The organism is Pseudonocardia nematodicida (assembly GCF_040105385.1).
Classification (GTDB): Bacteria; Actinomycetota; Actinomycetes; order Mycobacteriales; family Pseudonocardiaceae; genus Pseudonocardia; species Pseudonocardia nematodicida.
Genome location: NZ_JBEDNQ010000003.1, coordinates 397,139 through 453,632, shown reverse-complemented (window position 1 = coordinate 453,632; position 56,494 = coordinate 397,139). Strand labels below are relative to the sequence as shown.

The window sequence follows — 56,494 nt, the reverse complement described above, 5'->3', positions numbered from 1 at the left end:
GGCACGATCGCGCGCGAGATCCTCTCCCAGCTGGCCGACCCGCCGGACGTCCTGGTGGTGCCGGTCGGTGGCGGCGGGCTGCTCGCCGGGGCGATCACCTACCTGCGCGAGCACTCGCCGTCGACCCGGATCGTCGGCGTCGAGCCCGCCGGTGCGGCGTCGATGGCGGCGGCGGTCGAGGCAGGCGCCCCGGTCGAGCTGGAGTCGGTGGACCCGTTCGTCGACGGCGCCGCGGTGCGGAAGGTCGGCGCGGCCAACTTCGACATCGTGCGCGGGTCGGGGATCGAACTGCTCGCCGTGCCCGAGGGGCGGATCTGCGTCGAGATGCTGGCGCTCTACCAGTCCGACGGGATCATCGCCGAGCCTGCCGGGGCGCTGTCCCCCGCTGCGCTCGACCGGCTCGACATCCCGCGCGACGCCAGCACGGTGTGCCTGCTGTCCGGCGGGAACAACGACGTCAGCCGGTACGCCGACATCGTCGAGCGGGCGCTGGTGTTCGAGGGCCGCAAGCACTACTTCCTCGTCGAGTTCCCGCAGGAGCCCGGCGCGCTGCGGCGGTTCCTCGACGACGTCCTCGGCCCGGACGACGACATCACGCTGTTCGAGTACACGAAGCGGTCCAACCGGGAGACCGGCCCGGCGCTCGTCGGGATCGAGCTCGGGTCCCCGGACGACCTGCCGGCGCTGCTCAAGCGGATGGACGAGGCGCCGCCGCACATCGAGCAGATCCCGCCGGACAGCCCGCTGTTCGGGTTCATCCTCTGACCTGTCCGGCCGGTCCGGACGTCCTCGCCCGCCAGGATCGGCCGGTGGGCCGCCCGCGGGCACGCTCGGGTGTCCCGGGTCCCGGGAGCTCCTGTTGCGTGTCCCGTTCCGCGCCGCCGGTCGCGTCGCGGGTCTCGGCCCGGGCGGCGCACACGGAATCTCGATCGGCCTCTGTTCCATCAGAACGGGGGCTCCGCGGTCTTCTCGGCGAGCACCCGGGCGGCGAGCTCGGGGTCGCGCATCAGTTGCAGGGCCGATGGCCCGCGCTGGGCGACCTTGTTGGTCGCCCGCACCGGACCCACCGGGGACGGGTCGGTGCGGTAGGTGTGCCCGGACGGGGTGGTCCACTCCACCGTCCCGTCGGCGTGCAGGGCGGTGCTCCAGCCCCGGCAGTGCTTGAGCAGGTGATCACCGCGGCAGTGCGGGCACAGGTTCTCGGCCACGGTCAGCCCACCGCTGCCATCAGCCCGGTGCGGGACGACGTGGTCGAGGTCGCAGCGGTGTGAGGGCACCCGGCAGCCCGGGGTGGCGCAGGTGGGGAACCGGGCGCGGACGAACGCATCGGTCTTCGTATCCGGCCGGTACGTGGTCGGGTCGCGGTACTGGACCTGCCCGGTGACCGGGTCGGTGAACAGGCGGGTCCAGATGCCGGCCGGGTCGAACGCCAGCGCGCGGGCATCCGAGGCCGGGATGGGGCCGAACCCGGCCAGTTCGGCGGGTTCGTCGTCGGCGCCGATCAGGGTGTCGGCCGAGATCGTGACGTTGATGCGGATCTGGACGGAGTTGCGGGCCGCGGGGGTGCCGCCGGGTGGGGCCGGGGCGATCCCGGGGATCGGCACGGGAGTGACCGGCTCCTCGTCCGGGCCGGACGGGGTCGCGGCCGGAGCGCCGCTTCTCGAGCCGGCTCCGGAGACGCTGGGCTCGAAGGCGCGGCCGCCGGACTCGCCGCCGGAGTCGGCGCGGCCGGATTCGGCCCGCCCGGAGCAGCGTCGCCCACCGTCGCCGCAACCGGAGGTGGCGCTGCCGGCCCCTGAGCCGGCGGACCGGCTACCCGCAGAAGGGGCACAGTCCGCGTTGCAGCCGGTGCGGCCGGTGTCGCCGGTGCGCGGCCGGGGGATCCCGAACGGGTTCACCGCCACCGGGCCCGTCCCCGCGGCCGGGCCGACGGGCTCCGCAGGCGCGGCAGGCACCGCAGCCTCGCCGGTCGCGACCCGCCCCTCGGCAGCGGCTGCGGCGACCGCGGCCACGACCGCGGCGCTGCCTTCACTGGCATAGCCGGTGCCGTGCAGCACCAGATCCACCAACGCATCGGTGCGCCGCTCGTCCATCGACCGCGGATCAGCAGACCCACAACCCCGGGCGTGCTGATCGAGCACCCCGTAGACCCCGGTCGCGGCCGCGGCGGGCAGGAACACCCGCATCACCGCCATCCCATCCGGCTCCGCCGACACCACCACCGCCCGGCTACGAGCCTTACGCTCCCGACGCGTACGCGGCACCTCATCACCCAGACGCACCAGGAACCGGGCGATCGCCGCCCCCAACTGCCCCGTCGTCTGCGTCGGCGCCTTCGGCAACACCGCAGCCTGCAACCGGGTGGTCTGCTGCTCGGTCAGGTTGTCCGCACCGTCGAGCACCTTCATGATCTTCGGCCAGGTCAACCGCCCCGCCCGGGCCAGCTTCGCGGTCGGGGCCAGCAGCGGGTCGAACAGCCGGCGGGCGTAGTAGACCCGGACACCGGCGCCGGTGCGGGTCAGGTGCAACGCGAACCGGATCTCCGCGGTCGCCGAGTCCAGCGCACCCTCCAGGTTGTCCATCGGCCCCAACCGGCCATCACGAGCCGGGTCATGGTGGGCCAGGAACTCGGCCACCTCCCGCTCGGCCCCACCGACGAACCCGTCGATCTCCTCGGACTGCATCACCTGCAACCGCGCGATCACCACCTCGAAGGCCGTGATGCGCTCCACCCGCTCGAACGACGACGTCCCCGCATCCGGCGGACACTCCAACACCGCGAACAGCGCGGCATCCGGCGGATGCTCCGACCACCGCGGAGGGCCGGGATCCGGTGGTGTCACCGGTTCACCGCCGGGACCGTCCACCGGAGACGAGGACACGGCGGGGGGAGAGACCTCGGCGTGGTCGGGCGAGGACGCGTCGTCGAACATGCTGTCGATGGTGCCGGTCACCCCCGACAGTTTCGGGCCACCCGGACGCCAACCCCGGAACGGACCACCCGGACGGCGCAACGGCCCCGGACTCCCACCCGTTCCTCCACGGCAACACCCGGGCAACCGGAGCGACCTACCGTCCCGCACGTGCCCGAGATGATGTTCGACGTCCGCTGGCCGGACGGCACCCAGGTCAGCTACTACTCGCCGTCGCTCGTGGTCGAGGAGCACCTGAGCACCGGCACGTCGTACCCCGTCGAGGACTTCGTCGCACGCAGCCGGACCTGCATGGAGATCGCCGACGCCCGCGTCCGCGCGAAGTACGGTTTCGGGTGCTCCCAGTCGGCCCGCACCGTCGCGCTGATCAACGCCGCCGCGGGCCGGTTCGCGCCCACCGACGAGGTCCGGGTGGAGAGCTTCCGCCGCTGACCCCGGGCCCGGCGGCGGTACGCTGGGTCGACCACACCGGCGGCGGGGCCGCCGCGCACCGCAGCTCAGGGCTGCAACGGTTCTCGCCCGGGAGGGTGGGGACCATGTGCGTCGTCGTCGGCTACCGGACGGGACCGCCGGGAGATCGTGCGCTCGGTGTCGGCGCGGAGCTCGCGCACCGGATGCGGGCGCGGCTGCACGTGGTGCACGTCGTCGAGGCGGCCGACTACCCGGTCGACCCGGACTCCGCGGACTGGGACCTGGACGTCGTGCGGCACCTGGCCGACCAGCAGGAGGCCGTGACGGGTGCGCTGACCGGCACCGGGCTGCTGTGGGACTTCGAGATCCGGCACGGCGACGCCGCGGTCGAACTGGTGCACGCGGCCATGCAGCACGACGCCCGGTTCGTCGTCCTCGGCACCCGTGGGACCGGCGCCCGCGCGGCGGTGTCCCGGCTGGCTCGTGCTTCGGTCTCACACCGTGCCGTCGCGCTGCGGAGCCTCCCGGTGCTCGTCGTCCCGGCCCCGCCACCGGACGGGCACACGACGGCACGCGACCACATGACGTCCGCACCCCGGCCGGGGTGACGCCGTCAGGACCCCGGCGGCGACCGCGCTACCTGCCGGCGCGCAGCGCCGCGCGGACGGCGAGCCCGGCGACGAGCGCCCAGAACGCGGCGCTCACCCCGGCGATCGCGATCCCCGACGCGGCCGTCACGAACGCGACGACCGCCGGGACCCGCCCGTCCGGCTCCACCAGCGCCGCCTGCATCGACGCCGCGAACGTCCCGAGCAGCGCCAGCCCCGCCACGGCCGCGACGACCCCGGCCGGAGCCAGCAGCACCAGCGCGCCGAACGCCGACGAGGCGATCCCGAACAGCACCAGGACGACGCCCGCGGTGACGCTCGCGATCCACCGCCGCGATCGGTCCTCCCCGGCCTCCGGTCCAGCCGCGAGCGCCGCGCTGATCGCGGCGAGGTTGATCGCGTGCCCGCCCGCCGGCGCGCCGAGCGCGGTGCCCGCGCCGGTGACGAGCATCGACCGCGTCCAGGGCAGCTCGTAGCCGAGCCCCTTCATGACGGCGACGCCGGGAACGTTCTGCGAGGCCATCGTGACCAGGTAGAGCGGCAGCGCGATCCCGATCACCCCGCCGAGGGTGAACACCGGCGCCGTGAGCTCCACCGTGGGCACGAGCACCGCGGGGTCGACCGCGACCCCGGAGGTCGCGACGTGCACCGCGACGACGACCGCGGCGGTCAGGAAGCCCAGCGGCGCCGCCCAGCGGGGCAGGAACCGCAGCGCGAGCACCCAGACGGCGACCACCGGCGCGACGGCGAGCGGGTTCTCGGCGAGCCCGGTGACGGGTCCGAGGCAGAGCTGGAACAGGACTCCGGCGAGCATCGCCCGGGCGACCGATGCCGGGATCCGGGCGATCAGCGCGCCGAGCTGCGGGACGAGCCCGGTGAGCACGATCAGCGCACCGGTGATCAGGAACGCGCCGACCGCGGCGGGCCAGCCGCCCTCGACGACACCGGTGGTGGCCAGCAGCGCGGCGCCCGGAGTCGACCAGGCGACGGTGATCGGCATCCGGGTCCAGGTCGCGAGCAGGATGCAGGACAGACCCATCGTCACGCTCACCGCGAGCAGGCCGCTCGACGCCTGGACGGGAGTGGCGCCGACACCGGCGAGTCCACTCAGGACGACGACGAACGCGCTGGTGAAGCCGACGAGCGCCGAGACCAGGCCGGCGGTCACGGGGCGGAGGACCCCGGACGACGGCGGGGCGCTCGTCATGCGGCGGCCCCGCGGCCCGGCGCGACGGGAACGGCGAGGGTGGGGGCGTCACGCACGCCGGAACGGTAACCGGCGGCGGACGCCGCACGGACGTGACGTCGTCGGTGACCGGCGATGCTCGGAGCGTGTGCGCGGCCGAGCCGCGCCGCACTCACTTCAGCAGGCTGCGCGCCATCACCATCCGCTGGATCTGGTTGGTCCCCTCGTAGATCTGCGTGATCTTCGCGTCCCGCATCATCCGCTCCACCGGGAAGTCCCGGGTGTACCCCGCCCCACCGAGCAACTGCACGGCGTCGGTGGTCACCGCCATCGCGGTGTCCGACGCGAAGCACTTCGCCGCCGACGAGATGAAGCCCAGGTCCGCCTCACCCCGCTCGGCCCGGGACGCGGCCACGTAGACGAGCTGGCGGGCGGCCTCCACCTTCATCGCCATGTCGGCGAGCATGAACTGCAGGCCCTGGAACTCGGCCAGGTGCTTGCCGAACTGCTTGCGCTCCTTCAGGTACCCGGTGGCGATGTCCAGCGCGCCCTGCGCGATCCCGACGGCCTGCGCACCGATCGTCGGGCGGGTGTGGTCGAGCGTGCGCAGCGCGGTCTTGAAACCGGTGCCCTCGGCGCCGATGATCCGATCGGCCGGGATGCGGGCGTCGGAGAAGTGGATCTCACGGGTCGGTGAACCGTTGATCCCGAGCTTGCGCTCCTTCGACCCGACGACGAAACCCGGGTCGTCGCGGTGCACGACGAACGCGGAGATCCCGTTGGCCTTCTTCTCCGGGTCGGTCACCGCCATGACGGTGTACCAGGTGGACTCGCCGGCGTTGGTGATCCAGCACTTGGTGCCGTTGAGCACCCACTCGTCGCCGTCGCGACGGGCGCGGGTCTTCATCGCCGCGGCGTCGGAGCCGGCCTCGCGCTCGGACAGTGCGTAGCTGAACATCGCCTCGCCGGAGGCGACCGAGGGCAGCACCTGCTTCTTCAGCTCGTCGGAGGCGGACAGCAGCACCGGGGTCAGCCCCAGCCCGTTCACACCGGGGATCAGCGACGACGAGGCGCAGGCCCGCGCGACCTCCTCGATCACGATGCAGCCGGCCAGCTCGTCGGCGCCCTCGCCGCCGTACTCCTCGGGGATGACGACGGCGTGAAAGCCGGCCTTCACCAGGGCGTCGCGGGCCTCGGACGGGTAACGGCCCTGCTCGTCGACCTCGGCCGCGTGCGGTGCGATCTCCTTCGCCGCCAGATCCCGCACGGCCTCGCGCAGGGCCTGGTGCTCGTCGCTGAGCCGGTAGCTGTCGAAGTCGCTGTCCATGTGCGCATCGTAACGGCACTCCGTGCCACACGCCAGCACTGCTTGATACTCTCCGTGCCATGACGAGCGGGGCGTCGGGAACGCGCAGGGGTCGGTCCCCCGAGGGCCGCGCGGAGGTGCGACGGGAGCTGGTCGCCGCGGCGGCGCGGCTGTTCACCGAGCGCGGCTACGACGAGACGACGGTCGACGACATCGCCGGCGCAGCCGGGGTGGGCCGCCGGACGTTCTTCCGCTACTTCCGCGGCAAGGAGGACGCACTCTCCCCCGACCACGAGCGCGGGCTCGCCCGGATCGCCGAGGTGTTCGCCGGCGCGCACCCGGACGAGCCGCTGCCGTCGGTGGCGCTGCGAGCCGCGGAGACCGTGTTCGACCTCTACACCGACGACGTCGAGGTCGCCCGTCAGCGGTTCTCGCTCGTCGGGACGGTGCCCGCGCTCCGCGACCGGGAGTCGGCGTCGGTCCACCACTACCGGCGCCTGCTCACCCGCGAGCTGACCGTGCGGCTGACCGGGTACCCGGACGGCGAACTGCGGGCGGCGGTGACCGCGGCGGCGCTGGTGGCCGCGCACAACCAGGCGTTGCGGCGCTGGCTGGCCGACGGCGGCCGGACCGACGAGGTCCCCGCCGCGATCGAGCATTTCCGGCGGGTGGCCCCGATGCTGCCGCTGACCCCACCCGACGACGACCCGGCCCCCGACCTGGATGCGGTGACCCGCCGCCTGGAGCGGGCGGCGCGGGCGCTGGAACGCGGGCGGGAGAACCGGTCGGACTGACCCGGGGCACCGACCCGGGTCCGGACATGCGTGATCCCCGGGCCGCACCGGGGTGCGCACGCCGAACGGACTGGTTCGGGCCCGGGGATCACGGGTGACCGTCTGGAATTCGCCGGCACCACACCGGCTTCCACGACCGTCGCTCCCGGCGGGCTCTCCCCGCCGGTGCAGAACGTGGTGCTAGCTGACGGCCACCTCACGTGTCCGATAGCTCATCTGCGGACCACCTCCTCTCCCGTGTACCGACACCGTACGCACGTGATCGCGGACGGCGCCAGGGGAATTCAGCTGTCCCGTGCGGTGGCCCGCAGGCCCGCGTCCTTGTCCAGGACGGTCCGCTCCAGGTCGGCCTGGAACTCGACCATCGCGTGCCGCAGCGCCTCGTCGCCCGCGCCGAGGATCCGCACCGCGAGCAGGCCGGCGTTGCGGGCGTTCGCGACGGCGACGGTCGCCACCGGCACCCCGGCCGGCATCTGCACGATCGAGAGCAGCGAGTCCATGCCGTCCAGGTACTTGAGCGGGACCGGGACACCGATCACCGGCAGCGGGGTGGCCGCGGCGACCATCCCGGGCAGGTGCGCGGCCCCGCCGGCCCCGGCGATGATCGTCTGCAGCCCGCGGTCGGCCGCCGATGCGGCGTAGTCGAGCATCCGCTGCGGGGTGCGGTGCGCCGAGTAGACACCCACCTCCCAGGACACGCCGAACTCGTCCAGCGCGGCGCAGGCGGCACCCATCACCGGCCAGTCCGAGTCGCTGCCCATGATCACGCCCACCCTCGGGGCGGTCGCCGTGGTCATCAGGAGCCCTCCTGCGGGTCGACGGAACGGGGATCACCGGAGTGGGCCGACCAGCCGTCGGCCCAGGTCGCCGTCGCGAGCCAGCCCGCGGCCAGCTCGGCGCGGTCACGCACGTCGTCGATCACGGTACCGAGCACCGTCACGTGCCCGATCTTCCGCGCCGGCCGGCCGGCCTTGGCGTAGAGGTGCACCTTCGCGTCCGGGAACCGGGCGAAGCAGTGGTGCAGCCGCTCGTCCATCGACATCGCCGGCTCCTCGGCGGCGCCGAGCACGTTGGCCATCACCGCAACCGGCGCGACCGGCGCGGTGGAGCCGAGCGGGTAGTCCAGGACCGCGCGCAGGTGCTGCTCGAACTGCGAGGTGACCGAGCCCTCGATCGTCCAGTGCCCGGAGTTGTGCGGTCGCATCGCGAGCTCGTTGACGACGACCTCACCCGACTCCAGCGCGAACAGCTCGACGGTCATCAGCCCGACCACACCGAGCTCGCTCGCGATCCGCAGCGCCATCTCCTGGATGCGCGCCGCGCGGTCGGACGGCAGGTCCGGCGCCGGGGACATGACCCGGGCGCACTGGCCGTCGACCTGCAGCGTCTCCACCACCGGCCACGCCGCGGCCTGCCCGTACGGCGAACGGGCGACGCTCGCGGCCAGCTCCCGGACCATCGGGACCGCGGACTCGACCATCAGCGGGGTCCCGCGGGCGAGCAGGTCGACGACCAGCTCGTCGTCGGCGGCGTGCAGGAACCAGACGCCGCGGCCGTCGTACCCGCCGCGGGTGGCCTTCAGCACGGCCGGCCAGCCGTGCTCCTCGCCGAACGCCGTCACGTCGGCGGGGGCATTCACCTCGGCGAACGGCGGCCCGGGCAGGCCCATCCCCGCCAGCCGGCGTCGCATCACCAGCTTGTCCTGGGCGTGCACCAGGGCCGAGGGCGGCGGACGCAGCGGGACGCCCGCCGCCTCCAGTGGCGCGAGCACCTCCTGCGGGACGCCCTCGTGGTCGAACGTGACCGCGGAGCAGCCGGTGGCCAGCTCGCGCAGTGCCGCGCCGTCGTCCGGATCCCCGATCACGACGTCCGGGGTGACCCGGGCGGCCGGGTCCTGTTCGGACGCGGCGAGCACCCGCAACGTCTGCCCGAGCGCGACGGCGGCCTGCGCGGTCATCCGGGCCAGCTGCCCGCCGCCGACCATCCCGACGACCGGCATCGAGCCCGATGGTGTGTCAACCCTCTCCACAGGCCGGGAAGCCTAGTCTGGCACGATCGCCGGAGTGACGGTGGTGGAGGCGACGCTCGCGCGGATCCCCCAGCCCTACCGCGACAAGGCCATCAAGCACCGCGAACTGATCAAGTTCCTGATGGTCGGCGGGACCACCTGGGTGATCGACACCGCGGTCTTCCTGCTGCTGAAGGCGACCGTGCTGGACGGCCGGGCGGTCACCGCCAAGGTCTTCGCGGTGCTGGTGGCGACGATCGTGTCGTACGTGCTGAACCGGGAATGGTCGTTCCGCACCCGCGGCGGCCGGGAACGGCACCACGAGGCCGCGTTGTTCTTCCTGATCAGCGGGTTCGGGGTGGCGGTCTACGCCGCGCCGCTGGCGATCTCCCGGCACGTGCTCGACCTGCAGGTCCCCGGGGTCTCGCTGCTCGCGCAGGAGGTCGCCGACTTCGTGGCCGGGCAGATCCTCGGGACGCTGACCGGGATGGCCTTCCGCTGGTGGGCGTTCCGCCGGTTCGTGTGGCCGGACCAGTTCGTGCGCCGCCAGCCGGTGCCCCCGCCGCCCCCGGCCGACTGAGGTCCGGCCCCGCTACCGCGGACCGGTCCGCTCGGCCGCCGGTGCGCTGGCGGCGACGTCGTCGGTGCGGGCCTCGGGCAGGTACAGCCGGAACACCGGGGGCCGGGCCCGGGACAGCTCGAGGCGGCCGCCGTCGGCCTCGATCAGGGTGCGGGCCAGTGCCAGCCCCAGCCCGGTCGACGACTGCGCCGAGATCCCCCGGTCGAACACGTGCGGCACCAGGTCCTCCGGCACCCCCGGCCCGGTGTCGGAGACCTCGACCAGCAGAGCGTTGTCGCCGTTCCGGGCGCTGATCGTCACCGTGCCGTCGCCGTGCACCAGGGCGTTGTCGACCAGCGCGCCGATCGCCTCCCGCAGCCGGGCCCCGGTGACCCGGGCGAGCATGCCGTCGGGCACCCGCAGCCGCAGCGAGCGCCCGTCCGCGGCCAGCGGCCCGCGCCACTCCGTCGCGGCGACCTCGAGGGCCTCGGCGAGGTCGACCGGCTCGGCCCCGGCGGCGCGCGCGGTGCGGGCCGACTCGAGCAGGTCGTCGAGCACCCCGGTGAGCCGCTCGGTCTGCTCCAGCGCGGCGAGCGCCTCCCGCCGGGCGTCCGGGTCGGGGTGGGTGGAGAGCTCGTCGAGACGCAGCTGCAGGGCGGTGATCCGGCTGCGGAGCTGGTGGGACACGTCCCCCACCAGCGAGCGCTCCCGCTGCAGCAGCTGGGACAGCGCGGTCGCCGACGAGTCCAGCACCTCCGACACCCGGTCCAGCTCGGCGATGTCGTAGCGGGCCGGGGACCGGCGGAAGTCACCGGCGCCCAGCCGGGCTGCCCGGGCGGCGAGGTCGCGCAACGGGTCGGACAGCCGTCGCGCGGTGTAGATCGCGGTCCCGGTCCCGACCGTCACCGAGAACCCGACCAGCAGCACGACGACCAGCACCACCTGGGTCTGCTGCGCCCGCATGATCGCGGTCGGCTGCGAGATCGTGATCGTCCCGCCGGGCCCGAACGGCAGCGACTCCTCGACCGGGTCGACGACCTCGGGAGCGCCGTAGGTCAGCGTAGGACCGTCCGGGTTCTCGATGGTGAGCCGGCTGTTCGCCGGGATCGCCAGCTCGATCGCCGCCGCCGACGGCTGCTCGGTGCCCGCGTTCTCCAGGTTCTCGGTGATCTGCTCGAGGCGCTGGGTCAGCTCGACCCGGGTGAAGTCCTCGACCAGCTGCCAGGTCGCCAGCGCCAGCGGCCCGCCCAGGAACAGCGCCGTCACCGCGACGGTGAGCAGCGTGGAGACCAGGATCCGGCGACGCACGGTTGCAGAACCTAATCGTGGTTGTAGCGGAAGCCGACACCGCGCACCGTGGCGATGCGCTTCTCGCCGCCGATCTTGCGACGCAGCCAGGACATGTGCATGTCCAGCGTCTTCGACGACTTCATGTCGGCGTCACCCCACACCAGGTGCAGGATCTCCTCCCGGGTCACGACCTGCCCCGCGTGCAGCATCAGCACCCGCAGCAGCTCGAACTCCTTGTTGGCCAGGGTCACCTCGTCGCCGTCGAGCAGCACGCGGCGCCCGGACAGCTCCATCCGCAGCCCACCCACCTCGACGACGTCCTGGGTGCGGCGGCGCATCAGCGCCCGGACCCGGGCGAGCAGCTCGGCGAGCCGGAACGGCTTGGACACGTAGTCGTCGGCGCCGGCGTCCAGGCCGACGACGAAGTCGACCTCGTCGGTGCGCGCGGTCAGCATCAGCACCGGCACGTCGGACTGGGCCGCGCGGACCCGGCGGCACACCTCGAGACCGTCCATCCCGGGCAGCCCGAGATCGAGCACGAGCAGGTCCAGCGGATCCCGCGTCACGCGCTCCAGGGCGGCGACGCCGTCCGCGACGACCTCGACGTCGTAGCCCTCCCGCTGCAGTGCGCGGGAGAGCGGTTCGGCGATGGCCGCGTCGTCCTCGGCCAGAACCACGGTGGTCACGCAACCGAGGATAGGCCTCGGGGGTGACATCGAGGTGCATAAACGCCGCTGGCATGCTCGCGGGACGTGAGCCCCGAGCCGACCACACCGCCCGTCGCGCCCGCAGACCCGGCAGATCTGGATCTCGCCCTGCGGCTGGCCGACCTCGCCGACGCGATCACCCTGCCCCGGTTCCGGGCCGCCGACCTGCAGGTCACCCGCAAACCCGATCGCACCCCGGTGACCGACGCCGACACCGCCGCCGAGGACGCGATCCGGGCGGCGCTCGGTCACGAGCGGCCGGCCGACGCGATCCTCGGCGAGGAGCGCGGGGAGACCGGCGACACCGCGTCCGGGCGCGGCTGGGTGATCGACCCGATCGACGGCACGAAGAACTTCTCCCGCGGGATGCCGGCCTGGGCGACGCTGATCGCGCTGGTCGACGGCGGCGTCCCGGTGATCGGGGTGGTGAGCGCGCCCGCGCTGCACCGCCGGTGGTGGGCCTCGGCCGGCGCCGGGGCCTGGGCGCGGGAGCTGCTCGCCGGGCCGCCCGCCCGGATCCGGGTCTCCGGCGTCGCCGAGATCGGCGACGCCTACGTGTCCACCACGAACTCCGACACCTTCCGGCGCGAGCCGGGTCCGGTGCACCGGGACGGCTGGACCGCGCTCACCGAGGCGTGCTGGGAGTCCCGCGCGTTCGGCGACTTCTGGCAGCACTGCCTGGTCGCCGAGGGCGTGCTCGACGCCGCCGTCGAGCCCGCGGCGAACCCGTGGGACCTGGCCGCGCCCGCCGCGGTCGTCGCCGAGGCCGGCGGGCGGCTGACCGACCTGACCGGGAACCCGACGTTCGCCGGCGGCCACGGGCTGGCCAGCAACGGTGTGGTGCACGACGCCGTGCTGGCCGTACTGGCCCGGGGATAGCGTGTCCGGCGTGCCGGAGATCCATTTCGAGGACCTGACCCCGGGGAGCACGTTCGACCTGGGCAGCACGGTGGTGGACCGCGACGAGATGGTCGCCTTCGCCGAGCGGTTCGACCCGCAGCCGTTCCACGTCGACCCCGAGGCCGGGAAGCGGTCGGTGTTCGGCGAGCTCGCCGCGTCCGGCTGGTTCACCGCGGGCCTGTGGATGCGCGCCTACGTCGACAACCTGCTGCGCGGCTCGAGCGCGCTCGGCTCCCCCGGTGGCGACGACATCGCCTGGCCGGCGCCGGTGTTCGCCGGGGACGAGCTGCGGGCCACCATAGAGGTGCTCGACGCGCGGGTGTCCCGCAGCCGCCCGGAGATGGGGTTGATCACGCTGCGCGGCACGATGCACCGGGTGTCCGACGGTGTGCTGGTCTACCGGTCCCGGTTCACCGGGATGTTCGGTCTCAGGGAGCCGGCGACGGATCAGCCGGCTGCGCGAGAGCCGTGACCACCCGCGACGGCGACGGCCGGCCCAGCTGCCCGGCCATCCACGCGCTCGTCGCGACCAGCCGGGTCAGGTCCACACCGTGGTCGATGCCGAGACCGTCGAGCATCCAGACCAGGTCCTCGGTGGCGAGGTTGCCGGTCGCCGAACCGGCGTAGGGGCAGCCGCCCAGGCCGCCCGCGCTGGCATCGACCGTGGTCACCCCGCGGCGCAGCGCGGCGAGGGTGTTGGCCAGCGCCTGGCCGTAGGTGTCGTGGAAGTGCACCGCGACCTGCCCGACGCCGACCCCGCGCGCGGCGCAGGCGTCGAGCACCGCGCCGACGTGCGCCGGGGTCGCGACGCCGATCGTGTCGCCCAGCGAGAGCTGGGAGCAGCCCATCTCCATCAGCCGGGCGCCCACCGCCGCCGCCTGCGCCGGGTCGACGGAGCCCTCCCACGGATCGCCGAACACCATCGAGACGTAGGCCCGGACCCGCATCCCCGCGTCCACCGCGCGGCGGACCACCGGCTCGAACATGGCGAACTGCCCGTCGAGGCCGCGGTTGAGGTTGCGCTCCGCGAAGGTCTCGGTCGCCGAGGCGAACACCGCGACGTGGTCGCAGCCGGCCTCGATCGCCCGGTCCAGGCCCCGCTCGTTCGGGACCAGCACGGGGTGGTCGAGCCCGTCGCGCCGGTCCAGCACGGCGAGCAGGTCGGCGGCGTCGGCGAGCTGGGGCACCCAGCGCGGGTGCACGAAGCTGGTCGCCTCGATCGTGCGCAGCCCGGCGTCGGCGAGCCGGTCGAGGAACTCCGCCTTCACCGCGACCGGGACGACCACCGACTCGTTCTGCAGGCCGTCGCGGGGGCCGACCTCGTAGATCTCGACCCGCTCGGGCAGTTCCGGGTCACGCACCGTCGTCGGGAGACCGTCCACGACGGCCATCCTGCTACGACTGGTCCGCGGCGCGCAGGTGGACGATGTCCCCGGCCGCGATCGCGACCCGCTCGCCGGCGTCCGGGTGCACGAGCAGCCGGCCCTGCCGGTCGACGTCCTCGGCCATCCCGACGATCTGGTCCCCGCCGGGCCGCTCCACCCGCACCCGGGCGCCGAGGCTGGCGCAGCGGGAGCGGTAGTCCGAGCGCAGGCCGGAGGAGTCGGCGTCGCCGCCCGCGTCGCGCCACTGCGCCTCGCGGCGGTAGAGGTGGTCGAGCAGGACCGTCACCAGCTCGGCGCGGCTCGCGGTGAACCCGTGCGCGGCCAGCGACGTCGCGCCCCAGGGCAGCTCGTGCGCGGGGGTGGAGATGTTGAGCCCGATGCCGAGCACGACGCCCGGCCCGCCGCCGGAGACCGCGGTCATCTCGGCGAGGATCCCCGCCGCCTTGCCCAGCGACGGCCCGGCGAGCAGGTCGTTCGGCCACTTCAGCGCCACCGGCAGGTCCGGGGCGAGCGCGGCGATCGCGTCGGCGACGGCGACCCCGGCCAGCATCGGCAGCCAGCCCAGCCGGTCGGCCGCCACGCCCTCCGGCCGCCACAGCACCGACATCGTCAGCGCCGCCCCCGGCCGGGACACCCAGGTGCGGTCCAGCCGGCCGCGGCCGCGGACCTGCTCCTCGGCGATGAGCACGGACCGGTCGGCGGCGCCGCGCCCGGCCTCGGCGAGGAGGTCGGCGTTGGTCGAACCGGTGGACGCGACGACGTCGAGCGCGGTCCAGCCGCCCGCGGGACGGAGCACGGCCGTGCGCAGCGCATAGGCGTCGAGCGGCCCGTTCGCGCCCTGGTCGGAGTTCGTCCCGGTGGTCATCACCGGGCACCGTATCCGCCGGGCAGGTGACCACGGCCCACGGTTCGGACCCGGATCGGTAACGGCTCGACCTGACGCGCGGAACGGTCGCGCGACGTGGGACGACAGGGTGTCGCTGCGGCGCACGTCACGCCCGGTGGTGGCCGCCGTGCGGGTTAGGCTCCGCGACATGAGCGCCGCAACGGAGCCGATGGCGACCCCGGACGACGGAAGCGTGGAACCCGACCTCCACACGACGGCGGGCAAGCTCGCCGACCTCTACCAGCGGTTCGACGAGGCGGTGCACGCCGGCTCGGAGGCGGCCGTCGAGCGCCAGCACGCCAAGGGCCGCCAGACCGCCCGCGAGCGCCTCGACCAGCTGCTCGACCCGGGCTCGTTCGTCGAGCTCGACGCGCTCACCCGGCACCGGTCGACGAACTTCGGGATGGCCGACAAGCGCCCGGCCGGCGACGGCGTGGTGACCGGCACCGGCACGATCGACGGCCGCCCGGTCGCGGTGTTCTCCCAGGACGCGACGGTGTTCGGCGGGGCGCTCGGCGAGGTCTACGGCGAGAAGATCGTCAAGGTGATGGACCTGGCCGCGAAGATCGGTGTCCCGATGATCGGGATCAACGACGGCGGCGGCGCGCGCATCCAGGAGGGCGTGGTCGCGCTCGGGCTCTACGGCGAGATCTTCCGGCGGAACGTGGCCAGCTCGGGCGTCGTCCCGCAGATCTCGCTGATCATGGGCCCGTGCGCCGGTGGCGCGGTCTACTCCCCCGCGATCACCGACTTCACCGTGATGGTCGACGAGACCAGCCACATGTTCATCACCGGCCCGGACGTGATCAAGACCGTCACCGGCGAGAACGTGGACATGGAGGAGCTCGGCGGCGGCCGGGCGCACAACTCCAAGTCCGGCGTCGCGCACTACCTCGCCGGCGACGAGTCCGACGCGTTCGACTACGTGAAGCAGCTGCTCAGCTTCCTGCCGTCGAACAACCTGTCCGAGCCGCCGTCCTACCCGGCACCGGAGCCGGTCGAGGGCACGGTCACCGACGGGCTCACCGACGCCGACCGGGAGCTCGACACGATCGTGCCGGACTCCGCGAACACCCCGTACGACATCCGCGAGGTGATCAACCGGGTGGTCGACGAGGAGGACTTCCTCGAGGTCCAGGAGCTCTGGGCGCCGAACATCGTGATCGGCTACGCCCGGGTGGAGGGGCGCAGCGTCGGGATCGTGGCCAACCAGCCGACCCAGTTCGCCGGCTGCCTGGACATCGACGCCTCGGAGAAGGCGGCCCGGTTCGTGCGGACCTGCGACGCGTTCGGCATCCCGGTGCTGACCTTCGTCGACGTCCCCGGCTTCCTGCCCGGCACCGACCAGGAGTGGAACGGCATCATCCGGCGTGGGGCCAAGCTGATCTACGCCTACGCCGAGGCCACCGTCCCGCTGGTCACCGTGATCACGCGCAAGGCCTACGGCGGGGCCTACGACGTGATGGGGTCCAAGCACCTCGGCGCGGACGTCAACATCGCCTGGCCGACCGCGCAGATCGCGGTCACCGGGGCGCAGGGCGCGGTGTCGATCCTGTACCGCAAGGAGCTCAAGGGCCTCTCCGGGGACGAGCTGGCGGCCAAGCGGGCGGAGCTGCAGCAGGACTACGAGGACACGCTCTGCAACCCCTACGTGGCCGCGGACCGCGGTTACGTCGACGCGGTGGTGCCGCCGTCGCACACCCGCGGCTACGTCGGCCGGGCGCTGCGGATGCTGGTCACCAAGCGGGAGCAGGGGCCGACCCGCAAGCACGGGAACATCCCGCTCTGATGGGGACCGAGGAGCAGACGCCCGAGGAGCGCCGCGCGCTGTTCCGGGTCGTGCGGGGGAATCCGGACGACGCCGAGCTGGCCGCGCTGACCGCCGTCGTCGCCGCCGCGGCGTCGGCGGGCGGGGCCGACGCGCCGCCCCCGGCCCCGCCGAGCCCGTGGTCGCACCCCGCGGCGCAACTGCGCGCACCGCTGGTCCCCGGCCCCGGCGCCTGGCGCGCCTCGGGCCTGCCGCGCTGATTCGCAGTTCCCCTGCGGCGCCCCGCCGATGGGACGCCGCGCGCACCGACGGGGCGCCACAGGCTCACTTCACACCCCCTTGCCCCTCTGCACACCCGCGGCAGCAGGTGTGAGGAGCAGCGGAGGGGTGTGAAGTGGTGCTCAGACCAGGTCGACGGCGCAGGTGATGCCAGGGGCGTTCGTCAGGCGGGCGTCGGCGGTGAGCAGTGGGATCCCGAGCCGGGTAGCGAGTGCGACATAGAGGGCGTCGTAGAAGGACAGGTTGTGTCGCAGCGCCCAAGCCGCATCGCCCACCGGCCCGGTGTGCATGTATCGGTTCCCGACCAGCTGTCGTGCGGCGCCGAGCGCGGTGACCGCACGCTCCGGGTTCAGCTGTCCTGCCAGCTCCCGCCGGCGGAGCACGGAACCGACCTCCGCATCGAGCAGGTGCGGTGCGTGCGTCGAGCTGGGGTCGAGGCGATCCCGCACGGCACGCCCGGCATCACCACCGATGAGGGCGAGGACCAGAGCCGAGGCATCGACGACGATCTCGGTACGTGTGACCGTCATCGGCCTCGCAGCTCGTCCAGGTCGGCGAGGATGCGCTCGCGGGTGACTGCCGTTGCGGACGTGCGGCTGCTCACCTCGTCCACCGCAGCGAAGATCTCGTCAGCCGTCGGCCGCGCGGCCGCCTCGATCACGACGTCGCGCATGTAGGACTGGATCGACCGGCCGGCCGCGCGGGCCCGGGCGCGGATCACCTCGTAGACGTCCTCGGGGATCTCGCGGATCTGGATGGTGGCCACAGGACGAGACTAGCGCTGAAACAGCGCTACAGCGCCGCCTCGGCGCACGCGCCCCGCAGGGGTGGGCGATCCGGCGGAGCGGCGGACGGGTGGCGGTACGGTGCGCTGCGTGCGACTGGTGCTGGCCTCCGCCTCCCCCGCCCGGCTCGGCGTCCTCCGCGCGGCCGGGATCGACCCGGTCGTCGAGGTCTCCGACGTCGACGAGGACGCCTTGCTCGCCGCCCATCCGGATGCCGATCCCGCGGCGAAGGTGACGCTGCTGGCCGCGGCCAAGGCCGCCGCCGTCGCCGACCGGATCGCCGGTGACCACCCGGACGCCGTGGTCGTCGGCTGCGACTCGATGCTGCTCGTCGACGGCGAGCTGGTCGGCAAGCCCTACGACGCGGACACCGCGCGCCGGCGCTGGAAGGCGATGGCCGGGCGCACCGGCGAGCTGCTCACCGGGCACGCCGTGCTGCGGCTGACCGGCGGCGAGATGGTGCAGCGGGCCGAGGAGCACGCCGGCACCGGGGTGCGGTTCGCCGAGCCGACCGGCGCCGAGCTGGACGCCTACCTCGCCACCGGCGAGCCGTTGCACGTCGCGGGCGCATTCACCCTGGACGGGTTCGGCGGCTGGTTCGTCGAGGGCATCGACGGGGACCCGTCCAACGTGATCGGGATCAGCCTGCCGCTGGTCCGCCGGTTGCTCGCCTCGATCGGGGTGGGTGTGGTCGAGTTCTGGACCGAGGAGACGTCGTGACCGACGAGGCCCGTCCCCCGTTCCCGCCGTTCGACGAGGCGGGCGCCCGGCGCAAGGTGCTCGCCGCCGAGGCCGCGTGGAACACCCGCGACCCGGAGAAGGTGTCGCTGGCCTACACCCCCGACACCGTGTGGCGGAACCGGGACACCTGGGTGCACGGGCGGGCCGAGGTCGTCGCGTTCCTGACCGCGAAATGGGAGCGCGAGCTCGACTACGCGCTGCGCAAGTCGCTGTGGGCCTACCAGGGCAACCGGATCGCGGTCCGGTTCCAGTACGAGTGCCGCGACGCGGACGGGCAGTGGTGGCGCAGCTACGGCAACGAGAACTGGGAGTTCGACGAGAACGGTCTGATGCGCCGGCGCGAGGCGAGCATCGACGACCTGCGGATCACCGAGCCGGACCGGCGCATCCACGGTCCGCGCGCCGACGGTGACGACACGGACATTCCGATCTGAGCGGCACCCGGCGCCCGCGACTACCCTCGCGCGCATGGCTGTCGCGAACGACTCCGACCCGAAGCTCGCCGAGTACGCGCACCCGGAGCGCCTGGTCACCACGTCGTGGCTGGCCGACCACCTCAAGGACCCCGGCCTCGTGGTCGTCGAGTCCGACGAGGACGTGCTGCTCTACGACACCGGGCACATCCCCGGCGCGGTGAAGGTCGACTGGCACACCGAGCTGAACGACCCGGTGACCCGGGACTACGTCGACGGCGCGCGCTTCGCCGAGATCATGTCCGAGCGCGGGATCTCCCGGGACACCACGATCGTCGTCTACGGCGACAGGAACAACTGGTGGGCCGCCTACGCGCTCTGGGTGTTCTCGCTGTTCGGCCACGCCGACGTCCGGCTGCTCGACGGCGGCCGTGCCAAGTGGATCGCCGAGGGCCGCGAGGTCGTCACCGACACCCCGTCGCCGGAGCGCGCCGGCTACCCGGTCGTCGAGCGGGACGACGCGAAGATCCGCGCGTTCAAGGACGACGTGCTCGCGCACCTGGGCAAGCCTCTGGTCGACGTCCGCTCGCCGCAGGAGTACACCGGCGAGAAGCTGCACATGCCGGACTACCCGCAGGAGGGCGCCGTCCGCGGTGGGCACATCCCCGGCGCGGCGAGCGTGCCGTGGGCCCGGGCGGCCGCCGAGGACGGCTCGTTCAGGACCCGCGCCGAGCTGTCCGCGATCTACGAGGACGAGCAGGGACTGAAGCCCTCCGACGACGTCGTCGCCTACTGCCGGATCGGCGAGCGGTCCAGCCACACCTGGTTCGTCCTCACCTACCTGCTGGGCTTCGGCACGGTCCGCAACTACGACGGCAGCTGGACCGAGTGGGGCAACGCCGTGCGCGTGCCGATCGTGCAGGGCGAGGAGCGCGGGTCCGCGTGAGCAGCACCGACCCCGGGACGCTGCCGTCCGATCTCGCCGAGCTGGTCGACGACTTCGCCGCCGTCGGCCCGAAGGACCGGCTGCAGATGCTGCTGGAGCTGAGCCGGGAGCTGCCGGACCTGCCCGACCGGTACGCCGACGCCGCGGACTCGATGGAGCAGGTGCACGAGTGCCAGTCGCCGCTGTTCCTCGCCGTCGAGGTCGGCGGCGGCCCCGAGGACGGGCCCGATGCCCGTCCGGTGCACCTGTTCTTCTCCGCGCCGCCGGAGGCGCCGACCACCCGCGGCTTCGCGTCGATCATGTACACCGGGCTCGACGGGCAGCCGGCGTCGGTGGTGCTGGACGTCCCGGACGACTTCTACACCGATCTCGGTCTGGCCGAGGCGGTCAGCCCGCTGCGGCTGCGCGGCATCGCGGCGATGCTCGCCCGGATCAAGAACCAGGTCCGGGCGGCCACCGCCTGACACCCCTCCGCCACATGCCGTGACGGTTCACCGACTCCCCGTCGCCAACCTCAAGTCTCGGTCAAGAACGGGCCCCCTCCCGGGTGAACGGGCGCACACTGCTTCGAACGACGAAGTGCCCTCGACGAGCCGCAGGGGGTGGGCATGGGCACGGTCACGACCGCACAGACCTGGGGAATCACGGGGTCGGTGTTCCTCCTCGGGTACCTGCTCCTCGCGGTGCTCGCGATCGGGGTCGCGCACCGGCGCCGCAGCCGGATCGCCCGCGGCCTCCCCGCCGACGAGCGCGCCCTCGACAGCCGGCCCGAGGACGTCGCCCACCTCCACGGCGGGCCGGACCTCGCGGTCTACGCCGCGCTCTCCGCGATGCACGTCGACGGGTCGGTCGTCACCTCGAACCGCACCACCGGCCAGGTCCGGTCCGGCGCCCACCCCACCCGGTCGGCGACCGCGCTGCAGCGCGCGATCCACCGCTCGGCGCGCCGGCTGACCCCGGGCCGGATGCTGCGCACACACGTCGCCGTCCGCCACGAGCTGCTATTGATCTCCCGGCGGCTCGAGCGGGCGGGTCTGGTCCTCGGGTCGGCCGACGTCAGCCGGTACCGGTCGACCGCCGCGCTACCGGGCCTGGTCGCGGTTCTCGGCGTGGCCCGGATCGCCGCGGAGACGGCCCAGGCCCGGCCGGTCGGGCTCGGGCTCGGGCTGGTCACCCTGGCCACCGTGGGCGTGACCGTCGTGTTCGCCCTGCCCGCACCGCGGCGCACACGGACCGGGGACGAGGCGCTGCGCGCCGTGCGGGCGCGGCACGCCGACCTCGCTCCCACGATGCGCCGGGACTGGGCCGGATGCCGGCCCGCTGCGGCGGCGATGAGCGTCGGGGCGTTCGGCGTCGGCGCGATGTTCGCGGCCGAGCCGGCCTTCGCCGCGGACCTCGCCGCCGGCAGGACCCTCACTCCGGCCGGTGGTCCCGGCCGGTCCTCCGCCGACGGGGGCGGCGACGGCGGCGGGGGTTCCTGGAGCTTCAGCGGCGGCGGCGATGGCGGAGGCGGCGGCGACGGCGGCTGCTGACCGTCGCGGGCCGCGACACAGACTGCCCCGGGGGGCAGGGCGGTCGTTCCCGCAGCTCCACCGCATGGGGGGTGTGGAGCTGCGGGGACGGCCCGAACGTTGCGATCGCCACATTCCTCACCGGTAACCAGTGCGGCGCCTACTCCTAGACTCCCGGGTAACCCACCTGCGCCGGAGCATCGGGCCGGCGCCCCCGAACCGGAGGAGTTTCGACCGTGCCCGCACTGCGGAAAGTGCTCGTCGCCAACCGGGGGGAGATCGCCGTCCGGGTGATCCGCGCCGCCAAGGACGCGGGTCTGGCCAGCGTCGCCGTCTACGCCGAGCCGGACCGGGACGCGATGTTCGTCCGGCTCGCCGACGAGGCCTTCGCACTCGGCGGGTCCACCGCCGCGGAGTCCTACCTGGACATCGAGAAGGTCATCGGCGCGGCACAGCGAGCCGGTGCCGACGCGATCCACCCCGGGTACGGGTTCCTGTCCGAGAACGCCGACTTCGCCCAGGCCGTGATCGACGCCGGCATCACCTGGATCGGGCCGTCCCCGCAGGCGATCCGCGACCTCGGGGACAAGGTCACCGCCCGGCACATCGCCCTGAAGGCCGGTGCCCCGCTGGTGCCCGGCACCAAGGACCCGGTCTCGAATGCCGACGAGGTCCTCGCCTTCGCCGACGAGCACGGCCTGCCCGTCGCGATCAAGGCCGCGTTCGGCGGTGGCGGCCGCGGGATGAAGGTCGCCCGCGAGCGCTCCGAGGTCGCCGAGCTCTACGAGTCCGCGGTCCGTGAGGCGACCGCGGCGTTCGGTCGCGGCGAGTGCTTCGTCGAGCGCTACCTGGACCGGCCCCGGCACGTGGAGACGCAGGTGCTGGCCGACCAGCACGGCAACGTCGTCGTCGTCGGGACGCGGGACTGCTCGCTGCAGCGCCGCTTCCAGAAGCTCGTCGAGGAGGCCCCCGCGCCGTTCCTGACCGACGAGCAGCGCACGACCCTGTACGACGCCTCGAAGGCGATCTGCACGGAGGCCGGCTACTACGGCGCCGGCACCGTCGAGTTCCTGATCGGCGAGGACGGGATGATCACCTTCCTGGAGGTGAACACCCGGCTGCAGGTCGAGCACCCGGTGTCCGAGGAGACCACCGGCATCGACCTGGTGCGGGAGATGTTCCGGATCGCCGAGGGCCAGGAGCTGGGCTACGACGACGACCCGGAGCCGCGCGGGCACGCGATCGAGTTCCGGATCAACGGCGAGGACGCCGGCCGCAACTTCCTCCCGGCCCCGGGCACCGTCGAGCGGATCTGGTACCCGGCCGGGCCGGGCGTGCGGACCGACGCCGGCGTCGAGGACGGCTCGGTGATCGGCGGGCAGTTCGACTCGCTGCTGGCGAAGCTGATCGTCACCGGCAAGGACCGGCAGCAGGCCCTCGAGCGCTCCCGGCGTGCACTGGCGGAGTTCCGGGTCGAGGGCATGGCGACGGTGCTGGAGTTCCACCGGCTCGTCGTCGCCGACCCGGCGTTCACCGCCGCGACCGGCGACGACTTCGCCGTGCACACCCGGTGGATCGAGACCGAGTGGGACAACACCGTGCCGCCGTTCTCCGGTGGCGCGGGGGCCGACGACGAGGCCGGCGAGCGGCAGACCGTCGTCGTCGAGGTCGGCGGGCGACGCCTGGAGGTCTCGCTGCCCGGCGACCTCGCCCTGGGCGGGGGCGGCGGCGCGGCGGCCGGGCGCAAGGCCGCTCCGCGCAAGCGGACCGGGTCCGGTGGCGGGGCCAAGGTCTCCGGCGACGCCGTCACCGCGCCGATGCAGGGCACGATCATCAAGGTCGCGGTGTCCGACGGCGACACGGTCTCGGCCGGTGACCTGATCGTCGTGCTGGAGGCGATGAAGATGGAGAACCCGGTCACCGCGTCCAAGGACGGCACCGTGACCGGGCTGAACGCCGAGCAGGGCGCGTCGGTGTCCCAGGGCACGGTGCTGTGCGAGATCAAGGACTGAGCGCGCAGCCTGCGGAGCCGCGCATCTGCACCGAGCGCGCAGCCTGCGGAGCCGCGCATCTGCACCGAGCGCGCAGCCTGCGGAGCCGCGCATCTGCACCGAGCGCGCAGCCTGCGGAGCCGCGCATCTGCACCGAGGACCGACCTGATCCCCAACTCTGGGTACCTTCGTTGACCGGTGATCACCGCCGGTCCTAGCGTCGGTGCTGCCGCGCACGCCGGACAGGCGCCCGCGGCAGCACCGGAACAACTGCACAGCCCGACCCGTGTGACCGATCCACGGGGCCCGGACCCCGCCACGCGGAGTACCGCGCCGCGGATCCACTCGTCATCGCTCCACCGACGCACAGGGATCCGTCATGCCCCAGCTCACCAGCACGTCGTCACGACACGTGACGACGCACCTGCACACCGACGGCCCGATCCCGGGACCGCACTCCCTGCTCACCCTGACCTCGGCGGCGTACGGCGCCGGCGGGGTCCTGATCAGCACCTTCACGGCCAACCTGCGGGAGCTCCCCGGAGCGACCGTGCACCCGACCGCGCTGGACGCCTGGCGCGGCCGGGCCGAGGACTGGCTCCGCACCCGCCGGGCGACACGCCCGCCCGGGCGGGTGGCGCACGACTACCTCGCCTGGGTGGACGGGCTCGGCGGGCGGCCGCTGCTCGTGGCCGACCCCGCGGAGCCCGACCACTACCTGTTCGTCTACTGGTACCTGCAGCGCTTCGCGGGCCGGTGGCCGTTCGCGGGGCTGGTCCCGGCGAACCCGGGCTGGGCCCCGCCGCCGTGCCCGCTCGGCGGGTGCCGGACGGACGACACCGTCGCCCTCCCGGTCGCGAGCTAGGCCGTACGACGTCGACGCCCCCGGCACCGCCGGGGGCGTCGTCGTACGCGGGGTGGCTCAGTCGAGGTCGGAGTGCTGCATCAGCTGGCGCCCGGCTTCGGTGATCGAGCCGGACAGCGACGGGTAGACGGAGAACGTGTGGGCCAGGTCGTCCACGGTGAGCCCGTTCTGCACGGCCAGCGCGATCGGCAGGATCAGCTCGCTCGCGACCGGCGCCACGACGACGCCGCCGATCACCGCACCGGAGGCCGGCCGGCAGAACAGCTTGACGAAGCCGCGGCGCAGCCCGCGCATCTTCGCCCGCGGGTTCGTCGACAGCGGCAGCATGACGGTGCGGGCCGGCACCTCGCCGGAGTCGATCGCGTTCTGGCTGATGCCGACGGTCGCGATCTCCGGGCGGGTGAACACGTTGGCCGCCACGGTGCGCAGCCGGATCGGGGACACACCCTCACCGAGCGCGTGCCACATCGCGATCCGGCCCTGCATCGCGGCCACCGAGGCGAGCATCAGCACGCCGGTGCAGTCGCCGGCCGCGTAGACGCCCGGCTCGGAGGTGCGGGAGACCTTGTCGACCGGGATGAACCCGCCGCGGTCGGTCTCGATGCCGACCTTGTCGAGGCCGAGGTCGGCGGTGTTCGGCACCGACCCGACGGTCATCAGCGCGTGCGAGCCCTCGACGGTGCGGCCGTCGGCGAGGGTGACCCGCACGCCGTCGCCGGTGTTCTCGACCCTGTCGGCGCGGGCGTTGGCGAGGATCTCGACGCCGCGGTCGGCGAAGACCTCCTCCAGCACGGCGGCGGCGTCGGCGTCCTCGTGCGGCAGCACCCGGTCCCGGCTGGAGACCAGGGTGACCCGGCAACCCAGCTCGACGTAGGCCGAGCAGAACTCGGCACCGGTCACCCCGGAGCCGACGACGACCAGGTGCTCGGGCAGCTCGTCGAGGTCGTAGAGCCGGCGCCAGTCCAGGACCCGGTCGCCGTCCGGACGTGCCGTGTCGAGCACCCGCGGCGTCGCGCCGGTCGCGATCAGCACGATGTCGGCGACGAGCTCCTCGACCGTCCCGTCGGTGTGGGTGACGGCGACCTCGTGCGCCGCGCGGGCCGCACCGGGCCCGCTGAACTGGGCGGTCCCGGCGATGATCCGGACGCCCTCGTCCTCCAGCCGTGCCCGGACGTCCGCGGACTGTGCCAGGGCCAGCGACTTCACCCGCTCGTTCACCGCGGGCAGGTCGACCGCGGAGTTGCCGCGGTCCACGAGTACGCCGAGGTCCTCGGCCCGGTGCAGGTCGACCCGGACGGCGGCGGAGGAGATGAAGGTCTTCGAGGGAACGCAGTCGTAGACGACGCAGGCGCCGCCCATCCCGTCCCGCTCGACGACGGTCACCTCGCTGCCGTGCTGGGCCGCGACGAGCGCGGCCTCGTACCCGGCCGGTCCGCCGCCCATGATGACGATGCGGGTCACGGGTGGTCCCCCTGAGAAGTCGGTGGTGGTGGCCGGGTGGGCGGCCTCGCCCACCGGCTCGACGGCGTTCACAGTACGCGTGTCCGATTCTTCTGGGCGGGCGGGTCGAGCGCCGGACGGGGCGGCCATTACCCTGCTCGCGTGCCGCTGTACGCCGCCTACGGGTCGAACATGGACCCCGAGCAGATGAAGGAGCGCGCCCCGCACTCGCCGATGGCCGGGACCGGGTGGCTCCAGGGCTGGCGGCTGACGTTCGGCGGCGAGGACTACACCTGGGAGGGCGCGCTCTCCACCGTGGTGGAGGAGCCGGGCTCGCAGGTCTTCATGGTGCTCTACGACGTCCCTGAGCACGACGAGAAGCAGCTGGACCGCTGGGAGGGCGGTGAGCTCGGGATGCACAAGAAGCTGCGTCTGCGGGTCGCCACCCTGGACGGCAGCGTGCTCGCCTTCGTCTACGTGCTCAACGCCTACGAGGGCGGCGAGCCCTCGGCCCGCTACCTCGGCGTGATCGCCGACGCCGCGGAGACCGCCGGCGCCCCCGACGACTACGTCAACGAGCTGCGCAGCCGCCCGAGCAAGAAGTCCTCCCCCGGCGGTTGACCGCCGCCCTCCCCCTCCGGTCTGCGGGGGACCGAGGCCGGCGAGCGACGTCCGGGGGTCAGGATTCCTGGGTCAGCGCGCCGAGGGCGGCCTGGACCAGGATCCGGGAGCCGAAGGGCAGTGCCCGCTCGTCCAGGTCGAAGGTCGGCTGGTGGATGTCCCGCTTCGGCCCGCTGCCCGGCCAGACGCCGAGCCGGGCCATCGCGCCCCGCGCGTGCTCCAGGTACCAGGCGAAGTCCTCGCCGCCCGAGGACTGCTCGGTGTCCGCGTCGGCGGTCTCGCCGCCGACGGTCGTCGCGGCCTCGCGGAGCAGGCCGGTGGAGACGGCGTCGTTGACCACCGGCGGGACGCCGCGGACGTGGTCGAGCACGTACCCGACGCCGGTCGGGGCCAGCACCGAGGCGACCAGCGCACGCAGGGTGTCCTCGAGCTCGGTCCAGGTGGTGTGGTCGGCGGTGCGCAGCGTGCCGCGCAGCAGGCCGGACTGCGGGATCGCATTGGCGGCGTCGCCGGCGTGCACCGCGCCCCAGGTCAGGACGGTGCCCGACCGCGGGTCCACGTGCCGGGTCAGCAGCAGCGGGACCTGGGTGACCAGCAGGCCGAGCGCCTCGACGAGGTCGGCAGTGAGGTGCGGGCGCGACGTGTGCCCGCCCGGCGAGGTCAGCCGCACCTCGATCAGGTCGCAGGCCGAGGTGATCGGCCCGACCCGGGTGCCGAGCCTGCCGACCTCCAGGCGCGGGTCGCAGTGCAGCGCGAAGATCCGCGACACGTCCTCCATGACGCCCTGCTCGACGACGTCGAGCGCGCCCCCGGGCTGCACCTCCTCGGCCGGCTGGAACACCAGCCGGACGCGACCCGGCAGCGACGGCGCGGAGTGCAGCGCCAGCGCGGCGCCGAGCAGCATCGCGGTGTGCGCGTCGTGCCCGCAGGCGTGCATGACGCCGGGGACGGCGGAGGCGAACCCCAGACCGGTCTGCTCCTGGAGCGGCAGCGCGTCCATGTCGGCGCGCAGCGCGACCAGCGGTTCGCCGTGCCCGACGTCGCAGACGACGCCGGTGCCACCGGCGAGCGTGCGCGGCTCGAGACCGGCCCGCAGCAGCGTCTCGGACACCCGCGCCGTCGTCAGGTGCTCACGACGGGCCAGTTCCGGCTGTGCGTGGATCGCGCGACGCCAGCCGACGATCTCGCCCTTGTGCGCCCGCATCCACGAGTCCAGCCAGGCCGGACCCGTGCCGGCTCCGAGGTCGTCGACCGGCAGATCGGCGATCTCGGGAAGCTCGGTACGGACCTGCAACGCAGTCACCTGGTCCTCCTCGTCCTCCGGACGTCCGGGTCACGCGGCGTCGGCGATGCGGTGTCGCATGCGACCTGTCGTGCCCGACCGGTACTTCATGGTGCTCACCCGTCCGGCGGTGTTCCAGTCGAAATCTTCAGTTCACGCCTCCGCGCGACGAGGGGTCGGCGGCGTGCTGCCAGCGGGTTCACCGCATCTGGTGAACGGGCGGGCGGACCCGCGACGAGCGGCGCGGACGGCCGTTCACCGGCGCGTGCCCCCCGCGTCGTGTCCCCGTCGTCGCCGCGCTGTGACCATCGTGCGCCCGTCCCGCCCGGCGTGCCGTCCGGCGCGGCGAGTGTGACGCATCGTGAGCAGCGGGAACGCCCCGTGACAGTCGGTGGCTGAGGCAAGGCTGTCGGGGGGCGATGGGACAATCACCGGCGTGTCCGTTCCCGAGGGCGAGGTCCAGCGCCGTCAGATCGCCGGGCGTTACCGCGTCGACGGTCCGCTCGGCAGCGGCGCGATGGGCACCGTGTGGTCCGGTTTCGACGACGTCCTGCAGCGCCGGGTCGCGCTCAAGGAGCTGAAGTTCCCGCACGGCATCCCGCCGGGCGAGGAGCAGGAGCTCCGTGAACGGATCATGCGTGAGGCGCGCGCGCTGGCCGGGCTCTCGCACCCGAACGTGGTGACCGTCTTCGACGTCCTCGACCACGGTGGCGACGAGCCGCTGGTCGTCATGGAGCTGGTGCCGTCGAAGAACCTGGCCGTGGCGATCTCCGAGCTGGGCCGGCTGGACGCCGCGCAGGCCGGCGTCGTCGGCTTCGGGACGGCGGCCGCGCTGCGCGCGGCGCACCGGGCCGGCATCACCCACCGGGACGTCAAGCCGGGCAACGTCCTCATCTCCGACGACGGCCGGATCAAGCTCACCGACTTCGGCATCGCCCGCAACGAGTCCGACGCGCCGATGACCTCGGCGGGGCTGGTGCTGGGCTCGCCCGCCTACATCGCCCCCGAGGTCGCGGCCGGCCAGCCGGTGACGCCGGCCGCGGACCTGTGGGGACTGGGCGCCACGCTGTACGCCGCCGTCGAGGGCCGGCCGCCCTACGACGTCGACGGCGACCCGGTGAAGACGATCACCGAGGTGGTCGACGGCCCGGTCCCGGTCCCGACGGTCACCGGCCCGGTCGGCGAGGTGATCGCCGGCCTGATGGTCAAGGAACCGGCCGGCCGGATGCCGCTGGACGAGGTCCGGACCCGGCTGCGGCCACTGCTCGCCGACCCGGACGACCCGATCTTCCCCGGCTCCCCGGACGTCCCGACCGTGATGGCGCGGATGCCCGCCGCCCGCTCCGGCGCGCCGGCCCCCGCCGCGCAGCCCGCACCGCCGGCCCCGCCGGTCTCACCCGGGACAGGTACCTACACCCGCGCCGGAACGGCGCCCACGAGCGCCGGGACCGGCACGGCCCTCCCCGGCCCCGGAACGCACCGTTCCGGGCCGCAGCGGCCCGCTCCGAGGCCGTCGCCGGCCCGTCCCGGCCGCTCCGGCGCCGCCCCGTCCCGCGACGAGCGGGCGCGGGCGGGTGGTTCCGCCCGGGTGCTCGGCGGGATCCCGCTCGTCCTCGGCGGCGCGCTGCTGGTGCTGCTGGGCGCACTGGCGGGGTTCGTCGGCGTCCGGACCCTGTCCGGGCAGGAGGCGCTCAGCACGATCACCGTGGCCACCGAGCGGACCCCGCGCGTGGCGCACTCCGATCCGCTCGGCTTCTCGGTCGCGGTCCCGCAGGACTGGGCGTCCCAGCGTTCCTCGGCCGGTGCCCCGGACGACGCGGAGACGACCGTCGTGCGGTTCGTCAGCCCGGACGGCCGGCAGGAGATCTCGGTACGCCCCGCGCCGTCGGTCGCCGCCGTCACCGACGCACTCACCCCGGAGGCGCTCGGTGTCGACGCCGTCGACGCCGACCCGGTCGAGACGATGCCGGACGGGTCGAGCCGGCTCGCCCTCACCACCAGGAGCGGCACCCAGGAACGCAGCACGCTGATGCAGATCGTCCCCGGCCGGGGACCCGACGGGGTGTGGGTCCTGCAGCTGACCTCGCCGACCGGGCAGGCCGAGGGCGCCACGACCCGGCTGTTCGACGCCGTCGTCGCCGGGTTCCGGGGCACCGCGGGCTGACGGGCCGCCGACCGCCGCGCACTAGGCTGATCGGCATGTCCGCCCCCGCGAAGCTCGCCCAGGAGGCCGCCGCCGAGCTGGCCCGCCGCACCGGCGCCGACACCCACGACGTCGCCGTGGTGCTCGGCTCCGGCTGGCGCCCCGCCGCCGACGTCCTCGGCACCCCGGACACCGAGCTCCCCATGGCCGAGCTGCCCGGCTTCGTCGCGCCGTCGGCGGTCGGGCACGGCGGCACGGCCCGCTCGCTGAGCGTCGGCGACCGCCGGGTGCTGGTGCTGCTCGGCCGCACGCACCTCTACGAGGGACACGGCGTCGACCCCGTCGTGCACGGGGTGCGCACGGCCGCCGCGGCCGGGGTCGGTGCGATCGTGCTCACCAACGCGGCGGGCGGGATCACCGAGGGCCTGTCCGTCGGGCAGCCGGTGCTGATCGCCGACCACCTGAACCTGCTGGCCCGCTCCCCGCTGGTCGGCGCGGACTTCGTCGACCTGACCGAGGCCTACTCCCCGCGGCTGCGCGCCGCGGCCCGCGAGCTCGACCCGTCGCTGACCGAGGGCGTCTACGCCGGCCTGCCGGGCCCGCACTTCGAGACGCCCGCCGAGATCCGGATGCTGCGCACCCTCGGCGCGGACCTGGTCGGCATGTCGACGGTGATGGAGACGATCGCCGCCCGCGCCGCCGGGCTGGAGGTCTGCGGGCTCTCGCTGGTGACCAACCTGGCCGCCGGCCTGTCCGGCCAGCCGCTGAACCACCAGGAGGTGCTCGACGCCGGACAGGCCGCGGCGACCCGGATGGGCGAGCTGCTGCGCGACCTCGTCGCCCGGGTCTGATGGCGCTGCGCCCCGAGCTGCGCGACGCCGCGCTGCGCTGGATCGCCGACGATCCCGACCCGGACACCCGCGCCGAGCTGCAGCGCCTGGTCGCGACGGGGATGGCCGGCGGCCCCGCGACGGACGGCGCGGTCACCGAGCTGGCCGACCGGATGTCCGGACCGCTGCGGTTCGGCACCGCCGGGCTGCGCGGACCGGTGCGGGCCGGGCCGTCGGGCATGAACGTCGCGGTGGTGACCCGGGCGACGGCCGGGCTGGCCGCCTGGCTGACCGCGCGGCTCGGCGAGCCCGCACGCCCCGGCGAGCCGGCCGGCGCCGTCGTCGTCGGGCGGGACGCGCGGCACGGCTCGGCCGCGTTCGCCGACGCCGCGGCCCGGGTGCTGGCCGGGGCCGGGCTGACCCCCGTCGTGCTCGACGGGCCGGTGCCGACCCCGCTGGTCGCGTTCGCCGTGCGGCACCTCGGCGCGGTCGCCGGGATCGCCGTCACCGCCTCGCACAACCCGCCGGCGGACAACGGCTACAAGGTCTACCTCGGCGGCGACGCGGCCGACGGTCCGGAGGGCGACGGCGCCCAGATCGTCCCCCCGGCCGACGCCGGGATCGAGGCCGCGATCACCGCCGCGCCGCCCGCGGTGTCGGTCCCGCTGGGCGCCGTCCCCGCCTCCGACGTCACGGACGCGGTCACCGCCGCCTACCTGGACCGGGTGGCGACCCTGCCGCGCACCCCGGCCGGCCCGGCACCGCGGGTGGCGCTGACCCCGATGCACGGCGTCGGCGGCGCGCTGGTGACCGCGGCGCTGGCCCGCACCGGGGTCCCGGGAGTCCGGGTCGTCGCGTCCCAGGCCCGGCCCGACCCGGACTTCCCGACGGTCGCGTTCCCCAACCCGGAGGAGCCCGGCGCCACCGACGCGCTGCTCGAGCTCGCGCACGGCTCCGGCGCGGACCTCGCGATCGCGCTCGACCCGGACGCCGACCGGTGCGCGATCGGCGTGCCGGCCGCGGGCGGGGCCGCGTACGGCGGCTGGCGGATGCTCTCCGGCGACGAGGCCGGGGTCCTGCTCGCCGACCACCTGCTGCGCACCGGCGCCTACGACGACCCGCTGGTGGCGACGACCGTCGTGTCGTCGTCGATGCTGGGCCGGGTCGCGGCGGCCCGCGGCGCCCGGTCCGCCGAGACGCTGACCGGGTTCAAGTGGATCGTGCGCGGCGGCCCCGGGCTGGTCTTCGGCTACGAGGAGGCGATCGGCCTCTGCGTCGACCCGGACGGGGTACGGGACAAGGACGGCGTCTCCGCGGCCGTGCTCGCCGCCGACCTCGTGCGCGGGCTGGCGGCCGCCGGGTCGTCGGTCCCGGAGCGGCTCGACGAGCTGGCCGCCGAGGTCGGTGTGCATCTCACCGAGGGCGTCTCGCTGCGGATGGAACCCGGCCCCCGCGACGCCGCGGTGGCGCGGCTGCGCGCACGGCCGCCGTCGGGCTGGGAGGCCGACCGCCCGGCGCCGGACGTGTTGCGGCTGCGGCGCGACGGCGTCCGGGTCGTCGTGCGGCCGTCCGGGACCGAGCCGAAGCTGAAGGCCTACCTGGAGGTCGTCGAGGCCCCCACCGGCGACCCGGCGCTCGTCCCGGCGTCCCGGGAGCGGGCGGCGGACCGGCTCGCGGCCCTGCGGTCCGAGGTCGACGCGCTGCTGCGGGGGGACGCGTGACCACGCTGCTGGTGGTGCACCACACGCCGTCCCCGGCGACGGCCGAGCTGCTGGCCGAGGTCACCGCGGGCGCGGCGGACCCCGAGATCACCGGGGTGGAGACCGTCACCCGCGCCGCGCTCGCCGCGACCGCATCGGACCTGCTGGCCGCGGACGCGGTGCTGCTGGGGACACCGGCCAACATCGGCTACATGTCCGGGGCGCTCAAGCACTTCCTGGACCAGGTCTACTACGTCTGCGGCGAGGACACCCGCGGCCTGCCCTACGGCCTCTGGGTGCACGGCGGATCGGACACCTCCGGGGCGACCCGGTCGGTACGGACGATCGCCGAGGGCATGGGCTGGTCCGCGGCCGCCGCGCCGGTCGAGGTCGTCGGCGCCCCGGACGCGGCCGCCCGCGCCGCCTGCCGGGAGCTCGGCGCCGTGCTGGCCGCCACGATCATGCCCGGGGACTGAGGTGGCCGCACCGGGACCGGCGGCTACTCGCGGGCGCTCGACCCGCCCACGGACGGCGTGCGGGCGAGCCAGGCCTCGATCCGGCCCGCCCACATCGCGGCGACGGAGCGGTACGCGGCGGGCGTCCCGTGCACGCCGTCCACGGTGAGGCCGACCGGGATCAGACCGGAGACGTCCGCGTACTCCACCGAGTGCCCCGCGGCACGGTGCTTCTCGGCCACACCCGGCAGCAGCTCGCCCAGCCGCGCCCGCTCGGCGCGCTTCTTCGGCAGCGGCGCCCACACTCCCGCCATGATCACGTGGGCCTCCGGGGCCGCGACGAAGACCTGGCCCAGCACCCGGTCCAGCAGGTCCGCGGTCGTCTCGGGCGAGGTGCCTTTGATCAGGTCGTTGGTCCCGGCGTGCAGCAGCACGACGTCGGGCTCGGCCGCGAGCACCCAGCCGCTCACGTAGGGCAGCATCCGCCCCGCGGTCCAGCCGGACCGTCCCTCGTGGTCGGTGTCGGGCAGGGCGTCCGGCCCGGAGGACCGCGAGCCGACGTAGTCGAGCCGCACGCCGTCGGCGGCCAGCCGCTCCCACAGCGGGAGCCGGTACCCGGCGGTGCCGGTGCTGCCGACACCGACCGTGGAGGAGGCACCCAGCGGCATCACCCGCAGCACGCCGGGCGGGGACGGGGGCACCTCGGTGGGCTCCGGACGGTCCGCGGCAGGCAGTACGAGCGCGGCGCCCGTGAGCACCGCGGCGACCCCGCCGGCCAGGATCCGCCGCCACCGGTACGGACGGCGGCGCGGCGCGGCGGCCCCCCGCGCACCGGCATCCGGCGGCCCGGTACCGGTGGTCCCGGTACCGGGCGGCGCGGCGGGGCGGGTCACGGGCGGCGGCTCAGGCCGAGCCGAACTGGCGGTCCCCGGCGTCGCCGAGGCCCGGCACGATGAAGGCGGAGTCGTTGAGGCGCTCGTCGATGCTCGCGGTGACCAGCCGGACCGGCAGCCCGGACGACCGGAGCCGCTCGACGCCCTCCGGGGAGCACAGCGCGGAGACCAGGGTCACGTCGTCGGCGCCGCGCTTGGTGAGCAGCTCGACGGTGTGCACCATCGAGCCGCCGGTGGCCAGCATCGGGTCCAGGACGAACACCGGGCGGCCGACGAGGGACTCCGGCAGCGACTCCATGTAGGGCACCGGCTGGTGCGTGGTCTCGTCCCGCGCCATCCCGACGAAGCCCATCCGGGCCTCCGGGATCAGGTTCAGCGCCGCCTCGGCCATCCCGAGCCCCGCGCGCAGGACGGGGACGAGCACCGGCGGGGTGGCGAGCCGGTAGCCGACGGTCCGCGAGACCGGGGTGTGGATCGGCTGCTCGGCCAGCTCGGCCGAACGGGTCGCCTCGTAGATCAGCATGAGGGTCAGCTCACGCAGTGCCGCCCGGAAGGTGGCGTTGTCGTTGCGGGCGTCCCGCATGGTGCTCAGCCGCGCCCGCGCCAGCGGGTGGTCGACGACGATCGTGTCCACGAGCGGTGAGCGTACGGCCGCCGGAGCCCGTCGACAGTGATCTCGCCAGAACTGGGGACGGTGACACCGGCCTCCCGGACCCGCGCCGGGACCCCGTACACCCGCCGTGCGCTCGGACGACGCCCGGCGGCCACCGGGACGACGTGCCCGGAAGTCGACACGGACGCGTGTCATGGTTCACGAAGCGTGAGGGATCGCGGCGCACCGACGAGTGATGATCGAACTGCCGGGCGAGCCCGTCCGGCCCGGCAGGGTGAGGTCCGGGACACCCCCGCAGACCTTGCGTGACTTCGGATCCCGGCCTGCGACCGCGGGTGACGACGGATGCCCGATTCGACACCCCGTGTCCCCTCATCGAATGATCGATCGCTGCCGGTGCCACGATCAGCACACGCCGTCGCCGATTTCAGGATTCACCTGACCCGAACGGGTGGTATGGCCGAAACGGTGTCACACCGAGGCCCCCGCCGACGCTGTACTAGACGACGAGGAGGTGATCCGGTGCCGGAGAACACGACTTCCGAAGAGCAGACGTTGATCGCTGCGGCGGAAAAGCTCACGCAGTGCGACGGATACGTCGTACTGGCGGTGGACCCGCAGACCGGGGAGGTGGACGCCCACGGCCCGTTCGACGGGATGACCGCAACCATCAAGGCGGATCAGTTGCGCCGCGACTTCGACCGGGGCGGGCTCGACGACGTCTCGATCGGCGTGGTGCGACTGCACAGCCAGGCCTGACGGCCCGGCTGGAGGACGAGTCGGCGCACGTCCGGCCGCACCGGCGCCCCGGCGCGCCCGGGAGACGGACGCGCGCCGGAGCGTGCGTGCGATCGATGGCCGGCCCGGCCGTGCCATCGGTGGTCGACCCGACGCTGCGATCGGCGGCGTCATCGATGGTCGACCCGACGGCGTCATCGATGGTCGACCCGACGGCGTCATCGATGGTCGACCCGACCGTGCGATCCACTCGACGCTAGGCTCGGGCGCGTGGCACGCGACATCGTCCCGATCCGCCTCGCCCTCACCCGGGGCGACGTGGTCACCCTGTGGGCTCCCCCGTGGCGCGAGGACGGCGAGGAGTGGGAGGCCTTCCTCGGCGACGACGAGCACGTGTTCGTCTTCGACGAGGTGGCCGAGCTCGCCGCGTTCGTGCGGACCGCGTCCGGACACGACCTGGAGGACCACCCCGCGTGGTCCGCGGTCCCCGGTCTGGCGGTCGGTGAGCTGACGCCGGACGACGAGCACCGCTACGACCTCGTGGGGCTGCCCGAGCTGGCCGCCGGGGACCCCGATTCCCCGACCGTGCAGGAGCTGCACGAGGCCGTCTCGATGGTGCGCTCACTGGCCGACGTCTGTGATCTCGGCGACATCATCGACGTGCTGGACGGCGAGCCCGCCTTCGCCCTCCTCCGCGAGGGCCCCGCGGCATTCGCGGGGCGCGATGGCGCGAAGCGCTGGCGGGCCCTCTCCGACGCCGTGGCCCGGCACTGGGACGCCGTCGTCGACACCGTCGACGAGCTGATGGACACCCCGGACGTCGACGCCGGCGCGCTGGAGACGGCGCGCGCCGAGGCCCGGGAGTGGGAGGCGGCCCGGGAAACGGAGCGGGCCCGCGCGACCGACGATCCCGACGACGACCTCGAGGCCGCCGCCCTCGCGGCGGGCGCGCGGGACGACGACGAGGACGAGACCCCGACCGGGTTCTGGGCCGAGGTCGGCATCGACCCGATCCGGATCGAGACCGGGCAGCGGTCCGTCGTGACCCTGCGGTGCTACCTCGACGACAAGCCGGTCTTCCTCGGTTCGGAGGGCCTGATCGACGTCTTCGGGTCCTCGTCCGAGCTCGCCGCGGCGCTCGCCGACCCGGAGCACCCCGCCGTGCGGGGCACCGACCTGGCCACCGCCGAGACCTTCGCCGACGTGCTGGACGCGGCCCGGGACGGCGATCTCGACGCCGGCGTCGAGGAGATGAACACCTACGTGCTGACCGGGATCGGGCGCGATCTCGCCGACGGCGTCCTCGAGCTGGACCCGGTGCGGCTGGACCTGGCCGCGGAGCTGCTCAGCGACGTCGGCGAGTGGTCCGGTGACACCGGACCGGCGGATGCGCTGGCCGAGTCCAACAGCCTGGGCTGGCTGGTGTCGTTCGTGGTGCGGCCCGACCCCACCCGGATGGCCCCGAGCCCGCCCTTCACCCGGGAGGCGGCCGCGTGGGCCGAGCTCGTCGCCGGCCTCGAGGCCCGCTTGCGGACACACCCCGCGGACGCGGAGTCCACGACGGCTCCGTCGGCCGACCGAGCCGCGCGCCACTGACCCGGCCCGGCCGCCTGTTGCACCGGCCGACCGGCGGTCGCGACCCCCGGCCGGCTGCCGCGACCGCCGCGGGAGGTCGCGGCGACCGTCGACGGGTCGCGGCGCCGGCCGCGCAGCGCCGCGTGACCGGGTTCGTCAGCCGCGCAGCGCCGCGTAGCCGGGCTTGATGACGTCGTCGATGAGCGCGAGCCGCTCGTCGAACCCGATGAAGGCCGACTTCATCGCGTTGACGGTGAACCACTGCAGCGTGTCCCAGCCGTAGCCGAACGTGTCGGCGAGGTCGGTCAGCTCGCTGGTCAGCGTGCACCCGGACATCAGCCGGTTGTCGGTGTTGACGGTGACCCGGAAGCGCAGGTCGGTGAGCAGCCCGATCGGGTGCTCGGCCAGCGACGGCGCGGCCCCGGTGTGCAGGTTCGACGTCGGGCACATCTCCAGCGGCACCCGCATGTCCCGCACGTAGGCGGCGAGCCGGCCGAGCGCGGGCCGCTCGCCGGTCGTGTCGATGTCGTCGACGATCCGCACCCCGTGCCCGAGCCGGTCGGCCCCGCACCACTGGATGGCCTCCCAGATCGACGGGAGCCCGAACGCCTCACCGGCGTGGATGGTGACGTGCGCGTTCTGCTGGCGCACGTACTCGAACGCGTCCAGGTGCCGGGTGGGCGGAAACCCCTTCTCCGCGCCGGCGATGTCGAAGCCGACCACACCGCCGGACCGGACGCCGGCGTCGGCCTCGTCGCGGAACTTCACCGACAGCTCCGCGATCTCCCGGGACCGCGCGGCATGCCGCATCGCGGTGAGCAGGGTGCCGATCCGGATGGTGCGCCCGGCCGCCGCCGCCCGCTCGGCCCCGAGCGCGAACCCGTCGAGGACGGCGTCGACGACGGCGTCGAGGTCCAGCCCGCCCTCGACGTGCAGCTCGGGGGCGAACCGCACCTCGGCGTAGACGACACCGTCGGCGGCCAGGTCCTCCGCCGCCTCGGCCGCCACCCGGGTGAGCGCCTCCCGGCTCTGCATCACCGCGACGGTGTGGCCGAAGGTCTCCAGGTAACGCACCAGCGAGCCCGAGTGCGCGGCGCCGAGGAACCAGGCGGCGAGCTCCCCCGGGTCGGTGGTCGGCAGCTTGTCGTAGCCCGACTCCCGGGCCAGCTCGACGACGGTGCCGACCCGCAGGCCGCCGTCCAGGTGGTCGTGCAGCAGCACCTTCGGGGCGCGGCGCACGGTGTCACGGGTGATCGGGGCGGTGCCCGGGATTGCCACAGGGTCTGCCACGCCCCGCACGGTACTCAGAGGTGAGCGGTCGACACCGTGACCCCGTGAGCCCGTTCACCCGGCGGGTCGGTCCTCGGCGTGGCGCGCGGCGCGCAGGGCGCATACCTGGCATGATCGCTCCCGTTCGTGACACCCCGACATGCCCCGGACGGCGCAATCCGCCACCGTCCGTCGACCCTCTTCCGGCGGTCGCTACCCTCTGATCACTCCCCACTTGGCTCAGAGGAATGCAGCAGGTGCCATGAGCGACACTTCGAACCTCTCGTTCGACCGGATGCGCGGCATGCTCATGCGGGCGGCCGAGATCCGCGACAGCGAACAGCAGCAGATCTTCGACTCCCTCGACGAGATCCACGCCCGGCTCGCCGCACTGGACGCCATCGGCACCGTGCGCAAGAAGCTGACCGAGCTCCCGGACCGGACCGAGCTGAACGTCCTGGCCGAGCGCCTCGACGAGACGGTGACCAAACTGGACAACCAGGAGGTCATCCTCGGCGCGGTCACCCGCCTCATCGAGTCCCTTCCGGACAAGCTGGCCAAGCCGATCGCCCAGCTCGACGGCCGGCTCGACGGCATGGGCGGCCGCCTGGAAGGCGTCTCCGGCCGGATGGACGGGCTGGACGACCGCCTCGGTGGCCTCCACAAGCGACTCGACGACCTCGACAACCGCCTCGACCGGCACGAGATGCGTCTCGACGCGATGCCGAACGCCGTCGCCTCCCCGATCAAGGAGCGGATCGAGGGCGTCGAGCGAGGAGTCCGCGAGCAGCTCGACGCCGCCGTGCACTCCTTCGAGGAGACCGGCGAGGGCCTGCGCAACCTGCTCGGCGACACCTCGGTCGGCCTGCACCGCCGCCTCGAGGAGCTGGCGCAGCGGCCCGCGGTCGACCCGGGGCCCGGGTTCGAGGCGCTCACCGAGCGGCTGGAGGCGCTGTCCGCCCGGCTCGACGCGATCGAGTCCGGTGTGGACGGGAAGCTGGGTGACCTGGACGGCTCGGTCACCGAGCGGTTCGGCAACCTGGGCGGTTCGATCACCGACCGGATCGGCGAGCTGGACGGCGCCGTACAGGGCCGGATCGGCGAGCTCTCCTCCGACGTGCAGGAGCGCCTCGGCGGCGTCGACGAGCGTCTCGACAAGCTCTCCACCGATGTGGATGGCCGTCTCGACAAGCTCACGACCGATGTGGACGGCCGGTTCGTGGCGCTCACCGAGAGCGTCGACGGCCGTCTCGACAAGCTGACCAGCGACGTGGACGGCGGTTTCGAGAAGCTTTCGGGCGACGTCGACGGCCGGTTCGAGAGGCTCTCCGGCGACGTGGACGGGCGACTGGACAAGCTCTCCTCCGACGTGGATGGCCGGTTCGACAAGCTGACGTCCGATGTGGATGGCCGCCTGGACAAGATCTCCGGTGACGTCGACGGCCGGCTGTCCGGTCTGGACTCGACGCTGAAGGACCGTCCGGACACCGGCTCGGTCACCGAGCTCGTGACCAAGGCCAATGCGGACTCCGAGCGGCGCAACGCCAGCCAGCTGGACGAGGCGATGGCGACCTTCGCGGAGCTGATCCTGGGCCGCAGCCAGTACGGCCAGCAGCAGCAGGCCCCGCCGCCCCCGCCGCGCCCGGCGCAGCGTCGCCGGTCGAAGGTCGCGGTCAAGAGCCAGAACGGTGCCTCCGCCGCCGACCTGGTGTCGGACGACCCGGACGACTGAGCACGGAGCCGACCCACGAATCGCCGCGCCCACGTCCCGGGCGCGGCGATTCGTGCATGACGGCCCGAGCAGCCCGCCACTCGCACCCGGACCCGGACCCGGACCCGGACCCGGACCCGGTCAGGACACCGCGCCGGCCATCCGGCGCACGGCCTCGTCGAGGATCTCCGGGGTCGTCCCCAGGTTGAGCCGTACGTGCCCGGCCCCGCCGGTCCCGAAGGCCCGGCCGTCGTTCAGCGCGACCCGCCCGCGCTCCAGGAACACCGCGGCCGGGTCGTCGCCGAGGCCGGCCTCGCGGCAGTCCAGCCAGGCCAGGAACGTCGCCGGGGCGGGCCGGTGGCCGACCGACGGCAGCCGCGCGGCGAGCAGCTCCGCCAGCGCCGCCCGGTTGCGGGCGATGCCGGCGACGAACCCGTCCAGCCAGTCACGGGCCCCGTTCAGCGCCGCCACGTGCGCCTGCACCGCGACGTGGCTCGCCCCGACCGCGAGCATCTCGACCGGGATCCGGCCGAGTGCCTCCCCCGCACCGGGACCGGCGACGGCGACGGCCGCCTTGAGCCCCGCCAGGTTCCACCCCTTGGAGGCCGACTGCAGGCTGAACCCGCGCTCCGATCCGGGGACCGACAGCCACGGGGTGAAGGTCGTGCCCGGGTCGACCAGCGGGGCGTGGATCTCGTCGGCGACGACGGTGACGCCGTGCCGCCCGGCGAGCGCGGCCACCCCGGCGAGCTCGTCGGCGGTGTGCACGGTGCCGGTCGGGTTGTGCGGTGAGCAGAGCAGGAAGGCCCGGGCCCGGCGGTAGGTGAACGCCCGCTCCAGGGACGCCGGGTCGAGGCGGCCGTCCGGCGTGAGCGGCGCCTCGAACACGTGCCACCCGGCGTGCCGCAGGAACTCGTGGAACGGCGGATAGACGGGCGGGGTGACCACGACGGCGTCGCCGGGCGGGGTGAGGGCGCGCAGCACCTCGACGATCCCCTGCATGACGTCCGGGACCAGCCGGGTCCGGGCCGGGTCGATCCCGTCCCATCCCCAGCGGTCGCGGGCGAACCCGGCCAGCGCCTCGGCGTAGCCGGTGCCGCACGGGTAGCCGGTGTCGCCGCCGCGGACCGCCGCGGTGACGGCGTCGACGATCGCCGGGGCGAGCGGGACGTCCGCCTCGGCCACCCAGAGCGGCAGGACGTCGTCGGCGTGGGTCCGCCACTTCATGCTGGTGCGGCGGCGCAGCTCGGGAAGGGTGAGCGCGGCGAGCGGGTCCGGTCGGGTCATGAGAGGAGATCGTGGCAGCGTCCCGGACGCCCGGATCGACTGTTGCACGACGACATGATTCCCCCGGTCGGACGCTTACCCGCGACGGGATCGACCTCATCATGGCCCGGTCGAGGAGGGGAGGTCGTCGTGGACGGCGCACTCAGCTTCTACCAGAACCTGAGCACGGTCAGCTTCACGTTGCTGGGGTTGTGGTTCACCGTCCTGGGCCTGACCCACGGTGGGTGGCGGAGCGACCCGCTGATGCACCGCAGCACGCTGCACGTCGCGCTGCACTTCTTCCTGCCCGGCCTGATGGGGCTCGTCTCGGTGCTGGCCGCCGGGAACGCCCTGATGTGGCGGATCACCTTCGCCGTCCTCGGGCTGGTCGGGGCGCTCGAGGCCCTGGCGTTCCTGCGGTACCGCAGGGCGGCGACGGCGCGCATCGTCCGGCTCCTGCGGACGATCGACCCGTTGCTCTACGTCCTGGTCGTGGTCGCGGCGCTCGTCCAGGGCAGCCCCCTGGGCCTGGCGCCGCTGCAGGTGGAGGGCATCGTCACCGGCCTGCTGTTCGTGGTCGGCATGAGCTACCTCTGGTTCGCCTTCGCGCAGCGCCTCCCCGCGCCGCCGCCGACCGGAGCGCCGATGGCCGGGCCCCCGGCCGACGGGGTGCCGGGCGTCAGCGACGGGCGAGGCGGCGGAACACCGCGTCCAGCTCACGGACCCTGAGCAGCCGCATCCCGGCGACGGCGAGCGGAAGCGTCACCAGCGTGCCCACGACCAGCAGCGTCCAGGCCTGCCCGCCCACCGGCCAGTCGGCGACCACACCTCCGGCGAGGCGCACCAGCGCCCAGCCGACGGCCGCGGCGAGCGCCGAGGCCAGCGTCACCTTCGCCAGGCAGGCCAGGACCTCTCCGCTGCGGACCCGGCCGAGCCGCCGTCGCAGCAGCCACTGCCCGACCACCGCACCGGCGACGAACGACAGCGCGTTCGCCGCGGCGAGGCCGAGCACGACGCGGTCGGGCGGCAGCAGCAGCGGGCACAGCAGCAGCAGCGGGATCTTGACCCCGACCATCCCGACCTGGACCAACGTCGGGGTCCGCGAGTCGGTCATCGCGTAGAAGACCCGCATCTGCAGCATCGTCACGGCGTAGGGCAACAGTCCGAACGCCGACCACGCGATGGTCAGCCCGAGCCGCTCGGCCCCGGCGCCGCTGCCCGCACCCCAGGAGAACAGGGCCTGCCCGACCTCCGGGCCGAACGCGGTGAGCACCGCGGCGATCGGCATCAGACCGACGATCGTCAGCCGGGCCCCCAGCGACAGGTCGGTGACGACCTGGCCGGTGTCGCCCTGCGCGGCGGCCCGGCTCATCCGGGGCATCAGCGCGGTCAGCAGCGACACCCCGAGCACGCCGTACGGGACCTGGAGCAGCAGCCAGGCGTAGAAGTAGGTGGAGACCGACCCGGCGTCCGACGCGGCGGCGACCCGGGTGGTGACGATGTAGCCGGCCTGCCCGACCAGCACGTAGCCGACGATCCACAGCGCCATCCCGCCGGCCAGCGACAACCGCGGGTCCCAGCCCCACACCGGACGGTAGGAGAAACCGATCCGGCGCATGAAGGGGATCAGCACCAGCGCCTGGACGACGATGCCCAGCGTCGTGCCCAGCCCCAGGACGAGCAGCTTCGGGTCGCCCATCCGGACCGGGTCGACCGAGATCTCCCCCGGCATCAGCACGTACACCACGAGCACGCCGAGGACGACCACGTTGTTCAGCACCGGCGCCCAGGCGAACGGGCCGAAGACCTGCTTGGAGTTCAGGAGCGCGCCGAGCAGCGCCCCGATGCCGTAGAAGAAGATCTGCGGCAGGAGCAGCCACGCGAAGGCCGTCGCCAGGTCGGGGTTCGCCGCGCTGGTGTCCCCGGAGCCGAGGTAGAGCCGGGTCAGCAGCGGCGCCGCGGCCATCGCCAGCAGGGTGGCCACCAGCAGCGCGACGCCGACGACGGTCAGCAACCGCCGGGTGAACCGTTCGCCCCCGTCGGCGTCCTCGACCTGGGCCCGGACCAGGACCGGGATCATCACGCTGGTCAGCACGCCGCCGAGCAGGAGCTCGTAGACGATGTTCGGCAGCGTGTTGGAGACGGTGTAGGAGTCGTTGACGACCGCGAAGCCGAGCACGGCGACCAGCGCCAGGTTCCGGACGAACCCGGTGATCCGGCTGACCAGGCTGGCGATCGCGATCATCCCGGAGGAGCGGACCAGCGACCCGGCGTTCTCGGTCCCGGCGGCCGGTGCGCCGTTCACGGACGCCGCGCCGTCACCCGGGTCGCCCGGGCGGGGGTTGCCGGAGCCCGGTTCGCGGGGGCCCCGGTCGCCGGGGCCCGGATCGCGTGGGCCTCGGTCGCCGGGACCCGCCGGCGCGCCGGAGCCGGGCGGCGTCGAGGCAGGTGCCGTCCCCGGGACGGCCGGTCCCGGCGTCGTGCCGGAGCCCGCGCCCGGGGTCGCCGGGCCGGTCGCGTCCCAGGCGGACCCGGTGCCGGGGTCCGGCGCCGCGCCGGGTCCGCCCGGTTCCGAACCGGGGACGGGCGCCGCACCGCTGGCGGCGAGCCCGTTCGGCGGGGTGTCGACGTCGTCGGAGGGGCCCGGGCCGGGCACCGCGAGATCGCGCTCCGTCGGCGCGTCGTACCCGGAGAGGTCCCGGGACCGCGACTGCGGCGTGGTCCCGGGTCCGGCGCCGGCGGGCGGGTGCTCCCCGCCGTTCGGGGACGACGACGGGCGCCGCGCCGGTCCGGGCTGCACCGGTCGCCCGACCGGGCGGGTGACCCCGCCGGCCGACTCGGGGTGTGCCGGACGGGCCCGCCCGGGCATCACCGGTCGGGGTATCGGCGCCCGCTCCGCAGGCCGGTCCTCACGCATCGCGGTCCATCGTGCCGGATCGGAATCCTCCGCCCGGAGCCGCCCGGCCGGCCCGGGGAGCTCCCGCCGGCTCGCTGCGACCCTCCACCCCGTCGCCGCCGGTCCAGGCCTTGATCACCTTCCCCGGCGACGTCGGCAGCTCTCACGTACCCCTCACGCGCCGCTGCCCCCGCGCGGCACGCTGCGGGGCAGGGCGGGGCGGGACCGGTCCCGGACCGGGATCGGGCCCCTGTGAGGGATCAGCCCGCGCGACGGACGTCCAGGACGAGCTCCCGGTCCTCCGGCGGGTCCGCCGTCACCAGCAGCGCCGCTCCGGAGAGGGCGCGGCGGGCGTCGGGCAGCCGTTCCGGGGTGTCGGTGTGCAGTTCGAGCAACGGCGTGCCGGGGCGGATCTCGTCGCCGGGCGCGGCCAGCAGCCGGATCCCCGCGGCGGCCTGCACCGGGTCCTCCTTGCGGGCCCGCCCGGCGCCGAGCCGCCAGGCCGCGATGCCGACCGCGAACGCGTCCGCGCCGGCGAACACCCCGGACCGGTCGGCGGTGACGGTCTCGACGTGCCCGGCGACCGGCAGCGGTGCGGACGGGTCACCGCCCTGCGCGGCGATCATCCGCTCCCACACCGGGTAGGCCTCGCCGGAGGCGAGCACCGCCGCCGGGTCGACGCCGGTGATCCCGGCCAGCGCGAGCATCTCGCGGGCGAGCGCGACCGTCAGCTCGACGACGTCGCGCGGACCGCCGCCGCGCAGCACCTCGACCGACTCGGAGACCTCCAGCGCGTTGCCCACGCACCGGCCCAGCGGCACCGACATGTCGGTCAGCAGCGCCGTCGTCGGGAGTCCGTGTGCCGCGCCGATCGCGGTCATCGCCTCGGCCAGCTCGCCGGCCCGGGCCCGGGTCTTCATGAAGGCCCCGGACCCGACCTTGACGTCGAGCACCAGGCCGCCGGTGCCCTCGGCGAGCTTCTTGCTCATGATCGAGCTGGCGATCAGCGGGACCGACTCGACGGTGCCCGTGACGTCGCGCAGCGCGTAGAGCTTGCGGTCGGCCGGGGCCAGCGTCGGGGTCGTCGCGCAGATGACGGCGCCGACGTCGGCGAGCTGCGCCGTGATCTCGTCGGCGTCCAGCGAGGCCCGCCAGCCCGGGATCGACTCGAGCTTGTCCAGGGTGCCGCCGGTGTGCCCGAGGCCGCGCCCGGACAGCTGCGGGACGGCCGCACCGCACGCGGCCACCAGCGGGGCCAGCGGCAGCGTGATCTTGTCGCCGACGCCGCCGGTGGAGTGCTTGTCGACCAGCGGGCGCCCGACGTCGCCGAAGTCCAGGACCTCCCCGGAGTCGATCATCGCCTGGGTCCAGCGGGCGGTCTCGGCGGCATCCATCCCGTTGAGCAGGATCGCCATCGCCAGCGCGGACATCTGCTCGTCGGCGACGTCGCCGCGGGCGTAGGCCGACACCACCCAGTCGATCTGCGCGGCCGTCAGCTCCCGGCAGTCCCGCTTGGCGGTGACGACCTCCACCGCGCTGAACGACGGCGGCGGCTCGTCGGACCGGCCCACCCCGCGGATCACCGGGCGCTCACGAGGACGCTCCCGGCAGGTGCTCCGGCCCGAACGCGTCGGGCAGCACCTCGGTGAAGGGCAGGACGCCCCGTGGGGTGTCGCACAGCAGCTCTCCTCCGCCGAACTCGTACAGCACCTGGCGGCAGCGGCCGCAGGGCATCAGCAGGTCACCGGCGCCGGACCGGCAGGCCACGGCGACCAGGCGCCCGCCGCCGGAGAGCCGCAGCTGCCCGGCGAGGGTCACCTCGGCGCAGGCGCCGAGGCCGTAGGACGCGTTCTCGACGTTGCAGCCGGTGACCACCCGGCCGTCGTCGGCCAGCGCCGCCGCACCGACCTGCAGTCCGGAGTAGGGGGCGTAGGCCCGGGCCGCCACGGCGACCGCGGCCTCCCGCAGTGCCGTCCAGTCGACGTCCGGCATCTAGTGCCCCTCCCCGCGCCGGTACTCGACCCCGAGTCTGGCGGGTGGTCGTAGTCGTTGGGACGCCGCGGCGAGCACGATCAGCGTCACCAGCTGCGGGGCGTAGGACGCGAACTCGGACGGGACCGTCTCGGTCGACCAGTAGATCGCGTAGACGGCCAGGCCGGCCGCCAGCGCGACGCCGGCCGCGACGTACATCCGGCGGATCGCCCACAGCACCGCGACGACGACCGCGACCAGCGTCGCGCCGTAGAGCAGCGCGTGCACCGCCTCGCCCCCGGCGCGGAGTTGGAGCCCGTCGACGTAGCCGAACAGCGCCGAGCCGATCAGCAGCCCGGCCGGCCGCCAGTTACCGAAGATCATCGCGGCGAGGCCGATGTACCCGCGGCCGCCGACCTGGTTCTCCAGGTAGCCGAGCTGGCCCGGGTTGAGGACCAGCGCGGCGCCACCCAGGCCGGCCAGCCCGCCCGAGACGACCACCGCGACGTACTTGTGCGCGATGACGTTGACGCCGAGGCTCTCGGCCGCGACCGGGGACTCGCCGCAGCTGCGCAGCCGCAGCCCGAACGGCGTCTTCCAGAGCACGAAATAGCTGAACGGCACGAGTGCGAACCCGAGGACGACGATCGGGGTCAGCCCGGTGACCAGACCGGACAGCAGCCCGGCGAGGTCGGAGACGAAGACCCGCTGCTGGGCCTCGAGCGCCTGCAACCCCGAGGACAGCCCGGGGATCGAGTACTCGGCGAAGCCCTCCAGCCGCGGGGACTGGCGCGGGTTCTGCGAGACCGGGGTGAACAGCAGGGTCGCCAGGTACTGGGTCAGGCCGGTCCCGAGCAGGGTGACCGCCACACCGGACACGATGTGGTTGACGTTGAAGGTCACCGTCGCGATCGCGTGCACCAGCCCGCCGAGCGCGCCCAGCACCAGCCCGCCGAGCACCGCCGCCCAGGGACCCCACTGGTAGCCGGCCCAGGCCGCACCCCAGGTCCCGAGCACCATCATGCCCTCGAGGCCGATGTTGATGATGCCGGCGCGTTCGGCCCACAGCCCGCCGAGGGCGGCCAGCAGGATCGGCAGGCCGAGCCGCACGGCCGCCTCCGAGGTGCCCGACGACGTGAGCTGCCCCTGCCCGGTCAGCGTCACGGTGATCGACAGCACCAGCACCAGGAAGGCCGCGATCAGGGCGGACCGGGCCCAGCCGGGAAGCTCCCCGGCACGTTCGGTCATCCGGGACACGATCGCGGCGGTCACGAGCCCACCTCCACGGGGTCCCGTTGCGGTGCCGCGGCGGCGACACGCCGTTGCTCGGCCCGCCGCTCCACCCGCTGCACGAGCTCGTAGGCGACGACCACCGACAGCACGATCAGCCCCTGCATGATCAGCACGATCTCCCGCGGGATCCCGACGACGTCGAGCGCCACCGCGGACTTGTCCAGGAACGCCCACAGCAGCGCGCCGAGCGCGATGCCCACCGGGTGGTTGCGGCCCAGCAGCGCGATCGCGATGCCGGTGAAGCCGTAGCCCTGCGGGGAGGTGAGCGTGTAGGCGTGGTCGCGGCCGAGCAGCTCCGGGAGCCCGATCAGCCCGGCGACCGCGCCGGAGAGCAGCAGCGCGATCAGGATCGTCCGCCGCGCGTTCACCCCGCCGGCCGACGCCGCCGTCTTCGACTCTCCCGACGCCCGCAGCTCGAAGCCGAACCGGGTGCGGCCCATCAGGAACCAGTAGCCGACACCGAGCGCGGCCGCGACGACGACCATCCCGAAGATCGTCCCGTTGCCGACCGGGATGCCCGGGAACCAGCCCGACTCCGGGATCGGCGGGGTGGTGATGTTGTTGCCGCGCAGCTCGCCGAAGGTCTCGGCGCGGATCAGGTACGCGATCAGCCCGGTGGCGATCGCGTTCAGCATGATCGTCGAGATGACCTCGGAGACGCCGCGGTAGGCCTTGAGCAGCGCCGGGATGGCGACCCACGCGGCCCCGGTCAGCACGGCGACGACCATGATCAGCATCGTGTGCAGCACCGGCGGCAGGATCACCGTCCCGCCGACGATCGCGGCCACGCAGGCGGCGACCCGGAACTGTCCCTCGACGCCGATGTTGAACAGCTTCATCTGGAAGCCGATCGCGACGGCGAGCGCGGCGATGTAGTAGACCGACGCGGAGTTGACCGTGTCGATGACGACGGTGCCGGACCGGACCTGGGAGGCGATGGTCGTCAGCGCCGTCCACGGTGACGCCCCGCTGATCAGCAGCGCGACCGCGCAGAGCAGCGCGGCGACGGCGATCGCGAGCACCGGTGCGACGACGGCGCTGCGGAACCGCGAAATCAGCGCGGTGTTCACGGCACTTCCCCGTTCACGGCGTTTCCCCGTCCGTCGCGCTTCCGGACACGGCGGCCCCGGTCATCTTCGTGCCCAGCTCCTCGGGGGTGACGGTGGCCGGATCCGCGGTGCCGACCAGGCGGCCGTCGAGGATCACGGCGAGGGTGTCGGACAGCCCGATCAGCTCGTCCAGGTCGGCGGAGACGAGCAGGACCGCCAGACCGGCCGCGCGGGCCCGGCGCAGTTCCGCCCAGATCCCGGCCTGCGCGCCGACGTCGACGCCGCGGGTCGGGTGCGCGGCGATCAGCAGGACCGGGTCGCCGGAGAGCTCCCGGCCGACCACGAGCTTCTGCTGGTTCCCGCCGGACAGCGCCGAGGCCATCACGTCGATACCGGGGGTGCGGACGTCGAAGTCGGTCACGATCCGCTCGGTGTCGGTCCGTGCGGCAGCGCGGTCGATCAGGCCGCGACGACCGATCGGCGACCGGCTCTGGAAGCCGAGCACCCGGTTGGCCCACAGGGGCTGGTCGCCGAGCAGGGCGTGCCGGGACCGGTCCTCGGGGACGTAGCCGATGCCGTGCTCGCGACGGCCCATCGTGGACAGCCCGGAGACGTCGGTGCCCGACAGGAGAACGCGTCCGCGGGAGTGCCGGCGCATGCCCATGATCGTCTCGACGAGCTCGGTCTGGCCGTTGCCCTCGACCCCGGCGATGCCCAGCACCTCACCGGCGTGCACGACGAGGTCGACGCCGTCGAGCAGGTCCCGGCCACCGGCCTGGCCGGCCAGCCCGAGCCCCTCGACGCGCAGCACCTCGCGGTCGGTCACGGTCGACTCGCGGGTCTCCGGCGACGGCAGCTCGGAGCCGACCATCATCTCGGCCAGCTCGGAGTTGGTGACCGCCTTCGGGTCGGCGGTGCCGACCGTCCGGCCGCGCCGGATCACGGTGATCCGGTCGGCGATCGCCCGGACCTCGTCGAGCTTGTGCGAGATGAACAGGAACGTATAGCCCTCGCCCTGCATGGTCCGCACGGTGTCGAAGAGCTCGTCGACCTCCTGCGGGACCAGCACCGCGGTGGGCTCGTCCAGGATCACCGTGCGGGCGCCCCGGTAGAGCACCTTGAGGATCTCGATGCGCTGCCGGTCGGCGACGCCGAGGTGCTCGACGAGCAGATCCGGCTTGGCGTTCAGCCCGACGGTCCGGGACAGCTCCGCGATCCGGGACCGGGCCGCGCGCCCGATCCCGTGCAGCTTCTCCGCACCGAGCAGCACGTTCTCGGCGACGGTCAGGTTGTCGGCGAGCATGAAGTGCTGGTGCACCATGCCGATGCCGGCGGCGATCGCGTCCGCCGGCGACCGGAAGTGCACCTCCGTGCCGGCGACCGCGATCGTGCCCTCGTCCGGGGCCTGCATCCCGTAGAGGATCTTCATCAGGGTCGACTTGCCGGCCCCGTTCTCGCCGCAGAGGGCGTGGACCTCACCGGATCGCACGGCGAGGTCCACGCCGTCGTTGGCGACGACGCCGGGGAACCGCTTGGTGATCCCGCGCAGTTCGACCGCGTACTGCTCGTTCACCTGGTCGCGGACACCTGGATCTCTCCGGCGATGATCGCGGCCTTGTAGGCCTCGAGGTCCTCGGCGATGTCGTCGACGAAGCCACCCGAGGTGGAGAAGCCGACGCCGTCGTTGGCGAGGTCGAACCGCTCCGGGAGCTGGTCGACGGTGCCGCCGGCGACCGCGTTGACGTAGTCGAACACCGCGACGTCGACCCGCTTGATCATCGACGTCATGATCACGTCGCGGACCTCGGTGAGCTGCGGGGACTCGTACTGGTCGGAGTCGACGCCGATGGCCCGCTGGCCCGCGGTGTTCGCGGCGGCGAAGACGCCCTGGTTGGACTGGCCGGCCGCGGCGAAGGAGATGTCGGTGCCGCCGTCGTACTGACCGGAGGCGATCTCGGTGGCGCGGGTGGCGTCGTTGAAGCCGGAGAAGTCACCGGCCGGCGAGATGTAGGCCGAGTTGACCGTGATGCCCGGCGCGACGGCCTCGGCACCCTCGGTGTAGCCCGCCTCGAACTTCTGGATCAGCGGGTTGTCGACGCCGCCGATGAAGCCGACCTGGCAGGTCTCGGTCTTCAGCGCGGCCGCGGCGCCGACCAGGAACGAGCCCTGCTCCTCGGCGAAGACCAGCGGGGTCACGTTCGGCAGGTCGACCGTGTCGTCGTCGACGATCGCGAACTGGGTGTCCGGGAACTCCTCGGCGACGGTGCCCACGCCGGCCGCGTAGGCGAAGCCGACCGCGATGACCGGGTTGAAGCCCTCGCTCGCGAGCTGGCGGAGCCGGTTCGTGCCGGCGTCCTCGCTCTCGCCCTGCTGGGCGGTCGCCTCCCGGGTGTTCTCCCGCGGGAGACCCAGCTCCTCGACCGTACGGTCCAGACCGGCCGCCGCGGCGTCGTTGAAGGACGCGTCGCCGCGCCCGCCGATGTCGTAGGCCAGGGCGACCCGCAGTCCGCTCGCGTCCGCGTTGGGCGTCGCCGGCGCGGGCTGCGCGTCGGCCGCCGCCACCTCCGGCGGGGCGACCCGCTCGCACTCGCCGCTCTGGGCCTCGCCGCCACCGGCGCCGGTGTCCCGGGCACAGCCCGCGAGCGCGAGGGTGGCGACAGCGGTGAGGGCGATCGCGGTGGCGAACCTGCCCCGTCCGATGCGCTTCGTGATCCGCACGAACGTCCTCCATGTTCTGCAGCGCCGCGTACTCCGGCGGCACATGTCCCGCGGGACGGTAACCGTTCACCGAGGCGAGCGGCAGACTCGCAACATCGCCGTGACCGTCACGGCGCCGAGCGGTCGAGCAGCGGGTGAGCGGTCGTCCACACGCGCCCGGAGCCGATCTCCACGAGCCCGTGCCGTGAGGACGCGCAACGGTCCGGACCTGGCGCCACCTGCCCCGGGGCCGATCACCGTTGCCGGACGCGGTCGCGGATCGCCGCAGCAGGTCGGCCGTTGCCGATCGCGGTAACTGATCGCCTGCAGCGGCCCCGGGCGGGGTCTCGCTGGGGCATGCTTCCGCGGTGACCACCGCGGGCGGGTTCCGGCGGCGCCGCCGCGCCGCCGTGCTGGGGCTCGTGGTCGCGTCGATGCTGATCCTCGCGCCGGGGTCGGCGTGGGCCGGGGTGGTCGGCCCGGCCGGCTCGCCCGGCTCCGTCGTGGCCCGCGCACCGGGCATCCCGAGCGGCTGGACCGGCACCGCGGATCGGGCCCCCGCAGCCGGCTGCCCCGCCCAGGCCCAGCCACCCCCTCCCCCGGCACAGGAGGAGATCGTCCCCGTCGCGCCGCTCCCGCAACCGGACCCGCCCGTCGGGGACGTCGGCGTGTGCGCCGAGGAGCACACCGGACCGGTCCCTCCGCCGCCGGTCGGCGTGGCGTCCTATGTGGTCGCCGACCTGGACTCCGGCGCGGTGCTCGCCGCCCGCGCCCCGCACGCCCGGCACCGGCCCGCCTCGACGATCAAGCTGCTGCTCGCGCTGGTCGTGGACGACCGCCTGCCGGGAGACCGGGTCGTCGTCGGCACACCCGAGGACGGCATGGTCGACGGCAGCCGCGCCGGGATCGGTCCCGGCGGCGAGTACACCGTGGACCAGCTGCTGCACGGCCTGCTGCTGGCCTCGGGGAACGACGCCGCGCAGGCGCTGGCCCGCGAGCTCGGCGGCGTCCCGGAGACCGTGACCGCCATGCAGGCGACCGCCCGGGACCTGGGCGCTCTCGACACCCGGCCCGCGACGCCGTCCGGTCTGGACGGTCCCGGCGGGTCGTCCTCGGCCTACGACCTGGCGCTGATCCTGCGGGCGGCGCTCGACCGGCCGCGGATCGCGACGATCCTCACCACCGGGAGCATCCCGTTCCCCGGCTACGCCGGCCGGCCCGGCTTCGAGCTGGGCAACGGCAACCGGCTGCTCGGCACGCCCGGCTTCCTCGGCGGGAAGACCGGGTTCACCGACGCCGCGCGGCACACGGTCGTCGACGCCGCCGAGCGGGACGGACGACGGCTGGTCGTCGCGCTGGTGCGCGGGGAGCAGGAGCCGGTGCGGATGACCGACCAGACCCTGGCGCTGCTGAACTGGGGTGCCGGCGCCCCGGCCGGCGGGCTGGGGACGCTCGTGGACCCGGCCGCCGCCCTCCCCGGCGACGCCGCGCCTCCCGGCGACCCGGGTGCCGACGCCCGGGGTTCCGGCGGCACCGCGGATCCGGGCGGTGCTCCGGGCGCCGACGACACCCGTCCGGACGGCCGGGCGCCAGGGGCCGGGGACGCCTCCGGTGGTCCCGGCACGCCAGGGACCACCGGGGCGATCGCCGCGGGCGGGGTCGCCGCCTCGGTCGGGATCCTCGCCGGCCTGCTCGCCGTGCTCCGTCGCCGCCCGCGCTGATCGGTCTCCGTGCCGTTCCCGCGCGCCGAGATGCGTGTCAGAGGGATGTGTCGATCTCTGCGGCGCCGTCAGCTGCATCTCGGCGGTGGAGACGTGGGGCGTGCCGGGCGCCGGTGGCGCCACCCGGCGCCGTCTCTTCCGGCCGGGACGTCGTACAGCACTCTGCGCCGCGCACCGGTCCCCGCCGAGATACGTCTCAGCGGGAGAAATCGATCTCTGTGGCCCGCTGAGGCGCATCTCGGCGGGGTCGAGGGCGGCAGGTGCGGCTCGGCGCCCGGGCGTGTGACGCGCCGACGGCTCGGAGCTCGCGGCTCACCGCTCCGGGCCGGTGAGACGTTCGGAGCTCTCGGGGGCTCGTGATCCGGGGATCCGGAGCTCGGGGTGATCGGACGCGGGTCCGACGGTCGAGCCGGGTGCGGCGACCGAGCCGGCCTGTTCTCCGGCCGCCACGTTCAGCGTCGCCGGCGTCCCAGGGCCCGGAGTCCCAGCGCCCCGCCGACCAGCCCGGCGGCGAGGATCCCGGCCGACGCGAGCGCCCCCGGACCCTCGCGGACGACGTACTGCGGCCGGATCACCGCCGGGCCGGGGACGGTGACCGGTCCCTGGTCGTTCTCCTCGGCGCTGGCCGCCCAGGCCGTCACGAAGAGCAGGAAGCGCGACGCGAAGAAGATGAAGATCAGCAGACCGAGGATCGATCCGAACGCCCCGGCGGCCGCGCCACCGCTGATGACCCCGAGGTAGACGACCATCACCCGTTGCAGGATCGCGAACCCGACGGCGCCGAGGAGGGCGGCCTTGGCCGCGCTGCGGAACGTCACCGGCTCGCGGGGCAGCCGGGCGATGACCCAGAGGAACACCAGCCAGTTGCCGGCGATGCCGACGGCGGTCGAGAGCACCGCGAGCAGGACCTGGGCCCAGGCGGTGCCACCGAGCCCGACCAACCCCAGCAGGGTCGTGCCGACCGCTCCGCTGACCGAGGCGATCGCGAACGAGGCGACCAGCGCCAGGCCGAGCCCGACCAGTGCGAGCAGGTCGAAACCCAGCCGCTTGAGCATCGGCGGGGCCTCGTCGCGCTGTCCCCACTGCTCGGTGAGTGCCTCCCGCAGGTTGCTCATCCAGCCGATCCCGGAGTACAGCGCACCGATCAGACCGACGAGACCGATCGCGCCGGCCTGCGTCACCGCGGTCTCCACGACCCCGCCGAGCAGTTCGCCGACCTCACCGGGCGCCGCCTCGGTGATTCTCTGCTGGAGCGCCTCCAGCAGGTCGGGATTACCCCGCAGAACGAAACCGGCGGCCGCGAACGCCACCATCAGCAGCGGCACCAGTGCCAGCACCGAGAAGTAGGTGATCGCCGCCGCGTAGTGGTCACCGTGGTTCTCGGTGTACCGCTGCCCCGCCCGGAGCAGGTGGTCCAGCCACGGGCGCTGCTCGCGCTGCTTCTCCAGGAAGGTGGGGCCGTCGTCCTCGTCGTCCTCGGTCAGGTGCGCCGTCGTCGTCGGACGCTGCTCGGCCATCGTTCCCCCGGTCGGTTTCGTACCTCTTCCTCCCGGGATGGGCTCACACGGGCGGAAGTAAACCGATCCTCTCGTGAACGTCGGCCAGTGTCGCGCCGGAGACCTCGCGCGCCCGGGTGGCGCCCTTCGCCAGCACCCGGTCCAGCTCGGCCGGGTCGGCGAGGTAGCCCTGCACCTTCTCCGCGAACGGCACGGCGAACCCGGTCACGACCTCGGCGAGGTCCTTCTTCAGGTCCCCGTACCCGCGACCGGCGTACTCGGCCTCGACCTCGGTGACCTTCCGGTCGGTGAGCGCGGCGAAGATCGTCAGCAGGTTCGCCACGCCGGGCTTGGCCTCGGGGTCGTAGCGGATCTCGCGCTCGTTGTCGGTCACCGCGGAGCGGATCTTCTTCGCGGTGACGTTCGCCGGGTCGAGCAGCTCGACGATCCCCGCCGGCGACGACGCCGACTTGCTCATCTTCGCCGTCGGGTCCTGCAGGTCGGTGATCTTCGCGGTGGACGGCGGGATGTAGGGCTCCGGCACCGTGAAGGCCGGCCCGAACCGGTGGTTGAACCGCTGGGCCAGGTTGCGGGTGAGCTCCACGTGCTGACGCTGGTCCTCGCCGACCGGCACCCGGTCCGGCTGGTAGAGCAGGATGTCCGACGCCTGCAGGATCGGGTAGGTGAACAGCCCGACCGTCGCCCGGTCCGCGCCGTGCCGGACCGACTTGTCCTTGAACTGGGTCATCCGGCTGGCCTCACCGAACCCGGTCAGGCACTCCAGAACCCAGCTCAGCCGGGGGTGCTCGGGCACGTGCGACTGCACGAACAGCGTGCACCGGTCCGGGTCCAGCCCCAGTCCGAGCAGCTGCGCGGCCGCGACCCGGGTGCGCCGGGACAGCTCGGCCGGGTCGTGCTCGACCGTGATCGCGTGCAGGTCGACGACGCAGTAGAACGCGTCGTGGTCGTCCTGCAGGGAGACCCACTGCCGCAGCGCGCCCAGGTAGTTGCCGAGGTGGAACGAGTCCGCGGTGGGCTGGATCCCGGAGAGCACGCGGGGACGGTGGGCGTCGGTCATGGCGTCATCGTCGCAGCCGGTCCGGGCCACCCGCCACGAGGTTGGGCACTACCGGCCGGGGTGCACCGACGCCCGGGTGAAGGCCGCACCGCACCGGTCGCACTGCAGCCGGACGCGCAGCACCTCACCACAGTCCAGGTGCCGGATGGTGACGTCGATCGGGGCGCCGTCGACCTCCCCGGGCCAGCGGTGCGACCACTCCACCAGGCAGGCGTGGATCGGGAACGTCGCCCGGCCCTTGTCGGTGAGCCGGTAGGCGCCCTCGCCGGTCCGGACCAGTACCCCGAGCTCGACGAACCGGCGCAGCCGGTCCGAGAGCACCTCCGGGGAGATCCCCAGCACCGACTCGAAGCAGCTGAACGACTGCACCCCGGTCAGTGCGGCGCCCAGGACCGTCGCCCCCCAGCGGTCCCCGACGATCTCCATCGCCCCGGGCAGGAACGACATCCCGCCGGTCGGCAGCCTGCCACGCGTCCGGCGCGGGTGCCGCCGGGCGAGCAGTTCGAGCCCGGGCGACCCCGGTTCGCGGCGCACCTCGGTGTCCCGCGGCCCGACGGGCGCACCGCACGACGCGCAGCACGTCACCACCCCGGCCGGCCGGCCGCACGCCCGGTGCACGATGTCCGGCAGCGGGACCTCGCGCGAGGTCCACCGCTTCTCCCAGTCCCAGGTGGTGAGCAGCAGCGTCCAGACATCCCGGCCGCGCTCGGTCAGCCGGTACCCGTGCCGCTCGCGCCCGCCCTCGCGGTACGGGGTCGTCTCCAGCAGTTCGGCGTCGACGAGCGCGCGGAGCCGGGCGGAGAGCGTCGAGTCGGAGATGCCGAGGGCCTCACGCCACTCCGCGTACCGGGTGGCGCCCAGGAACGCGCGCTGCAGGATGAGCAGGGTCCAGGTGTCCGCGAGCAGACCGAGCCCGCGCCCGACGGCGCCCAGCTCCGGCTGCACCTGCTCACCGCGTACTTGACCCGTGCGAACCATGATCGTACCGTTGTCCTGGCTCTGCCGATCGAAGCCAGGCGCTCGCGAGGGCATGCCGGCGTTCGGGGCGGGGTGTGGACGGGGATCGGGGGATCCGGCCCACGCGCCGCGGCCGGCCGGGTTCGTGGCGGCGCAGAGGGGGACGCCGCCGCGGCCCGGCCGGTCGCCGGTGTTCACTCGTCGCGGTCCCGGTCGTCGGCCTCCTGCGGATCCGGCTCGCCGGTGGACTCGACCGTCACGACGCCGTTCTCCAGGTCGATCGGGCCGAGCCGCCACTGCTGGCCACCCTGCGCCGCGTCGGAGTCCTCCTGGATCCGCTTCCGCGGGAACATCTCGCCCAGCACACCCATGCGATCCAGCGTACGGCGCTGCGCCCTCGTGAGTGGTTGGGGGGGGCGTCCCCGCCACAACCACTCACGAGCGGACGGAGTCCGCCATCGGCAGCATCGTCGGGCCGGAGCGCGGTGCCGGGGTGAGCGTCGACGGCTCGCCGCGGTAGGTCGTCGT

General features: G+C 74.0%; 55 protein-coding genes (2 of these 55 cut by a window edge). 26 read left to right on the top strand and 29 right to left on the bottom strand.

The window, feature by feature from the left end:
- Window positions 1–765, top strand: partial view of a threonine ammonia-lyase IlvA gene (gene ilvA, locus WIS52_RS09540; RefSeq protein WP_349297953.1) — the 3' portion only. 471 nt of this gene lie to the left of the window's left edge; only the last 765 of its 1,236 coding nucleotides appear in the window; the start codon falls outside the window, past its left edge; the stop codon is at window positions 763–765.
- Window positions 766–944: 179 nt separating this feature from the next.
- Here the strand turns inward: ilvA and WIS52_RS09535 are convergent, their stop codons facing one another.
- The gene (locus tag WIS52_RS09535) at window positions 945–2,954 is read right to left on the bottom strand and encodes an HNH endonuclease signature motif containing protein (protein WP_349297767.1); all 2,010 of its coding nucleotides are present in this window, start codon (window positions 2,952–2,954) and stop codon (window positions 945–947) included.
- A gap of 138 nt (window positions 2,955–3,092) precedes the next feature.
- On the opposite strand from WIS52_RS09535, the gene WIS52_RS09530 reads away from it, so the two are divergent.
- Window positions 3,093–3,365, top strand: a complete 273-nt coding sequence (locus WIS52_RS09530; RefSeq protein ID WP_349297952.1) for an MSMEG_0570 family nitrogen starvation response protein — start codon at window positions 3,093–3,095, stop codon at window positions 3,363–3,365.
- 104 nt (window positions 3,366–3,469) lie between these two features.
- Window positions 3,470–3,952, top strand: coding sequence for a universal stress protein (locus tag WIS52_RS09525; protein ID WP_349297766.1), 483 nt, complete (start codon window positions 3,470–3,472; stop codon window positions 3,950–3,952).
- A gap of 28 nt (window positions 3,953–3,980) precedes the next feature.
- On the opposite strand, the gene WIS52_RS09520 is transcribed toward WIS52_RS09525, so the two are convergent.
- The gene (locus WIS52_RS09520) at window positions 3,981–5,159 is read right to left on the bottom strand and encodes a benzoate/H(+) symporter BenE family transporter (RefSeq protein WP_349297765.1); all 1,179 of its coding nucleotides are present in this window, start codon (window positions 5,157–5,159) and stop codon (window positions 3,981–3,983) included.
- A 151-nt stretch (window positions 5,160–5,310) separates the two neighbouring features.
- Window positions 5,311–6,465: an acyl-CoA dehydrogenase gene (locus WIS52_RS09515; RefSeq protein ID WP_349297764.1), complete on the bottom strand. Its 1,155-nt coding sequence runs from the start codon at window positions 6,463–6,465 to the stop codon at window positions 5,311–5,313.
- A 59-nt stretch (window positions 6,466–6,524) separates the two neighbouring features.
- On the opposite strand from WIS52_RS09515, the gene WIS52_RS09510 reads away from it, so the two are divergent.
- Window positions 6,525–7,238 (top strand): TetR family transcriptional regulator, encoded by a 714-nt coding sequence (locus WIS52_RS09510; protein WP_349297763.1) that lies wholly within the window; start codon window positions 6,525–6,527, stop codon window positions 7,236–7,238.
- Window positions 7,239–7,522: 284 nt separating this feature from the next.
- Here the strand turns inward: WIS52_RS09510 and purE are convergent, their stop codons facing one another.
- Both purE and WIS52_RS09500 read right to left on the bottom strand, forming a co-directional pair.
- A complete protein-coding gene (gene purE / locus WIS52_RS09505) occupies window positions 7,523–8,035 on the bottom strand; it encodes a 5-(carboxyamino)imidazole ribonucleotide mutase (RefSeq protein ID WP_349297762.1) in 513 nt (170 codons plus the stop codon).
- A complete protein-coding gene (locus WIS52_RS09500) occupies window positions 8,035–9,237 on the bottom strand; it encodes a 5-(carboxyamino)imidazole ribonucleotide synthase (RefSeq protein ID WP_349297761.1) in 1,203 nt (400 codons plus the stop codon). The genes purE and WIS52_RS09500 overlap by 1 nt, the downstream gene beginning before the upstream one ends.
- Before the next feature lie 64 nt (window positions 9,238–9,301).
- On the opposite strand from WIS52_RS09500, the gene WIS52_RS09495 reads away from it, so the two are divergent.
- The gene (locus tag WIS52_RS09495) at window positions 9,302–9,826 is read left to right on the top strand and encodes a GtrA family protein (protein ID WP_349297760.1); all 525 of its coding nucleotides are present in this window, start codon (window positions 9,302–9,304) and stop codon (window positions 9,824–9,826) included.
- 12 nt (window positions 9,827–9,838) lie between these two features.
- Here the strand turns inward: WIS52_RS09495 and WIS52_RS09490 are convergent, their stop codons facing one another.
- Complete coding sequence (locus WIS52_RS09490; RefSeq protein WP_349297759.1) at window positions 9,839–11,113, bottom strand: sensor histidine kinase; 1,275 nt, start codon at window positions 11,111–11,113, stop codon at window positions 9,839–9,841.
- Window positions 11,114–11,124: 11 nt separating this feature from the next.
- Window positions 11,125–11,781, bottom strand: coding sequence for a response regulator transcription factor (locus WIS52_RS09485; protein ID WP_349297758.1), 657 nt, complete (start codon window positions 11,779–11,781; stop codon window positions 11,125–11,127).
- Between the two features lie 66 nt (window positions 11,782–11,847).
- On the opposite strand from WIS52_RS09485, the gene WIS52_RS09480 reads away from it, so the two are divergent.
- Entirely contained in the window at window positions 11,848–12,681 is an 834-nt protein-coding gene (locus tag WIS52_RS09480) for an inositol monophosphatase family protein (protein ID WP_349297757.1), read from the top strand.
- Between the two features lie 10 nt (window positions 12,682–12,691).
- Complete coding sequence (locus tag WIS52_RS09475; RefSeq protein WP_349297756.1) at window positions 12,692–13,174, top strand: MaoC family dehydratase; 483 nt, start codon at window positions 12,692–12,694, stop codon at window positions 13,172–13,174.
- Here WIS52_RS09475 and WIS52_RS09470 read toward each other — a convergent pair.
- Entirely contained in the window at window positions 13,131–14,093 is a 963-nt protein-coding gene (locus tag WIS52_RS09470; RefSeq protein WP_349297755.1) for a hydroxymethylglutaryl-CoA lyase, read from the bottom strand. The two genes, WIS52_RS09475 and WIS52_RS09470, sit on opposite strands and share 44 nt — an antisense overlap.
- A 4-nt stretch (window positions 14,094–14,097) precedes the next feature.
- A complete protein-coding gene (locus WIS52_RS09465) occupies window positions 14,098–14,952 on the bottom strand; it encodes a biotin--[acetyl-CoA-carboxylase] ligase (protein WP_349297754.1) in 855 nt (284 codons plus the stop codon).
- 169 nt (window positions 14,953–15,121) lie between these two features.
- Here WIS52_RS09465 and WIS52_RS09460 point away from each other — a divergent pair, with 169 nt between their 5' ends.
- Together WIS52_RS09460 and WIS52_RS09455 are read left to right on the top strand one after the other, a co-directional pair.
- Complete coding sequence (locus tag WIS52_RS09460; protein WP_349297753.1) at window positions 15,122–16,762, top strand: acyl-CoA carboxylase subunit beta; 1,641 nt, start codon at window positions 15,122–15,124, stop codon at window positions 16,760–16,762.
- On the top strand, window positions 16,762–17,001 hold the full coding sequence (locus WIS52_RS09455; protein WP_349297028.1) for an acyl-CoA carboxylase subunit epsilon: 240 nt from the start codon (window positions 16,762–16,764) through the stop codon (window positions 16,999–17,001). Before WIS52_RS09460 ends, WIS52_RS09455 begins: the two co-directional genes overlap by 1 nt.
- A gap of 141 nt (window positions 17,002–17,142) precedes the next feature.
- On the opposite strand, the gene WIS52_RS09450 is transcribed toward WIS52_RS09455, so the two are convergent.
- Window positions 17,143–17,550, bottom strand: a complete 408-nt coding sequence (locus tag WIS52_RS09450; RefSeq protein ID WP_349297752.1) for a type II toxin-antitoxin system VapC family toxin — start codon at window positions 17,548–17,550, stop codon at window positions 17,143–17,145.
- Window positions 17,547–17,786, bottom strand: coding sequence for a FitA-like ribbon-helix-helix domain-containing protein (locus tag WIS52_RS09445; protein ID WP_349297751.1), 240 nt, complete (start codon window positions 17,784–17,786; stop codon window positions 17,547–17,549). Before WIS52_RS09445 ends, WIS52_RS09450 begins: the two co-directional genes overlap by 4 nt.
- A 109-nt stretch (window positions 17,787–17,895) precedes the next feature.
- On the opposite strand from WIS52_RS09445, the gene WIS52_RS09440 reads away from it, so the two are divergent.
- The 7 genes from WIS52_RS09440 (at window position 17,896) to WIS52_RS09410 (ending at window position 24,272) form a co-directional block, all read left to right on the top strand.
- Window positions 17,896–18,525 (top strand): Maf family protein, encoded by a 630-nt coding sequence (locus WIS52_RS09440; RefSeq protein WP_349297750.1) that lies wholly within the window; start codon window positions 17,896–17,898, stop codon window positions 18,523–18,525.
- Window positions 18,522–18,980 (top strand): nuclear transport factor 2 family protein, encoded by a 459-nt coding sequence (locus WIS52_RS09435; protein ID WP_349297749.1) that lies wholly within the window; start codon window positions 18,522–18,524, stop codon window positions 18,978–18,980. Before WIS52_RS09440 ends, WIS52_RS09435 begins: the two co-directional genes overlap by 4 nt.
- A 34-nt stretch (window positions 18,981–19,014) precedes the next feature.
- On the top strand, window positions 19,015–19,905 hold the full coding sequence (locus tag WIS52_RS09430; protein WP_349297748.1) for a sulfurtransferase: 891 nt from the start codon (window positions 19,015–19,017) through the stop codon (window positions 19,903–19,905).
- Window positions 19,902–20,369 carry a SufE family protein gene (locus WIS52_RS09425; RefSeq protein ID WP_349297747.1) on the top strand — a complete coding sequence of 156 codons (468 nt, stop codon included), beginning with the start codon at window positions 19,902–19,904 and terminating at the stop codon, window positions 20,367–20,369. Before WIS52_RS09430 ends, WIS52_RS09425 begins: the two co-directional genes overlap by 4 nt.
- Window positions 20,370–20,513: 144 nt before the next feature.
- Window positions 20,514–21,437 carry a TIGR04222 domain-containing membrane protein gene (locus WIS52_RS09420; RefSeq protein ID WP_349297746.1) on the top strand — a complete coding sequence of 308 codons (924 nt, stop codon included), beginning with the start codon at window positions 20,514–20,516 and terminating at the stop codon, window positions 21,435–21,437.
- Window positions 21,438–21,652: 215 nt separating this feature from the next.
- Complete coding sequence (locus tag WIS52_RS09415) at window positions 21,653–23,428, top strand: acetyl/propionyl/methylcrotonyl-CoA carboxylase subunit alpha (protein ID WP_349297745.1); 1,776 nt, start codon at window positions 21,653–21,655, stop codon at window positions 23,426–23,428.
- 358 nt (window positions 23,429–23,786) lie between these two features.
- Window positions 23,787–24,272, top strand: a complete 486-nt coding sequence (locus WIS52_RS09410) for a hypothetical protein (protein ID WP_349297744.1) — start codon at window positions 23,787–23,789, stop codon at window positions 24,270–24,272.
- 57 nt (window positions 24,273–24,329) lie between these two features.
- On the opposite strand, the gene WIS52_RS09405 is transcribed toward WIS52_RS09410, so the two are convergent.
- Window positions 24,330–25,733, bottom strand: coding sequence for an NAD(P)H-quinone dehydrogenase (locus tag WIS52_RS09405; RefSeq protein ID WP_349297743.1), 1,404 nt, complete (start codon window positions 25,731–25,733; stop codon window positions 24,330–24,332).
- Window positions 25,734–25,874: 141 nt separating this feature from the next.
- On the opposite strand from WIS52_RS09405, the gene WIS52_RS09400 reads away from it, so the two are divergent.
- The gene (locus WIS52_RS09400) at window positions 25,875–26,333 is read left to right on the top strand and encodes a gamma-glutamylcyclotransferase (protein WP_349297742.1); all 459 of its coding nucleotides are present in this window, start codon (window positions 25,875–25,877) and stop codon (window positions 26,331–26,333) included.
- Window positions 26,334–26,391: 58 nt separating this feature from the next.
- Here the strand turns inward: WIS52_RS09400 and WIS52_RS09395 are convergent, their stop codons facing one another.
- Window positions 26,392–27,636, bottom strand: coding sequence for an amidohydrolase (locus WIS52_RS09395; protein ID WP_349297741.1), 1,245 nt, complete (start codon window positions 27,634–27,636; stop codon window positions 26,392–26,394).
- Window positions 27,637–28,051: 415 nt separating this feature from the next.
- On the opposite strand from WIS52_RS09395, the gene WIS52_RS09390 reads away from it, so the two are divergent.
- Genes WIS52_RS09390 through WIS52_RS09375 form a run of 4 tightly spaced genes read left to right on the top strand, consistent with a single transcriptional unit; the run spans window position 28,052 to window position 32,764 of the window.
- Window positions 28,052–29,779, top strand: coding sequence for a serine/threonine-protein kinase (locus tag WIS52_RS09390; protein ID WP_349297740.1), 1,728 nt, complete (start codon window positions 28,052–28,054; stop codon window positions 29,777–29,779).
- 35 nt (window positions 29,780–29,814) lie between these two features.
- Complete coding sequence (locus WIS52_RS09385) at window positions 29,815–30,609, top strand: purine-nucleoside phosphorylase (protein WP_349297739.1); 795 nt, start codon at window positions 29,815–29,817, stop codon at window positions 30,607–30,609.
- A complete protein-coding gene (locus WIS52_RS09380) occupies window positions 30,609–32,309 on the top strand; it encodes a phospho-sugar mutase (protein WP_349297738.1) in 1,701 nt (566 codons plus the stop codon). Before WIS52_RS09385 ends, WIS52_RS09380 begins: the two co-directional genes overlap by 1 nt.
- Window positions 32,306–32,764, top strand: a complete 459-nt coding sequence (locus WIS52_RS09375) for a flavodoxin family protein (protein WP_349297737.1) — start codon at window positions 32,306–32,308, stop codon at window positions 32,762–32,764. Before WIS52_RS09380 ends, WIS52_RS09375 begins: the two co-directional genes overlap by 4 nt.
- A 23-nt stretch (window positions 32,765–32,787) precedes the next feature.
- Here the strand turns inward: WIS52_RS09375 and WIS52_RS09370 are convergent, their stop codons facing one another.
- Window positions 32,788–33,636, bottom strand: a complete 849-nt coding sequence (locus WIS52_RS09370) for a GDSL-type esterase/lipase family protein (protein WP_349297736.1) — start codon at window positions 33,634–33,636, stop codon at window positions 32,788–32,790.
- Window positions 33,637–33,646: 10 nt separating this feature from the next.
- Window positions 33,647–34,270, bottom strand: coding sequence for a uracil phosphoribosyltransferase (gene upp / locus WIS52_RS09365; protein WP_349297735.1), 624 nt, complete (start codon window positions 34,268–34,270; stop codon window positions 33,647–33,649).
- A 501-nt stretch (window positions 34,271–34,771) separates the two neighbouring features.
- On the opposite strand from upp, the gene WIS52_RS09360 reads away from it, so the two are divergent.
- Window positions 34,772–35,008 carry a hypothetical protein gene (locus WIS52_RS09360; RefSeq protein ID WP_060710621.1) on the top strand — a complete coding sequence of 79 codons (237 nt, stop codon included), beginning with the start codon at window positions 34,772–34,774 and terminating at the stop codon, window positions 35,006–35,008.
- Window positions 35,009–35,257: 249 nt separating this feature from the next.
- Window positions 35,258–36,583, top strand: coding sequence for a primosomal protein (locus WIS52_RS09355; RefSeq protein ID WP_349297734.1), 1,326 nt, complete (start codon window positions 35,258–35,260; stop codon window positions 36,581–36,583).
- Window positions 36,584–36,718: 135 nt separating this feature from the next.
- Here the strand turns inward: WIS52_RS09355 and WIS52_RS09350 are convergent, their stop codons facing one another.
- On the bottom strand, window positions 36,719–37,852 hold the full coding sequence (locus WIS52_RS09350; protein ID WP_349297733.1) for an adenosine deaminase: 1,134 nt from the start codon (window positions 37,850–37,852) through the stop codon (window positions 36,719–36,721).
- A 241-nt stretch (window positions 37,853–38,093) separates the two neighbouring features.
- Between WIS52_RS09350 and WIS52_RS09345 the strand changes: the two genes are divergently transcribed.
- Window positions 38,094–39,563 carry a hypothetical protein gene (locus tag WIS52_RS09345; RefSeq protein WP_349297732.1) on the top strand — a complete coding sequence of 490 codons (1,470 nt, stop codon included), beginning with the start codon at window positions 38,094–38,096 and terminating at the stop codon, window positions 39,561–39,563.
- Between the two features lie 120 nt (window positions 39,564–39,683).
- Here the strand turns inward: WIS52_RS09345 and WIS52_RS09340 are convergent, their stop codons facing one another.
- Complete coding sequence (locus WIS52_RS09340) at window positions 39,684–40,829, bottom strand: MalY/PatB family protein (protein WP_349297731.1); 1,146 nt, start codon at window positions 40,827–40,829, stop codon at window positions 39,684–39,686.
- Between the two features lie 129 nt (window positions 40,830–40,958).
- On the opposite strand from WIS52_RS09340, the gene WIS52_RS09335 reads away from it, so the two are divergent.
- Window positions 40,959–41,537, top strand: coding sequence for a hypothetical protein (locus tag WIS52_RS09335; RefSeq protein ID WP_349297730.1), 579 nt, complete (start codon window positions 40,959–40,961; stop codon window positions 41,535–41,537).
- Here the strand turns inward: WIS52_RS09335 and murJ are convergent.
- From murJ to WIS52_RS09300, 7 genes are all read right to left on the bottom strand, one after another.
- Complete coding sequence (gene murJ / locus WIS52_RS09330) at window positions 41,488–43,725, bottom strand: murein biosynthesis integral membrane protein MurJ (protein WP_349297729.1); 2,238 nt, start codon at window positions 43,723–43,725, stop codon at window positions 41,488–41,490. The genes WIS52_RS09335 and murJ overlap by 50 nt on opposite strands.
- Before the next feature lie 239 nt (window positions 43,726–43,964).
- Window positions 43,965–45,287: a thymidine phosphorylase gene (locus WIS52_RS09325; protein WP_349297728.1), complete on the bottom strand. Its 1,323-nt coding sequence runs from the start codon at window positions 45,285–45,287 to the stop codon at window positions 43,965–43,967.
- Between the two features lie 7 nt (window positions 45,288–45,294).
- The gene (locus WIS52_RS09320; RefSeq protein ID WP_349297727.1) at window positions 45,295–45,696 is read right to left on the bottom strand and encodes a cytidine deaminase; all 402 of its coding nucleotides are present in this window, start codon (window positions 45,694–45,696) and stop codon (window positions 45,295–45,297) included.
- Window positions 45,697–46,923 (bottom strand): ABC transporter permease, encoded by a 1,227-nt coding sequence (locus WIS52_RS09315; RefSeq protein WP_349297951.1) that lies wholly within the window; start codon window positions 46,921–46,923, stop codon window positions 45,697–45,699.
- Window positions 46,924–46,943: 20 nt separating this feature from the next.
- The gene (locus WIS52_RS09310; RefSeq protein WP_379612247.1) at window positions 46,944–48,023 is read right to left on the bottom strand and encodes an ABC transporter permease; all 1,080 of its coding nucleotides are present in this window, start codon (window positions 48,021–48,023) and stop codon (window positions 46,944–46,946) included.
- Between the two features lie 28 nt (window positions 48,024–48,051).
- Window positions 48,052–49,590, bottom strand: a complete 1,539-nt coding sequence (locus tag WIS52_RS09305) for an ABC transporter ATP-binding protein (RefSeq protein WP_349297726.1) — start codon at window positions 49,588–49,590, stop codon at window positions 48,052–48,054.
- Complete coding sequence (locus tag WIS52_RS09300) at window positions 49,587–50,735, bottom strand: BMP family lipoprotein (protein WP_349297725.1); 1,149 nt, start codon at window positions 50,733–50,735, stop codon at window positions 49,587–49,589. The genes WIS52_RS09305 and WIS52_RS09300 overlap by 4 nt, the downstream gene beginning before the upstream one ends.
- A gap of 347 nt (window positions 50,736–51,082) precedes the next feature.
- Between WIS52_RS09300 and WIS52_RS09295 the strand changes: the two genes are divergently transcribed.
- Entirely contained in the window at window positions 51,083–52,435 is a 1,353-nt protein-coding gene (locus WIS52_RS09295; protein WP_349297724.1) for a D-alanyl-D-alanine carboxypeptidase family protein, read from the top strand.
- Between the two features lie 452 nt (window positions 52,436–52,887).
- On the opposite strand, the gene WIS52_RS09290 is transcribed toward WIS52_RS09295, so the two are convergent.
- The 5 genes from WIS52_RS09290 to WIS52_RS09270 form a co-directional block, all read right to left on the bottom strand.
- A complete protein-coding gene (locus tag WIS52_RS09290) occupies window positions 52,888–53,952 on the bottom strand; it encodes a YhjD/YihY/BrkB family envelope integrity protein (RefSeq protein ID WP_349297723.1) in 1,065 nt (354 codons plus the stop codon).
- 43 nt (window positions 53,953–53,995) lie between these two features.
- Complete coding sequence (trpS, locus tag WIS52_RS09285; protein WP_349297722.1) at window positions 53,996–55,009, bottom strand: tryptophan--tRNA ligase; 1,014 nt, start codon at window positions 55,007–55,009, stop codon at window positions 53,996–53,998.
- 48 nt (window positions 55,010–55,057) lie between these two features.
- Window positions 55,058–55,987, bottom strand: a complete 930-nt coding sequence (locus tag WIS52_RS09280; protein WP_349297721.1) for a winged helix-turn-helix transcriptional regulator — start codon at window positions 55,985–55,987, stop codon at window positions 55,058–55,060.
- Between the two features lie 173 nt (window positions 55,988–56,160).
- Window positions 56,161–56,337: a hypothetical protein gene (locus WIS52_RS09275; RefSeq protein ID WP_349297720.1), complete on the bottom strand. Its 177-nt coding sequence runs from the start codon at window positions 56,335–56,337 to the stop codon at window positions 56,161–56,163.
- A gap of 64 nt (window positions 56,338–56,401) precedes the next feature.
- A protein-coding gene (locus WIS52_RS09270; protein ID WP_349297719.1) for a bifunctional FO biosynthesis protein CofGH crosses the window boundary here: on the bottom strand, window positions 56,402–56,494 show its 3' end. The gene runs 2,508 nt beyond the window's last position; only the last 93 of its 2,601 coding nucleotides appear in the window; its start codon lies off the right edge, out of view; its stop codon occupies window positions 56,402–56,404.

What these genes read in the sequence shown, in the direction of transcription:
- WIS52_RS09530 (WP_349297952.1), top strand. Translation starts at nt 3,093, where the DNA reads ATGATGTTCGACGTCCGCTGGCCGGACGGCACCCAGGTCAGCTACTAC.
- WIS52_RS09525 (WP_349297766.1), top strand. Translation starts at nt 3,470, where the DNA reads ATGTGCGTCGTCGTCGGCTACCGGACGGGACCGCCGGGAGATCGTGCG.
- WIS52_RS09520 (WP_349297765.1), bottom strand. Translation starts at nt 5,159, where the DNA reads ATGACGAGCGCCCCGCCGTCGTCCGGGGTCCTCCGCCCCGTGACCGCC.
- WIS52_RS09515 (WP_349297764.1), bottom strand. Translation starts at nt 6,465, where the DNA reads ATGGACAGCGACTTCGACAGCTACCGGCTCAGCGACGAGCACCAGGCC.
- WIS52_RS09510 (WP_349297763.1), top strand. Translation starts at nt 6,525, where the DNA reads ATGACGAGCGGGGCGTCGGGAACGCGCAGGGGTCGGTCCCCCGAGGGC.
- purE (WP_349297762.1), bottom strand. Translation starts at nt 8,035, where the DNA reads ATGACCACGGCGACCGCCCCGAGGGTGGGCGTGATCATGGGCAGCGAC.
- WIS52_RS09500 (WP_349297761.1), bottom strand. Translation starts at nt 9,237, where the DNA reads ATGCCGGTCGTCGGGATGGTCGGCGGCGGGCAGCTGGCCCGGATGACC.
- WIS52_RS09470 (WP_349297755.1), bottom strand. Translation starts at nt 14,093, where the DNA reads ATGGCCGTCGTGGACGGTCTCCCGACGACGGTGCGTGACCCGGAACTG.
- WIS52_RS09465 (WP_349297754.1), bottom strand. Translation starts at nt 14,952, where the DNA reads ATGACCACCGGGACGAACTCCGACCAGGGCGCGAACGGGCCGCTCGAC.
- WIS52_RS09460 (WP_349297753.1), top strand. Translation starts at nt 15,122, where the DNA reads ATGAGCGCCGCAACGGAGCCGATGGCGACCCCGGACGACGGAAGCGTG.
- WIS52_RS09455 (WP_349297028.1), top strand. Translation starts at nt 16,762, where the DNA reads ATGGGGACCGAGGAGCAGACGCCCGAGGAGCGCCGCGCGCTGTTCCGG.
- WIS52_RS09450 (WP_349297752.1), bottom strand. Translation starts at nt 17,550, where the DNA reads ATGACGGTCACACGTACCGAGATCGTCGTCGATGCCTCGGCTCTGGTC.
- WIS52_RS09430 (WP_349297748.1), top strand. Translation starts at nt 19,015, where the DNA reads ATGGCTGTCGCGAACGACTCCGACCCGAAGCTCGCCGAGTACGCGCAC.
- WIS52_RS09420 (WP_349297746.1), top strand. Translation starts at nt 20,514, where the DNA reads ATGGGCACGGTCACGACCGCACAGACCTGGGGAATCACGGGGTCGGTG.
- WIS52_RS09410 (WP_349297744.1), top strand. Translation starts at nt 23,787, where the DNA reads ATGCCCCAGCTCACCAGCACGTCGTCACGACACGTGACGACGCACCTG.
- WIS52_RS09385 (WP_349297739.1), top strand. Translation starts at nt 29,815, where the DNA reads ATGTCCGCCCCCGCGAAGCTCGCCCAGGAGGCCGCCGCCGAGCTGGCC.
- WIS52_RS09380 (WP_349297738.1), top strand. Translation starts at nt 30,609, where the DNA reads ATGGCGCTGCGCCCCGAGCTGCGCGACGCCGCGCTGCGCTGGATCGCC.
- WIS52_RS09345 (WP_349297732.1), top strand. Translation starts at nt 38,094, where the DNA reads ATGAGCGACACTTCGAACCTCTCGTTCGACCGGATGCGCGGCATGCTC.
- WIS52_RS09340 (WP_349297731.1), bottom strand. Translation starts at nt 40,829, where the DNA reads ATGACCCGACCGGACCCGCTCGCCGCGCTCACCCTTCCCGAGCTGCGC.
- murJ (WP_349297729.1), bottom strand. Translation starts at nt 43,725, where the DNA reads ATGCGTGAGGACCGGCCTGCGGAGCGGGCGCCGATACCCCGACCGGTG.
- WIS52_RS09320 (WP_349297727.1), bottom strand. Translation starts at nt 45,696, where the DNA reads ATGCCGGACGTCGACTGGACGGCACTGCGGGAGGCCGCGGTCGCCGTG.
- WIS52_RS09315 (WP_349297951.1), bottom strand. Translation starts at nt 46,923, where the DNA reads ATGACCGAACGTGCCGGGGAGCTTCCCGGCTGGGCCCGGTCCGCCCTG.
- WIS52_RS09290 (WP_349297723.1), bottom strand. Translation starts at nt 53,952, where the DNA reads ATGGCCGAGCAGCGTCCGACGACGACGGCGCACCTGACCGAGGACGAC.
- trpS (WP_349297722.1), bottom strand. Translation starts at nt 55,009, where the DNA reads ATGACCGACGCCCACCGTCCCCGCGTGCTCTCCGGGATCCAGCCCACC.
- WIS52_RS09280 (WP_349297721.1), bottom strand. Translation starts at nt 55,987, where the DNA reads ATGGTTCGCACGGGTCAAGTACGCGGTGAGCAGGTGCAGCCGGAGCTG.
- WIS52_RS09275 (WP_349297720.1), bottom strand. Translation starts at nt 56,337, where the DNA reads ATGGGTGTGCTGGGCGAGATGTTCCCGCGGAAGCGGATCCAGGAGGAC.